The 56948-nt window shown below is 70.0% G+C and carries 53 protein-coding genes (1 of these 53 running past the window's edge); 33 read left to right on the plus strand and 20 right to left on the minus strand.

Features of this window, described 5'->3' with window-relative positions:
* Positions 1-86 precede the first annotated feature (86 nt).
* Positions 87-1049: a tyrosine-type recombinase/integrase gene (locus tag ACGF4C_RS13285; protein WP_393565899.1), complete on the minus strand. Its 963-nt coding sequence runs from the start codon at positions 1047-1049 to the stop codon at positions 87-89.
* 868 nt (positions 1050-1917) lie between these two features.
* Here ACGF4C_RS13285 and ACGF4C_RS13290 point away from each other — a divergent pair.
* The 4 genes from ACGF4C_RS13290 to ACGF4C_RS13305 all read left to right on the plus strand — a co-directional run bounded on the left by ACGF4C_RS13290 (position 1918) and on the right by ACGF4C_RS13305 (position 10737).
* A complete protein-coding gene (locus ACGF4C_RS13290; protein ID WP_234441936.1) occupies positions 1918-2106 on the plus strand; it encodes a DUF5988 family protein in 189 nt (62 codons plus the stop codon).
* Between the two features lie 76 nt (positions 2107-2182).
* Positions 2183-3514 (plus strand): beta-ketoacyl synthase N-terminal-like domain-containing protein, encoded by a 1332-nt coding sequence (locus ACGF4C_RS13295; protein WP_393565902.1) that lies wholly within the window; start codon positions 2183-2185, stop codon positions 3512-3514.
* A gap of 30 nt (positions 3515-3544) precedes the next feature.
* On the plus strand, positions 3545-9886 hold the full coding sequence (locus ACGF4C_RS13300) for an SDR family NAD(P)-dependent oxidoreductase (RefSeq protein WP_393565904.1): 6342 nt from the start codon (positions 3545-3547) through the stop codon (positions 9884-9886).
* Between the two features lie 323 nt (positions 9887-10209).
* Positions 10210-10737: an ATP-binding protein gene (locus tag ACGF4C_RS13305; RefSeq protein WP_393565906.1), complete on the plus strand. Its 528-nt coding sequence runs from the start codon at positions 10210-10212 to the stop codon at positions 10735-10737.
* Positions 10738-10882: 145 nt separating this feature from the next.
* Here ACGF4C_RS13305 and ACGF4C_RS13310 read toward each other — a convergent pair whose 3' ends face one another.
* The 4 genes from ACGF4C_RS13310 to ACGF4C_RS13325 form a co-directional block, all read right to left on the minus strand.
* The gene (locus ACGF4C_RS13310) at positions 10883-12295 is read right to left on the minus strand and encodes a hypothetical protein (protein ID WP_030410383.1); all 1413 of its coding nucleotides are present in this window, start codon (positions 12293-12295) and stop codon (positions 10883-10885) included.
* Positions 12296-12946: 651 nt separating this feature from the next.
* Complete coding sequence (locus ACGF4C_RS13315) at positions 12947-13240, minus strand: GNAT family N-acetyltransferase (RefSeq protein WP_393565908.1); 294 nt, start codon at positions 13238-13240, stop codon at positions 12947-12949.
* The gene (locus ACGF4C_RS13320; protein WP_393565910.1) at positions 13206-14294 is read right to left on the minus strand and encodes an NAD(P)-dependent alcohol dehydrogenase; all 1089 of its coding nucleotides are present in this window, start codon (positions 14292-14294) and stop codon (positions 13206-13208) included. The genes ACGF4C_RS13315 and ACGF4C_RS13320 overlap by 35 nt, the downstream gene beginning before the upstream one ends.
* A gap of 117 nt (positions 14295-14411) precedes the next feature.
* Positions 14412-14888: a DUF4334 domain-containing protein gene (locus ACGF4C_RS13325; RefSeq protein ID WP_393565912.1), complete on the minus strand. Its 477-nt coding sequence runs from the start codon at positions 14886-14888 to the stop codon at positions 14412-14414.
* 261 nt (positions 14889-15149) lie between these two features.
* Here ACGF4C_RS13325 and ACGF4C_RS13330 point away from each other — a divergent pair, with 261 nt between their 5' ends.
* From ACGF4C_RS13330 to ACGF4C_RS13340, 3 genes are all read left to right on the plus strand, one after another.
* On the plus strand, positions 15150-15710 hold the full coding sequence (locus tag ACGF4C_RS13330; protein WP_393565913.1) for a hypothetical protein: 561 nt from the start codon (positions 15150-15152) through the stop codon (positions 15708-15710).
* Positions 15711-15852: 142 nt separating this feature from the next.
* Positions 15853-16998: a glutamate--cysteine ligase gene (locus tag ACGF4C_RS13335; protein ID WP_393565915.1), complete on the plus strand. Its 1146-nt coding sequence runs from the start codon at positions 15853-15855 to the stop codon at positions 16996-16998.
* Positions 16999-17052: 54 nt separating this feature from the next.
* Positions 17053-17199 carry a general stress protein gene (locus ACGF4C_RS13340; RefSeq protein WP_393565917.1) on the plus strand — a complete coding sequence of 49 codons (147 nt, stop codon included), beginning with the start codon at positions 17053-17055 and terminating at the stop codon, positions 17197-17199.
* A gap of 141 nt (positions 17200-17340) precedes the next feature.
* Here the strand turns inward: ACGF4C_RS13340 and ACGF4C_RS13345 are convergent, their stop codons facing one another.
* Entirely contained in the window at positions 17341-18774 is a 1434-nt protein-coding gene (locus ACGF4C_RS13345) for a carboxylesterase/lipase family protein (protein WP_393565918.1), read from the minus strand.
* A gap of 356 nt (positions 18775-19130) precedes the next feature.
* Between ACGF4C_RS13345 and ACGF4C_RS13350 the strand changes: the two genes are divergently transcribed.
* The 3 genes from ACGF4C_RS13350 to ACGF4C_RS13360 all read left to right on the plus strand — a co-directional run bounded on the left by ACGF4C_RS13350 (position 19131) and on the right by ACGF4C_RS13360 (position 22719).
* The gene (locus ACGF4C_RS13350; protein ID WP_393565920.1) at positions 19131-19925 is read left to right on the plus strand and encodes a restriction endonuclease; all 795 of its coding nucleotides are present in this window, start codon (positions 19131-19133) and stop codon (positions 19923-19925) included.
* Between the two features lie 227 nt (positions 19926-20152).
* Entirely contained in the window at positions 20153-21754 is a 1602-nt protein-coding gene (locus tag ACGF4C_RS13355; RefSeq protein ID WP_393566306.1) for an FMN-binding glutamate synthase family protein, read from the plus strand.
* 83 nt (positions 21755-21837) lie between these two features.
* A complete protein-coding gene (locus ACGF4C_RS13360; protein ID WP_393565922.1) occupies positions 21838-22719 on the plus strand; it encodes a SigB/SigF/SigG family RNA polymerase sigma factor in 882 nt (293 codons plus the stop codon).
* Between the two features lie 203 nt (positions 22720-22922).
* Here ACGF4C_RS13360 and ACGF4C_RS13365 read toward each other — a convergent pair whose 3' ends face one another.
* The 5 genes from ACGF4C_RS13365 to ACGF4C_RS13385 all read right to left on the minus strand — a co-directional run bounded on the left by ACGF4C_RS13365 (position 22923) and on the right by ACGF4C_RS13385 (position 26645).
* Positions 22923-23096 carry a CsbD family protein gene (locus tag ACGF4C_RS13365; protein WP_393565923.1) on the minus strand — a complete coding sequence of 58 codons (174 nt, stop codon included), beginning with the start codon at positions 23094-23096 and terminating at the stop codon, positions 22923-22925.
* Positions 23097-23253: 157 nt separating this feature from the next.
* Entirely contained in the window at positions 23254-23505 is a 252-nt protein-coding gene (locus ACGF4C_RS13370; protein WP_393565925.1) for a DUF5133 domain-containing protein, read from the minus strand.
* A 216-nt stretch (positions 23506-23721) separates the two neighbouring features.
* Complete coding sequence (locus tag ACGF4C_RS13375) at positions 23722-23892, minus strand: hypothetical protein (protein WP_030410393.1); 171 nt, start codon at positions 23890-23892, stop codon at positions 23722-23724.
* Positions 23893-24026: 134 nt separating this feature from the next.
* Positions 24027-24422, minus strand: a complete 396-nt coding sequence (locus tag ACGF4C_RS13380) for a VOC family protein (RefSeq protein WP_030410394.1) — start codon at positions 24420-24422, stop codon at positions 24027-24029.
* A gap of 144 nt (positions 24423-24566) precedes the next feature.
* Entirely contained in the window at positions 24567-26645 is a 2079-nt protein-coding gene (locus ACGF4C_RS13385; RefSeq protein ID WP_393565927.1) for a WD40 repeat domain-containing protein, read from the minus strand.
* Positions 26646-27244: 599 nt separating this feature from the next.
* Between ACGF4C_RS13385 and ACGF4C_RS13390 the strand changes: the two genes are divergently transcribed.
* The 5 genes from ACGF4C_RS13390 (at position 27245) to ACGF4C_RS13410 (ending at position 30562) form a co-directional block, all read left to right on the plus strand.
* Positions 27245-27484 carry a hypothetical protein gene (locus tag ACGF4C_RS13390; RefSeq protein WP_393565928.1) on the plus strand — a complete coding sequence of 80 codons (240 nt, stop codon included), beginning with the start codon at positions 27245-27247 and terminating at the stop codon, positions 27482-27484.
* Between the two features lie 293 nt (positions 27485-27777).
* Complete coding sequence (locus ACGF4C_RS13395) at positions 27778-28392, plus strand: DUF1326 domain-containing protein (protein ID WP_393565930.1); 615 nt, start codon at positions 27778-27780, stop codon at positions 28390-28392.
* Positions 28389-29147 (plus strand): DUF2182 domain-containing protein, encoded by a 759-nt coding sequence (locus ACGF4C_RS13400; protein WP_393565932.1) that lies wholly within the window; start codon positions 28389-28391, stop codon positions 29145-29147. Before ACGF4C_RS13395 ends, ACGF4C_RS13400 begins: the two co-directional genes overlap by 4 nt.
* A gap of 362 nt (positions 29148-29509) precedes the next feature.
* The gene (locus ACGF4C_RS13405; protein WP_393565933.1) at positions 29510-30073 is read left to right on the plus strand and encodes a bacterioferritin; all 564 of its coding nucleotides are present in this window, start codon (positions 29510-29512) and stop codon (positions 30071-30073) included.
* A 99-nt stretch (positions 30074-30172) separates the two neighbouring features.
* Positions 30173-30562, plus strand: a complete 390-nt coding sequence (locus ACGF4C_RS13410) for an STAS domain-containing protein (RefSeq protein WP_393565935.1) — start codon at positions 30173-30175, stop codon at positions 30560-30562.
* Positions 30563-30659: 97 nt separating this feature from the next.
* On the opposite strand, the gene ACGF4C_RS13415 is transcribed toward ACGF4C_RS13410, so the two are convergent.
* A complete protein-coding gene (locus ACGF4C_RS13415; protein ID WP_393565937.1) occupies positions 30660-30995 on the minus strand; it encodes a hypothetical protein in 336 nt (111 codons plus the stop codon).
* A gap of 336 nt (positions 30996-31331) precedes the next feature.
* On the opposite strand from ACGF4C_RS13415, the gene ACGF4C_RS13420 reads away from it, so the two are divergent.
* On the plus strand, positions 31332-31934 hold the full coding sequence (locus ACGF4C_RS13420) for a hypothetical protein (RefSeq protein ID WP_393565939.1): 603 nt from the start codon (positions 31332-31334) through the stop codon (positions 31932-31934).
* A 128-nt stretch (positions 31935-32062) separates the two neighbouring features.
* On the opposite strand, the gene ACGF4C_RS13425 is transcribed toward ACGF4C_RS13420, so the two are convergent.
* Positions 32063-33040, minus strand: a complete 978-nt coding sequence (locus ACGF4C_RS13425; RefSeq protein WP_393565940.1) for a zinc-binding alcohol dehydrogenase family protein — start codon at positions 33038-33040, stop codon at positions 32063-32065.
* 137 nt (positions 33041-33177) lie between these two features.
* Between ACGF4C_RS13425 and ACGF4C_RS13430 the strand changes: the two genes are divergently transcribed.
* Positions 33178-33522 (plus strand): ArsR/SmtB family transcription factor, encoded by a 345-nt coding sequence (locus ACGF4C_RS13430; protein ID WP_393565942.1) that lies wholly within the window; start codon positions 33178-33180, stop codon positions 33520-33522.
* Positions 33523-33572: 50 nt separating this feature from the next.
* Here ACGF4C_RS13430 and ACGF4C_RS13435 read toward each other — a convergent pair whose 3' ends face one another.
* Positions 33573-34085 carry a GNAT family N-acetyltransferase gene (locus ACGF4C_RS13435; protein ID WP_393565944.1) on the minus strand — a complete coding sequence of 171 codons (513 nt, stop codon included), beginning with the start codon at positions 34083-34085 and terminating at the stop codon, positions 33573-33575.
* A gap of 346 nt (positions 34086-34431) precedes the next feature.
* Between ACGF4C_RS13435 and ACGF4C_RS13440 the strand changes: the two genes are divergently transcribed.
* Positions 34432-36828, plus strand: a complete 2397-nt coding sequence (locus ACGF4C_RS13440; protein WP_393565946.1) for a HEAT repeat domain-containing protein — start codon at positions 34432-34434, stop codon at positions 36826-36828.
* A 219-nt stretch (positions 36829-37047) separates the two neighbouring features.
* Here ACGF4C_RS13440 and ACGF4C_RS13445 read toward each other — a convergent pair whose 3' ends face one another.
* Positions 37048-37761, minus strand: a complete 714-nt coding sequence (locus tag ACGF4C_RS13445) for an SDR family oxidoreductase (RefSeq protein WP_393565948.1) — start codon at positions 37759-37761, stop codon at positions 37048-37050.
* 111 nt (positions 37762-37872) lie between these two features.
* Between ACGF4C_RS13445 and ACGF4C_RS13450 the strand changes: the two genes are divergently transcribed.
* Entirely contained in the window at positions 37873-38703 is an 831-nt protein-coding gene (locus ACGF4C_RS13450; protein ID WP_393566308.1) for a helix-turn-helix domain-containing protein, read from the plus strand.
* A 25-nt stretch (positions 38704-38728) separates the two neighbouring features.
* Here the strand turns inward: ACGF4C_RS13450 and ACGF4C_RS13455 are convergent, their stop codons facing one another.
* Entirely contained in the window at positions 38729-39286 is a 558-nt protein-coding gene (locus ACGF4C_RS13455; RefSeq protein ID WP_393565950.1) for a DinB family protein, read from the minus strand.
* Between the two features lie 341 nt (positions 39287-39627).
* Between ACGF4C_RS13455 and ACGF4C_RS13460 the strand changes: the two genes are divergently transcribed.
* From ACGF4C_RS13460 to ACGF4C_RS13475, 4 genes are all read left to right on the plus strand, one after another.
* Positions 39628-40530: a GNAT family N-acetyltransferase gene (locus ACGF4C_RS13460; protein ID WP_393565952.1), complete on the plus strand. Its 903-nt coding sequence runs from the start codon at positions 39628-39630 to the stop codon at positions 40528-40530.
* A 121-nt stretch (positions 40531-40651) separates the two neighbouring features.
* A complete protein-coding gene (locus ACGF4C_RS13465) occupies positions 40652-41641 on the plus strand; it encodes a BtrH N-terminal domain-containing protein (RefSeq protein WP_393565954.1) in 990 nt (329 codons plus the stop codon).
* A gap of 214 nt (positions 41642-41855) precedes the next feature.
* Positions 41856-43595, plus strand: a complete 1740-nt coding sequence (gene ctaD / locus ACGF4C_RS13470) for a cytochrome c oxidase subunit I (protein WP_393565956.1) — start codon at positions 41856-41858, stop codon at positions 43593-43595.
* The gene (locus ACGF4C_RS13475; RefSeq protein ID WP_393565957.1) at positions 43592-43969 is read left to right on the plus strand and encodes a hypothetical protein; all 378 of its coding nucleotides are present in this window, start codon (positions 43592-43594) and stop codon (positions 43967-43969) included. The genes ctaD and ACGF4C_RS13475 overlap by 4 nt, the downstream gene beginning before the upstream one ends.
* A 78-nt stretch (positions 43970-44047) precedes the next feature.
* On the opposite strand, the gene ACGF4C_RS13480 is transcribed toward ACGF4C_RS13475, so the two are convergent.
* Positions 44048-44719, minus strand: a complete 672-nt coding sequence (locus tag ACGF4C_RS13480) for a TetR/AcrR family transcriptional regulator (RefSeq protein WP_393565959.1) — start codon at positions 44717-44719, stop codon at positions 44048-44050.
* Positions 44720-44830: 111 nt separating this feature from the next.
* Here ACGF4C_RS13480 and ACGF4C_RS13485 point away from each other — a divergent pair, with 111 nt between their 5' ends.
* The 3 genes from ACGF4C_RS13485 to ACGF4C_RS13495 all read left to right on the plus strand — a co-directional run bounded on the left by ACGF4C_RS13485 (position 44831) and on the right by ACGF4C_RS13495 (position 47314).
* Complete coding sequence (locus tag ACGF4C_RS13485) at positions 44831-45754, plus strand: alpha/beta fold hydrolase (protein ID WP_393565961.1); 924 nt, start codon at positions 44831-44833, stop codon at positions 45752-45754.
* Between the two features lie 119 nt (positions 45755-45873).
* Positions 45874-46050 carry a 50S ribosomal protein L32 gene (gene rpmF / locus ACGF4C_RS13490; RefSeq protein WP_393565963.1) on the plus strand — a complete coding sequence of 59 codons (177 nt, stop codon included), beginning with the start codon at positions 45874-45876 and terminating at the stop codon, positions 46048-46050.
* A 61-nt stretch (positions 46051-46111) separates the two neighbouring features.
* Positions 46112-47314 (plus strand): GTP-binding protein, encoded by a 1203-nt coding sequence (locus ACGF4C_RS13495; protein ID WP_393565965.1) that lies wholly within the window; start codon positions 46112-46114, stop codon positions 47312-47314.
* A gap of 263 nt (positions 47315-47577) precedes the next feature.
* Here ACGF4C_RS13495 and ACGF4C_RS13500 read toward each other — a convergent pair whose 3' ends face one another.
* Both ACGF4C_RS13500 and ACGF4C_RS13505 read right to left on the minus strand, forming a co-directional pair.
* Positions 47578-47907: a hypothetical protein gene (locus ACGF4C_RS13500; RefSeq protein WP_051822940.1), complete on the minus strand. Its 330-nt coding sequence runs from the start codon at positions 47905-47907 to the stop codon at positions 47578-47580.
* A gap of 240 nt (positions 47908-48147) precedes the next feature.
* Positions 48148-48630 carry a MarR family winged helix-turn-helix transcriptional regulator gene (locus ACGF4C_RS13505; protein WP_393565968.1) on the minus strand — a complete coding sequence of 161 codons (483 nt, stop codon included), beginning with the start codon at positions 48628-48630 and terminating at the stop codon, positions 48148-48150.
* A 112-nt stretch (positions 48631-48742) separates the two neighbouring features.
* Here ACGF4C_RS13505 and ACGF4C_RS13510 point away from each other — a divergent pair, with 112 nt between their 5' ends.
* The 6 genes from ACGF4C_RS13510 (at position 48743) to ACGF4C_RS13535 (ending at position 55049) form a co-directional block, all read left to right on the plus strand.
* Positions 48743-49477, plus strand: coding sequence for a dienelactone hydrolase family protein (locus ACGF4C_RS13510; RefSeq protein WP_393566310.1), 735 nt, complete (start codon positions 48743-48745; stop codon positions 49475-49477).
* 155 nt (positions 49478-49632) lie between these two features.
* Positions 49633-51294: an alpha/beta hydrolase gene (locus tag ACGF4C_RS13515; RefSeq protein WP_393565970.1), complete on the plus strand. Its 1662-nt coding sequence runs from the start codon at positions 49633-49635 to the stop codon at positions 51292-51294.
* A 297-nt stretch (positions 51295-51591) separates the two neighbouring features.
* Positions 51592-52098, plus strand: coding sequence for a helix-turn-helix domain-containing protein (locus ACGF4C_RS13520; protein WP_393565972.1), 507 nt, complete (start codon positions 51592-51594; stop codon positions 52096-52098).
* Between the two features lie 5 nt (positions 52099-52103).
* Positions 52104-52670, plus strand: coding sequence for an ImmA/IrrE family metallo-endopeptidase (locus tag ACGF4C_RS13525; RefSeq protein ID WP_051822941.1), 567 nt, complete (start codon positions 52104-52106; stop codon positions 52668-52670).
* On the plus strand, positions 52663-53853 hold the full coding sequence (locus ACGF4C_RS13530) for an MAB_1171c family putative transporter (protein WP_393565974.1): 1191 nt from the start codon (positions 52663-52665) through the stop codon (positions 53851-53853). The genes ACGF4C_RS13525 and ACGF4C_RS13530 overlap by 8 nt, the downstream gene beginning before the upstream one ends.
* Complete coding sequence (locus ACGF4C_RS13535) at positions 53850-55049, plus strand: cytochrome P450 (protein WP_393565976.1); 1200 nt, start codon at positions 53850-53852, stop codon at positions 55047-55049. Before ACGF4C_RS13530 ends, ACGF4C_RS13535 begins: the two co-directional genes overlap by 4 nt.
* 39 nt (positions 55050-55088) lie before the next feature.
* Here the strand turns inward: ACGF4C_RS13535 and ACGF4C_RS13540 are convergent, their stop codons facing one another.
* Positions 55089-55934 (minus strand): hypothetical protein, encoded by an 846-nt coding sequence (locus tag ACGF4C_RS13540; protein ID WP_393565978.1) that lies wholly within the window; start codon positions 55932-55934, stop codon positions 55089-55091.
* A 442-nt stretch (positions 55935-56376) separates the two neighbouring features.
* Between ACGF4C_RS13540 and ACGF4C_RS13545 the strand changes: the two genes are divergently transcribed.
* Positions 56377-56948 carry the 5' portion of a CBS domain-containing protein gene (locus ACGF4C_RS13545; RefSeq protein ID WP_393565979.1) on the plus strand. 115 nt of this gene lie beyond the right edge of the window, so 572 of the gene's 687 nt are visible here — the first part of the coding sequence; its start codon is at positions 56377-56379; its stop codon lies beyond the right edge, outside the window.

The following is a 56948-nucleotide window of genomic DNA, read 5'->3' on the forward strand; positions in this document are numbered from 1 at the left end:
TCGCTACGACAAGACCACCGAGTCCTACCAGGCCGCCGTCACCCTCGCCTCGCTCCTGATGTGGGCGTGACATTTGAAGACATCTCCTAGCGCACGGAGCCGGCGTTCGGAGGGAGGTAGCGCCGGACCTCGTCCGGCGAAGGGCGCCCGGCGACGTCGTGCAACTCGGACATGGACATCCCGGCGTCCGCCATCCACGTCAGTCCGGTGGGCCGTAGGTCGTTGCGCAGCAGGAACTCGTGCCCCAGCTCCACGACGACGTCGTCCCAATGCGTTGCCTCCCTCAGCAGCGGGGTGGAAAAGCGGCCACCGGACGGTTCGGTGAACAGCCGGGTTTGCGGTGCTTGGCGTGCCGCCTGCAACCGCCGGGCCAGCAGCATCCGTGCCGCGGGACGCAGCGGCACCGCTCGTCGGCTCCGGTTGCGGCACGCGCATTCGGTCAGGCCGTCCGGTACGAAGACGGTGTGCCGGCTCACGTTCCAGGTCCAGGTCGCCGGGTCGATGTCCTCGGCGCGCAGGGCGGACACCTCGCTGAAGCGGGTGCCCGTCCAGGCCGTGAAGCGCACGATGTCGCCCCAGCCCTGGTAGCCGTCCGAGGACTGCTGGACGAGCCTGGCCGCCAGGAGGTCGAGCGCCGCCGGGTCGGGCAGCGCCAGCGACCGAGGTGTGGTGCGCTCGCGCTGGGCACGCTGGTATTCCCGCTGCCAGCCGGCGATGCGCGCCGGGTTGGCGTCGAGGATCCCGTCGTAAACGGCCTGTTCGAGGACCCGCACCAGCACCGCCAGGCTGTTCTTCACCGTCGACAGCCCGTATTCGTCGGCGATCCAGCAGTGCAGGGCCCGGTTGACGTCCCGTCGGGTCATCTTCCGTACCGGGACGTGTCCCAGGCTCGGGAGGACACGCAGCCGCCATCCGGCCTCGTACGGACACATGGTGAGGGGCTCCAGCCCGTGCATCGCGGCCGCCCACCGATATCCCCCGTACTCGGCGAGTGACATGGTGCGGCTGTCGGCCGCGCGGGAAGACCGCGGCGGGAAAACAATCGTCATTCTCCAATTACCCTTGTCTGATGGGGTGTTGTCGGGCCGTGCTGGGATGGCGGGAATTATTCGTACGTGGTGAAGGCGACGCCCGGCCGTGGGTACTTCAGAAAGATGTGCTATGCCGCGTCACAGGCCGGCGGTACCGCCTGGTTAACGTCCTGAGGCAACCGATTTCGTCGTGCCCGAGCTCCCTGCGCGCGAATCCGCAGCGGCGAGTTGGCGGTGGCGCACGTCATCTTTTCGCCGCAGTGCTGGAGGAGGCATGGCGGCGCTACATCGGTCATGAGTGAATTAAAAGCACCCATCAATGCCGGTGCGCAAGTTGGTCGGTGCGAGTTTGCAGTTTTACGCGCTGCTCCGAATGGGTGGCCTTATCGGTTGACTGTTGTAGCCCACCCTGAGCGCATGGATAACTATTCGCATCCAACCGGTGGGCCGCCCACCCTCTCCGGGGAGCGGCATCCGGCCTACTCGTTGACCCGGCCCAGTGCCTGGTTACGAGTCAGACCGTTGCCGTATGGGCGTCCCCGGCGGAGGGTCTTGGATCCGTCAGCCGGCGTCGGTTTTCCGGCGCCGGCTGATCGGCCCCCCACCGCCGAGCGAGGGGCGCCATGCGATCGAGCGTGGTGACCGTCCCCAAGTCCACCACGAGCGCAGCGGCCACCGCCTTCGCCGCTGTCGAACCCCCCTCACCGGCGCAGCCCCGCCGGTACGACAGGCCCGGCCTTCGTCGCCCCTCCGGGAGCCGCCGCCCGCGCGGTGACCTCCACGCAGGTTCCCCCACCGCATCTGCATCGCCATCGGCCGTAAATCCGGCTGCGAACCAGAAAAGCTGCGAAAAACCCCGGAGTGGACCATGCCACGGAAAAGCATCGTGATTCTCGTCGACGAGGCCGGGGGAACGGCCCTTCCCCAGAACTCGCGTGAAGAAGCCCGGGATCCGGTCCGGCTCGTGCGCGGCAGCGGCTACGAGCGTTTCGAATTCTACGGCGAATACGCGGAGCTGGACGGCGAACAAGTGCCCGTGTACCGCTGGCATTACCGCACGTCCATTGCCGAGTAGGCATCGCGCGCCCCGACGAAGAAACCAAGTCGCAGAGGACGGCACATGACGATCCTCGTGAGGACGGAGTCCTGCCATGAAACCAGCCGTGTACCCCGAAGACCACGACACCGGCCGCCGGGCCGTGGTGACCGGGGTCGGGTTCTGTCTGCCCGGCCCGACGAAGCCGGTCTTCACCGCCGAAGAGGCCTGGGACGTGGCCTCAAACGGCCGGTCGTGCCTGCAGTACGACGAGGTCTACTACGGTTCCGTCGGCCTGACCCAGGAAATGTTTGACGAACATTTCCCGGACCTTCCGCCGTTCTTCTCCCGGCACTACACCACGGCACACCAATACGGCCTTCTCTCGCTGGCGCACGCCTGCGAAGATGCCGGACTCAATTTCCGGGACGGAGAACTCAGCGATGCCGCGATTCTGGTCGGGCGCGGGGGAGTGGACGCCAACATCGACAGTTATCTGTCGGTGCTCCGCGCCGACCCCGCGACGACCAGCGCGCCGGAAGCCATGGAACTGTTCGTCGCGGCCCAGCAGGCGGTGACCCCTTCGGACGTGGCCCTGGTCCAGTCCGCGCTCGTCCGCTCCAACGGACCCACCTACACCGTCTCGTGCGGCTGCGCATCGTCCGCCGTACAGATCGGCAACGCCCGGCAGATGATCACCCGGGGTGAGGCCGACATCGCCGTCGTCACCGGCGTCGACGTCTTCAACATGCACCTCATCCAGAACATCCAGCGGCTGCTGCACGGCGCCCAGCAGACCTACGAGACGGTGCGGACACCCGGGATGCCGGACCTGGTCCCGTCCTTCCTCTCCCTCATGCGCCCCTACGACCGCCGGGCGAGCTGCATCAACCACGGCGAGGGCTCGGCCACCGTGATCATCGAGAGCTGGGACCACGCAGCACGACGCGGTGCGCACATCTACGGCCAGGTGCTCTCCACCGCCATGGCCCGCGACGGCCTGGCCAACCCGCTCGCCTGCGACGAGACCGGCGGTGAACTGGTCGCCGCCGTCCGCCGCTGCCTCGGCGACCGGTGGGACCTGGGCAACGTGCCGTACGTCCACGGCGGCAGTGACGGCAACATCGTCGTCACCGCCTTCGAGGCCGCCGCCATCAAGGAGTTGTACGGCGCCGACAACCCTCCCCTCATGACGTCGCAGGAGGGCTGCTTCGGCCACAACGGCGCCCCGGCGGGCTGCACGGGGGTCGCCCTGACGCTGATGATGATCGAGCGGGGGCAGGTCTGCCCCACCGCCAACTGCGAGGAACCCGCCGACGGCCTCACCTTCGACCCCGTCCCCGGCGTCCGGCCCCGCCCGCTCGACTTCGACTACGCGCTGAACTTCAACTACCAGGTCGGCGGGGTCAAGAACGCCATCCTCCTCGGCAGCACCCAGGTCGTGTGACCGCGGACCACGCCTACGTAGGGAGACCCGATGAGCAACCACACGCTTCCTCCGGCCGCCGCGCCGCAGACCCCGACCGACACCGAGCGCATCGCCGTGATCGGCATGGGATGCCGGCTCCCCGGCGACACCCCCTCGCCCGCAGCCCTGTGGCGGCTGCTGTCCGAAGGCCGGGACGCCGTCGGCGACTTTCCCCCCGAACGCCGACGCCTCGTCCAGGGTGACTCGCTCGGCCGCGGAGATCCCACGCCACCGGCCTTCCTGCCGGGCGGCTACCTGCGCGAGGTGGCGGGCTTTGACGCCGCCTTCTTCGGCGTCGCAGGCGGGGAGGCCGATGTCCTGGACCCCCAGCACCGCCTGCTGCTGGAAGTCACCTGGGAGGCGCTGGAACACGCCGGCGTCCCGCCGGAGCGGGTGCACGGCACCCCGACCGCCGTCTTCACCGGCATCAGCTACGGCGACTACATGGACCACCTGACCGGGACGCCCCGGGAACTCGAAGGGTCGATCCTGACCAACGGCCACTGCGTGGCGGCCGGCCGGGTCTCCTACCTCCTGGGCGTGCACGGAGCGAGCGTGGCCCTGGACACCGCCTGCTCCTCCTCGCTGGTGGCCGTGCACATGGCGCGCCAGGCACTGTGCGCCGGCGAGTGCGACCTGGCACTGGCCGGCGGCGTCACGCTGACCTTCCAGCCCCGCATCACCCGCTCCTTCGCACGGATGGGCATGCTCTCCGCCAGCGGGCGCTGCCGCACCTTCGACGCCGGGGCCGACGGCTTCGTCCGCGGCGAGGGCTGCGGTGTGGTGGTGCTCAAACGCCTCAGCGATGCCGTTCGGGACGGCGACCGCGTACTGGCCGTACTCCGCGGGTCCGCGACGAACCAGGACGGTTCGTCCGACGGACTGGCCGCACCGTCGGCCGCCGCCCAGCGGGCCCTCTACCGGGAAGCCCTCACGCGCGCCGGGATCGACCCCCAGGACGTCGGGATGGTCGAGACGCACGGCACGGGAACCCCTGTGGGCGACCCCATCGAGTTCGCCGGACTGGCCGACGTCTACGGGCACGGCCCCGGCCGCTGCGCCCTGACCTCGGTGAAGACCAACGTCGGACATCTGGAGCCGGCCGCCGGGGTCACCGGGCTGATCAAGGCGGTGCTGTGCCTGCAGCGCGGCGCCATCCCGGCGAACCTGCACTTCCGGCAGTGGAACCCGGCCATCTCGGCGGCCGACACCCGCTTCTTCGTGCCGACCGAGCTGACCGCCTGGCCGCTCCCGACGCCGGCCCGGCTGGCGGCGGTGTCCTCCTTCGGTTTCTCCGGGACCAACGCCCACGTACTGCTGGAACAGGCCCCGAACACCACGGCGGCCCGGCGCCAAGCAGAGCCGGCGTCCACCGCGCCCGACGTCTTCCTCGTACCGGCCGGCTCCCCGGACGTGTTGCCGGCCGCGGCTGGCAGACTCGCGGAGTGGGTGTCCGGTGAGGGCGCGAACGTACCCCTGCGGGACCTCGCGCACACCCTGGCCCTGCGGCGCTGCACCGGCCGCGGCCGGCTGGGGGTCGTGGCGTCGGGGCGGCGCGAACTCCTCGGGGCGCTCCGGGCGTTCGCCGACGGGCAGCGCCACCCCGCGGTGGTGACCGGGGCGGTGGGCGCGGCGGTGGAGCGGCAACCGGTCTGGGTGTTCTCCGGCCACGGCTCCCAGTGGCCCGGAATGGGACGCGGCCTGCTGAAGACCGAACCTGCCTTCCGCGAGGCGTTGAGCGAGGTCGGCGAACTCATCCGGGCACAGAGCAAGGTCTCCGTGGTCGACGCGATCCGGAAGGGCAAGCCCGTCAAGGGCTGTGGCGAGGTGCAGCCGGTGCTGTTCGCGCTCCAGATCGCGCTCGCCGCGACCTGGCGCTCGTACGGGGTCGAACCCGCCGCGGTCATCGGCCACTCCATGGGCGAGGTCGCGGCGGCGGTGGTGGCCGGGGCACTGACGCTCGCCGAAGGAGTCCGGGTGATCTGCCGCCGCTCCGGCCTGCTCAGTGACATCGCGGGCACCGGCAGCATGATGAGCGTGGGGCTGAGCGCCGATGCGGTCCGGGAGGAACTCGCGGACGGCGCCGCCGAGACCGTGTCCGTCGCCGTGCTGTCCTCGCCGGACACGACCGTGGTGGCCGGACGCACCACGGAGGTGAGCCGCCTGGCCGCCGCCTGGGAGGCCCGGGGGATCCCGGTCTTCCCGATCGCCGTGGACGTCGCCTCGCACTGCCCGCTGGTCGACCCGGTCCTTCCCGCACTGCGCTCGGCGCTGGCCGGGCTGACGCCGCGGCCGCCCGCGGTGCGGTTCTACTCGACCGTGGTGGAGGCCGGCGCCTCCCCGTCCTTCGACGCCGACTACTGGTGCGACAACCTGCGCCGCCCCGTGCGGTTCGCCGAGGCGGTGGCCGCCGCGGCGGCCGACCGGCACCAGGTCTACGTCGAGCTCTCGCCCCACCCCGTCGTCACCCACTCCGTCGAGCGGAGCCTTTCCGGGCTGGTCACCGCCCCGGCCGTGCTGCCCACGCTCCGCCGCGAGGAAGACGAACCGACCACGCTGCGCACCCAGCTCGCCGCACTGCACTGCTCCGGAGTCCCGGTGAACTGGCGGCGCCTGTACGACGGCGGCAACCTCGTCGACGCCCCCACCCTCACCTTCGACCGGCGCCACCACTGGGCCGAGGCGGCCCGCCGCACCGCGCCCACCGGCCCGGACGACTCCCTCCTGCCCGGCCGGCACTCCGAAGTGCCCGGCGAGCCCGTACGGCACTGCTGGCGCGCCGACGCCGGTACCGACGCACTGCCCTGGCTCGCCGATCACCGGGTCCACGGCGACCCGGTCATGCCCGGCGCCGCCCACTGCAGCATCGCGCTCGCGGCGGCCGCCGAGGCCTTCGGGACCGCCCCGCACGAAGTCGACATCACCGACGTGCACTTCGAGCAACTGCTGCGGCTCGCCCCGCACACCGACCTCAGCACCGTCGTGACCATGGCGTCGTCCGACCGGGCACACTGCGAGATCCTCGCGCGCGGCGACGACGGCGACTGGGAGCGGCAGGCCGACGCGGTGCTGCACCGGCTGACCGTACGACCGGACACCCGGCCCCGGCCCATCGAGGCCCTCACCGTGCGCCATCCGGTCCGGCTGGACCCGGGCGATCTGTACCGGAACCTGCGCCGGCGCGGCCTGGAGCACGGTCCGGCCTTCACCGGTATCACCGAACTGCGCACCGAACGCCATCACAGCAGCTATCTCGCCAAGGTCACCCTCCCGGCCCGGGCGAAGGACCCCGCACCAGGACTCGCGGTCCACCCCGTGCTGCTCGACGTCTGCGCCCAGCTCGCGGTGGCACCGCTGATGCACGAGGACGACAGCGCACCCGTGCTGCCCGTCGCCGTGCAGGCGGTACGCGTCCTGGGCGACGCCGCACGGGCCGAGTACTGCCATGCGCACATCAGCGAGAACGCGCCGGACAGCGTGGTCGCCGACGTCCGGCTGCTGGACGGCGACGGTGCGGTCGTGCTCGCCGTCAACGGCCTGCGCTTCGCACGGCGGGCCGCACGCAACGCACCGGCGGCCGAGGACTGGCTGCTGGAGATCGACTGGCACTCCTCCCCGCGGTCCACCACCGACACCGGCCAGGCACCGGGCAGTTGGTTCGTCATCGGGGAGGCGGACGGCTCGGCCCGGGTACTTGCCGCCGCACTGCGGACCCGCTGCGCCCGCACCAGCGTCTGGGACCGGCCGCTGGACGACACGCCCCTCGACACCCTCCGCAACTCCCTCAGCGAACGCCTGGCCGCCGGACTCCAGCCGCCGCGCGGCGTGGTGCTGGTGTGCGGCCGGCAGAGCGGTGCCGAACCGACCGAGGAATCGTTGCGGCGCACCCGAAGACTGCTCGCCGTCCTGCAGGCCGTCACCGCGAGCGCGTCGTCACCACGGGTGTACGTCATCACCCAGGGCGCCCGGGACGTGCTGCCGGACGACACCGTCGACATCGGGCAGAGCAGCCTCCGGGGGCTGGTCCGGGTCGGCGCCCTGGAGCACCCGGAACTGCGCCCGACGCTGGTGGACGCCGACTCCCGCAACGCCGACCCCGCTGACGTGGCCGAGGAGTTGCTGGCCGACGCCGCCGACGACGAGGTCGCGCTGCGCTCCGGCGACCGGTGGGTGGCCCGGCTGCGGCGTGCCCCGGCCGAGCAGGAACGGCCGCTGACCCCGTGCGCCGTGCAGTACGGCGTGGACGGGTTCCGGCTGCGTGCGTCCCGGCTCGGCGATCTGTCGAGCCTGGAGTACGCCGTGGTCCGGCGGCGCCCGCCGCAGCGCGGAGAGGTCGAGGTGCGGGTCACCGCGGCTGGCCTGAACTTCCGCGACGTGCTGACGGCGTTGGGCCTGCTACCCGGCGACGAGGACGTCCGCTACCGCATCGGGTTCGAGTGCTCCGGCGTCGTCAGTGCGGTGGGCGCCGGCGTGGACCATGTGCAGGTCGGCGACGAGGTGGTCGCCATCGACCTGCGGGGCGGGGCGTTCGGCTCGTTCCTGACCGTCCCGGCCGAGGGGGTGGCGCCGATCCCCGCCGGTCTCGGGCCGGTCACCGCGGCGGGCCTGCCGGTCGCCTTCGTGACGGCCTGGTACGCCCTGCGGCATGTCGCGCGCCTCGCGGCCGGGGAGCGGGTGCTGATCCACTCGGCCACCGGCGGCACCGGGCTGGCGGCGATCGCGGTGGCCCGCTCGCTGGGGGCCGATGTGCTGGCCACGGCCGGCAGTGAGGACAAACGCCGCTACCTGCGCGGCATGGGCATCCGGCACGTCATGGACTCCCGCTCCCTGGAGTTCGGGGAGAAGGTCCGCGAGGCGACCGGTGACGGTGTCGACGTCGTACTCAACTCGCTCTCCGGCGCGGCGATCCGCACCGGACTGGAGACGCTCCGTCCGTTCGGCCGGTTCGTGGAGCTCGGGGTGCGCGACATCCTGTCCGACGCCCCGCTGGGAATGCTGCCCCTGCGCCACAACGTCACCCTGCGCACCGTCGACCTGATCGAGTTGCGCCGCCACCGTCCCAACGCGTTCGCCCGGGTCTGGCAGGAGGTCCTCGACGAGTTCGAAGCCGGCCGGCTCACCCCGCTGCACTGCACCGAGTACCCGTTGTCCGAAGCCACCACGGCCTTCCGGACCATGGCCGCCGCCGACCACACCGGCAAGATCGTGCTGGCCGTCCCGCACGCCGGCCGGGCCCGCGCCGCACTGCCCGAGATGGGCCTGCCGGTCCGGAAGGGCGGCGCCTACATCGTCACCGGCGGACTGCGCGGACTGGGGCTGGCCACCGCACGGTGGCTCGCCACGAACGGCGCCGGCCATGTGGTCCTCAACGGGCGTTCCGCGCCCTCCCCGGACGCCGCACGGCAGATCGCCGACCTGGGCAAGGACACCACCAAGGTGTCGGTGGTCCTCGGTGACATCGCCGAACCGGGCACCGCGGAGCGGTTGGTGACGACCGCGGCGACCGGGGGCTTCCCGCTCCACGGCGTGGTGCACTGCGCCATGGTCCTGGACGACGCGGCCCTCCCCAACGTCACCGACGAACAGCTGGAACGTATCTGGCTGCCGAAGGCCGCGGGTGCCTGGCGGCTGCACCACGCCACGGAGGGGTGCCCGCTGGACTGGTTCGCGGCGTTCTCCTCGATGGCCTCCCTGCTCGGCAACGCCGGTCAGGGTGCCTACGCCGCGGCGAACTCCTGGCTCGACGGCTTCGCGGCCTGGCGCTCCGCCCGGGGCCTGCCCACGCTGGCGGTGAACTGGGGTCCCTGGGGCGAGACGGGCGTCGCCACCGACTTCGGCCGGCGCGGCTACCACACCATCCCCACCGATCAGGGCATGGCCGCGCTGCAGGCCCTGCTGTCCCGGCGGCGCGTGCAGACCGGTGTGCTCCCCGGGCCGTCGGACACCTGGCTCCCTCCCACGGGCCGGCACCTCCCCTTCTTCAGCGCGGTCTCGACCGAGCGGCCCGCCAAGGGGACCGAGGCCAACGGGACCGAAGCCCCCGACGACACCGGGGAGTTGCGCGCCTGGCTCGGCGCGCTGCCCACCGGCCTGGCGCGCAGAGCAGCACTGGAGGAGCGTCTGGCGGACCACGTCCGGGCGGTGCTGCGCCTGGGCGACGGCACCGTCGACCCGCAGATCCCGCTGAAATCCCTGGGATTCGACTCCCTCCTGGCCATGGAGATGCGGGTGCGCATCGAGCGGACCTTCGCCGTCTCGGTGTCACGGAACTTCGTGTGGCAGCACCCCACATTGGCCGATCTCGCGGTGGGCGTTGCAGAACTTCTGGGGCTGGAACTGACCGCCACATAACGCGGCACGGAACGCTCTCTCCCGTTCGGCGGACACCTCGACGGTATCCGCCGAACGCGGTGCTGTGCGGCGGCGATTATTCAGTTACGGCACCAATTACTCTCTATTCCCGCCACTCCCGCACAACGTTTTCTTGCGGTGATAGTATTTCGCTTCCCCATGTCTCCGCACCCCTTTTTGCGCTGCATGATGCGCCTTCCGTAACGCCCTCCGTACTGTTTCAATGAATGTGGAAAAGCAGCTGAGGAATCCCGGGCGTTATTCCGCCTGAGGGTTCCCCAATGAGTACGGGGGTCCGAGAGGAACCTGAGAAAGGGGTAGTCATGTTACCCATCGTGCAAGAGGCCGGCATTGAACTGACGGCCCAGCAGATCGAGAACTGGCCCGAAGCGAAGGCCACGGTCATGTCACCCGACCACTGGCGTTCCGGCAAGCAGACCGCATTCAGCCTGCCACCACTGGAGCGCTCGGTGCCGGTCTGCCGCGCCTTGGCCCGTGCCTGGCTCGACGGGCAGCAGATCCAGGCCGACGACACCCGCTACCTCATCCTGCTCACCCTGTCCGAACTCGTCACCAACGCCATCCAGCACTCCGGCGCCCTCCGCATCACCTGCCGACTACGCAGATCCGCGCAGCAGGTACACATCGAGGTCCACGACGGCGGCGGGACCCCGTGGGTGACGCGCAGGCGCTACCCGGACCACGGCCAGGAAAACGGCCGCGGCCTGGAACTCATCGCCAAGTCCTGCCTGCAGTGGGGCCGCCGGACGGAGACCGACGACGGCTGCACGGTCTGGGCCACGGTGCCGCTCTCCACCTGCGCACCCGTCGGCTGCCTCCCGCAGCCGTGACCGCACATGACCGGCGTCTCCCACTGCCCGCGCCCCGTGCTCCGCGCACCGGCCGCGACGGTCGACGGCCAGACAGGTTCGACTCCCTCTCTCCCCTCCGGAGCGGGACGATCTGCCTGGCTGCCGGCGCCACTTCCCGGGCCCGTCAATCACTGGAGGCACGCTGTGTGGGCAGATGTGCCTCGCACTCCTGCACCAGGACGGCGAAGTCACTGGCAGGTTTGGTATCTCGGTAGGGACGGAGTCCCGCCAGAAACTGCTCCAGATACTTCCTGCCCAGCGCCGACCGCAGCTGCCGCAGCAGACCCACGGCCTCTTCGGCCACCCGGCACGCCTCCTCCACCTCACCGGCCTGCACCTGCGCCGACGCCAGCAGCAGCAGATCGATCGCCCGGCGACGCACCCGCGTCCGCGGATGCCGCGCGAGCGCCTCGGCGGCCCGGCGAGCAGCCTGCCGGGGCTGCTGCAGATCACGGTGGCAGTGCGCCAACTCATCGGCCAGATAGGCCCGGTCGAAGTGCGCCAGCCATTCAGGCGCGTCGACCGGATCCGCATGTGCCATCGCCTCCAGGGCCTTGTCCCTGAGCATCCCGCAGGTCCGCGAATCGCCGAGCAGCGCGTATCCGCGGGCCTCGGCCACGTAGAACAGCGCCTGCGCGGCCGGTGGCGCCTGCCCCCGCGTCCCTTCCTGGGCGGCCCGCGCGAGCTGCACCGCTTCCCGGGCACAGCCCGCGTCCACGGCGAGCCGGCTCAGCCCGGCCGCCAGCACATAACCGCCGTAGCACCGCTCGTCCGCCGCCTGCGCGAGCCGCAGCGCCTGGATGTAGTACCGCTGCGCCAGACCGGGCCGGCCGGTGTCCATCGCGGTGTACCCGGCGAGCTCGGTCAACCGGGCGGCAGCGGCGAACAACTGGCGCCCGGTGGTCTCGCTGTAGCTTCCGGCGAACAGCCCCGACAGCACGCTGTTCAGACACGACACCACCACCGGCCGCACATAGCCGCCCCCCACCCTGTGGTCGAGCTCCTCCAGCGCCCGGGTCGTCACCCGCACCATCTCGACCTCCTCCAGCCCCGCTCGCGGCCCCAGCCGGCGGCTCTGCGCCACTTCCGGGTCGACGGCACTGATCAGCCAGTCCCGGGTGGGTTCGACCAACGCAGCGGTGCCCATGGTCGTACCGGACAATGCCTCACTCGACTCCGCGTCCATCTGCCACAGCTCGCGGACCTGTCCCAGCGCATCCTTCACATCGGCGGCGAAGTGCAACCCGACCCCGCAGGTCACGCTGTTGCCGTTGGCCATTCCGATCTGGTCGGTCGAGACCGTCCGCCCGAGCCTGCTGCTCAGCGCCTCGGCGATGATGGCAGGGACCCGGCCGCGCGGCTGCTGGCCCCGCAGCCACCGGCTCACAGACGTCTTGTCGTACCGGAGATCGAGCCCCTGCTCGCGCCCCAGCACGTTCACCTGCCGGGCGAGAGCGGAGTTGGACACCGCCGCCTCCTGGATGAGCGACCGCAGCCGCTGATTGTTCTGACGCGCGAACACAGGTCGGGCGGCCATGACGTGCCTCCAAGCACATGCTGACAACTTTTTACGTTGGCATATCCAGTGTTATGGGACTGCAAAGGTCATTACCCAACAACCGGGAATGATCCGTCATGACTCCAGTCAAGTCACCACCACAGCATCGCGCACAGTAGTGCGGGCGCATGACAGAGCGCCGGGAGCCGCCGGGTAACGTTCCTCCGCTCCCTCGCACCCGACGGACGCCCCGCGCCGGCCCCGCACCACCACGCAACCACCAGCGCCCACCTCCACGACCCCTCGCCCCAACTACCGCCCCGCGCCCCGCGCTGCGCCATCCGCGATGCGCACCGAGCCGACCCCGGCGCGCGGCCCAACAGCGGCGAGCCCCCCGCCCAACCGGCCAAAACGCGCGCCACATCCCCCACGCCCCACACAGCCGTACGGTTCCTCGCCCCAGCAGCGCCCAAGAAACCCACCTCGTCCAGGCCTACGCCCCCCGAACAGACACACCAGCGCGCGCCGCACGCTGTCTGCTTCCCGCTGTCCATGGCCGCTTTCGGATGCGGTGCCCTAAAGGCCCTCACGCCCTGATCGGTAAGAACCGAGCGCCGCCACAAGGAATGGCAGGGCGCAGAGCAAGCACTCGGCGCTCGGCTTCCTGGAGTCCAGCTGCCCCAATGACAACTACGACCTCATGTCGGCGTGCTCGTCCATGTAGCGGCGGAAGCCATGCGCGCGGGCATTGAATCCGCACGCTTCGTAGAAGCGGTGGACGTACGCCTCGTCCGCTGCCAGAAGCTGCACCTTGTAGCAGCCTGCCGCTTCACCCAGCTGTATGGCCGCTTCCATCAGCTGGCGGCCGATACCGAGACGTTGGAACGAGCTGGCTACCACGACGTTCTCCACGAAACGGCCCCACGGCACAGCGGTCGGACCTATCTGGTCAACCGAACGTGAGGACCGGCTTGATGACCTCACCGGAAGCCGCGGCGCGTGCGGCCGCCTCAATCTCGCTGAAGGGGTACCGGGTGATCAGCTTCTCTACGGGGAGCCGTCCTTGCGCGTGGAGGGCGATGAGGTGGGGGATGAACTTCTGGGGAACCGCGTCCCCTTCGATGACGCCCCGCAGCTGGATACCCTTGGTCATCACGGTCATGATGTCGAACTCGGCCGTCTTGCCGATACCCACCATCGCCAGCGTCCCCCGCGGGCGCAAGGACCCGATGGCCTGGGAGATCACGGCGGATCGGCCGGTGGTGTCGAGTGCGTGGTGCGTCCCACCCCGCGTGATCTCACGAACGGCTGTCGCCACGTCGCCCACGTCAGCCGGGTCGAGTGCGGCGATGGCGCCGAGGTCTTGTGCCACCGCGCGCCGGGAAGCGACCGGATCAACGGCGACCACGGAGGCGCCTTGCGCAACCGCCGCCATGACCGCGCTCAGACCAACACTTCCGGCACCGAAGACCACCAGCGACGAACCTGCGGTCGACTGCAGGACGTTGAGGACCGTACCGGCACCGGTCTGCACTCCACACCCGAGCGGGGCGGCGAGAACCGGATCGAGCTCGGCGGGAACCTTGACGCAGTTGCTCTCGTAGGCAAGTGCGTGAGTGGCAAAGCTGCTCTGGCCGAAGAAGCTGCCGAAGACCGGGGAACCATTCCGGGACAGGGGTGTGCTGTTGTCGGTCCTGGTTCCGCTGGCGTTGAGGGCGTGGATGCCTGTCTGGCAGTACGCGGACCGACCGGAGGAGCAATTGCCGCAAGTGCCACAGCTGCGGTAGCTCAGACACACGCTGTCTCCGGGAGCGAGGGTCGTCACGGCCGAGCCGACGGCTTCGACGAGGCCGGCGCCTTCGTGCCCGAACACCATGGGAAGGAGTGGCCAGACCTGCCGGGTGCTGAGATCGGTGTGGCAGATCCCCGCCGCCGTGATCCGGACCAGGATCTCGTCGCGCCGCGGCTCGTCGATGTCGACATCGCGCAGGGCGAAGGGACCGCCGACGGACTCGACCAGGGCTGCCTGGATGCGCATGGGTTGGTTCCCCCTGAACTATCGGTCGTCGCCCGCACGGGGCGACGGAAGTGAGTGACTGGTCGGCGCGCCGGGCGCGGAAGTCAGTCGCAGGTTCGTGGTGGTACGGGTGGGGAGTCAGCTGGGCTCCCGCTCCAGGACGAAGTAGAAGTGGTGGCCCTGGGAGTCCATGACACCGCGTCCGTTCATCACGCCCATCAGGGTGTCGTCATCGACCCGCTTGAAATGGTCGAGGATCGGTCGGCCGTCGTAGACCATGGTGGCCGTCGACTCACCACGAAACTCGACCATCCACAGGCTGGCCTCGCCGTTGCCCAGCTCGGTGTGGGAGAACAACTCCCCGTTGTCGTCCCGGCAGATCAGCGGTTGGACCTCGGAAGCGGAGTGGAAGCGCTTGCCGTGCCACTTGGCCTGCTCCAGCATGTCCTCCACGTGATGCCCGGTGAGAAAAGCGGACCCCTGCCACGAGCCGAGGATCTCCTCCGGCCGCACGGTCTCCAGTACCGCCCACAGCTGGTCCAACTCGTCCGCGGTCACGCGTTCGCCGGCCGCTCGGATGTCGGCAATGCGTGCGCGGGCCTGCTCGATGTCCATTCGGACTCCTCTCTGAGACACGGCGTTGGGTATGTCGCTGGATGTGCCGTTGGATATGCCGTCGGATGCGCCCTGAGATACGCCATGACAGTAACGCCATCCGTTGCGCGACGGGCGCGGCGGCTTCGTCAAGTGGGTATGACGGCACGTATCACGCCAACTTGCTTTGTGGTACGGGAAGTTGTGTCCATCCGTTGACGGTTGGATCGGTGCCGCTCAACGATGTGGGATCGCCTTCCCCACCCTGCCCCAGGAGGCAGCATGCAACGCTCCCGAGCGGTAGCCGTCGGCGCTCTCATCCTGCTCACCTGCGCCGCCGCGGGCGCCCACGCCGCGGAGCCACGGTCCAAGGCACCCAGTGCCGTGTCATGGTGCGAGAAGCAGGGTGGCACCGCGCAGAAGGAGGTCCCCTACTACACCAAGACCGGCACGCAGATGGTCCAGCTGGGCGGTGAGCGGGTGATGTGTACGTTCACCGCCAAGGACGGCTCCCGGATCATGATCGCGGCCGACTCACTGGCCGCCGACAAGCCCACCCTGGCCGCCCTCGCCTACGTGCATGTGCCGAAGGACCCCGGGGGCAAGCCGGGCAATCCGTCCATCGCCTACTGCCAGACCCTCAACGGCACGGCCATGTATGGTCCGAGGCCGACCGACGGCGGAGGCTGGGCGGTACCCGGCGAAACGCATCCGGACAAGGCCGTCGCCGCATGCATGTTCGGCGACGGATCGCTGATCGACGCCTGGGGACTCAAGTACAAGGAAGGTGGCGTCATACGGGGTGCCGACCTCACCAAGAAATTCCGCGCCGCCATCCCGTGAGCCCGTGAGCCCGTGAGCCCGTGACCGGACGGACCGGTCAAGAGGAGACGGACAGGTCCGGAGGAGCGAGCATGCCCCGCTCGGCTGACAGGCATCGCGCGTGCCGGACGACAGGACGGACAGTCCGCGGGATGCTGGAGAAGTGACCGATGAGTCCCGTTCCATGCCCCCTGCCGCACACACCGGTGACCTGCCCACGATCGGCGTAGAGGAGGAGTATTTCCTCGTTGATCCTCACACGCGTGCTGCCGTTCCCGCCGGCCCCGGGGTCGCTGCTCGTGCCTCTCGCGTGGTCGGCGATCTGGTCGCCAATGAGTTTGCGGAATGCCAGGTGGAGGGGCGTACCCCGCCGTGCCGGACCGCGGGCGAGCTGCGCGGGGAACTTGAGCGGGTGCGCAGGGCGCTGGTCACCGCGGCGCGTGCCAAAGGTTCGTGCCTGTGCGCCTCGGGCACCCCGGTGCTCAGACAGGGTGGCCCGCCGCGACTGGGTGACCACCCGCGTTACCGGGCCGGGCGGGAGCAGTACGGCAGCATGCTGGACGACTTCCTCATCGGCGCGCTCCATGTCCACGTCCACCTTCCTGACCGGGAATTGGCCGTGGTGACCGATAATCATGTGCGGCCCTGGTTGCCTGCCTTCATCGCGCTGAGCGCCAACTCCCCGTTTTTTGAGGGGCGTGATACCGGTTACGCCAGCTGGCGCTCGGTCATCAGAGGCCGCTTCCCGTGCCTGGGACCGCCGCCGTATGCGGCCTCGTTGGAGGAGCATGAGCGGCTCGCCGTGTTGATCGCCGATACGGAGGCCATGCTGGAACCCGGCATGCCGTTCTGGGACCTGCGCCCCAATCCCCGGCTGCCTACGTTGGAGATCCGGTCCATGGACGTGCTGCAGGACATCGACGACACCATCGCGGTCGCCGTGCTGTTCCGTGCGCTGGTCGTCACCGCAGCGGAAAAGGTACGGCGCGGTGACCCCGGCCCTCGTTGGGACGGTGAGGTGCTGCGAGCCGCTTGTTGGCGTGCTGCTCGGGATGGTTGGAACGGCGGTGGTTTCGACGCCCTGACCGGGCAGGTTCGTCCGGTGCCGGAAGTTGCTGAACGGCTGGTGCGGCACGTGCGCCCGGTGCTGGAGCAGTACGGGGATCTGGCGGAGGTCACAGCGCTTTTCCAACGGCTGGCGGCCCGTGGCGACGGTGCGAGTCGGCAGCGGGCCTGGGGCAGGAGTGGGGCCGGGCCTGCAGGAGTGGTGGACCGGCTCGTGCTGGCCACGGCAGGCGCCCCGGCGTGAGCGACGGTCCCAGCGGGGCGCGGGTGGCCGCACGTATGCCGTGAGCTGACCGCGGTGGGACCACTGACCCCGCTCCACAAAGATCTGCATCGTGCCGCATGGGCCTCATCGGCCAACAACTCGGGCAACTTCGCCAACGACCGCGAGCGTGCTGCCGAAGCCGGTCAGAAGGGCGGCCACGAAAGCGGTGGGCAGCGATAGCTGCGCCGAACTGGGAGGGGCCGGGCAAGGTTCAGCTTGCCCGGCCCTGGCCCCTTCGGTGCGGAGAATGCCACAGCGTTATGGATGACACGCTGTGCCGCTGAGCGCTGCGTCGGCGTCGTACGCCCCGCCCAGCAGCGCTTATGCGGTGGTGCCGGGTTCCCAGACTTGTCGGGACGCTTCCAGGGGGAAGGCGGTGTCGGTGGGCGGGAGGTTCCAGAGTCTGGTGGTCTGCCGGTCCAGGGTGAAGCGTGGCCATCCCGGGTCGCCGGTGCAGGCGAAGGAGGTCCAGGCAGCGCGCAGCTGACGGGAGAGGTCGGTGAAGCCGGGCGGCGGTGGCGAGCCCAGGAACCGGGTGGCGTACCGGCTGTTGGGGTTGCCGAAGGTGAAGGGGAGGTCGACGCCGTGGGCGGCCCCGAGGGCGGGGCTTTGCCAGGTGAAGTCGTACAGCCAGGTGCGGCCACCGGCACGTGCCTGGGCCCGGGCGGCCCGGGTGGTCGGCATCCGGACGAGCGCGTCGGACAACATGACCGTGAACAGGTCGGTGTCGGTGAGCCCGGGGTGGCTGCGGCGGTAGGCGTCCGCCGCCTGTGGGCCGAGACCGATCGCCTCGGCGACCAGTCCCAGGTCGAGTCCCCCTGTGGGGGCCGGGACCGGGCCCTGGCCTCGGTATTCGTCGTGGGTGAAGCCGCAGATCAGGTCGACCTCGTGGCCCGCGCCCGCTTCCAGGGCGGTCCAGGGCTGCCCGGTCACCAGATCCCCGTCGATGACCGGACCGAAGGCGGTGAAGCCGTCTTCGCGGCCGCGTAGCGGCGCGTCCTGGACGGCCAGGAGTGCTTCGGGCGGCAGGCCCGCCAACGCGTCCCATGTCCCCGGGACGCCCACGGCCTGCGCGAGGGTGGCGGTGACCTTCTCGGCCTCCGCTCGGGTGCGGGCCCCTGCCGGGATGCTCTGCGCAATCGCACGTCGGAACAGGCCCCGCGCTGCCGGTGCGGCCATGAGGAGCACGGCGGAGGCGGCTCCGGCGGACTGGCCGAAGACCGTCACATTGCCGGCGTCGCCACCGAAGGCAGCGATGTTGTCCCGGACCCATTCCAGGGCGGCGACCTGGTCACGCAGTCCACGGTTGTCCGGGACACCGGGCAGGTGGGCGAAGCCCTCGAAACCAACTCGGTAGTTGAAGGTCACCACGACCACTCCCGAGTCGGCGAGCGCGGTGGCGTCGTAGTGAGGCATGCTCGCCGATCCGTGTTTCCACAGACCTCCGTAGATCCACACCATGACGGGCAGGCCGGCCGCGCCCGGGTCAGGGGTCCACACGTTCACCGTCAGGCAGTCCAGCCCGTCGCCGGGCTGCCACATCGCCGGAGCCCCCGGCGCCGGGGCCAGCTGCGGGGGCGCGGCACCGAATGCGAGGGCGTCCCGGGTGGCGCTCCACCCCGGGGGCGGGGCGGGGGGCCGGAACCTCAGTGGGCCTTCGGGCGGTGCGGCGAAGGGGATGCCCCGGAAACGCGCGACCCGGTCCTGGATGGTCCCGCGGACCTTGCCCGCGGAAGTCACCACCACTGGATTCATGTGACCCTCCCAAGCCAAGCGGTCTCCTGGCCCGGACAGGCCGGCGAGCGGCAGCGGTGTCGGGCATGGCCGCCCCGACGAACCCCGATGATCCCCGCCGAGCAGCGCAGGCGCGATTCTACGGCGGGGCGGTGGCCGGTCCGCGGTTGGAGCGTTCCAAGTGCTTGTGCCCCGATTTGCCTGACACTGCGCCTCGCCCGGGGCCCGGGGCGCTCGGGGTGACCGAGGTGACCGGGCGCTCGCGGTGCTCCGCGGAGAGCAACCTCCCCCGGCCTCCCCGTTGTTGTGAGGAGCCCCGAGTTGGGGGCACAAGATCCAAAGGATCTTCGTCGACCATTGGGAGAGGCAAACAGACCATGGTGACCCCCATACGCCGGCCGAGGCCCCCGCGCCGCCGGCCCGCCTTCAGTCTGCGGCAGCTGTCCCTCTCGTTCGGGCTCCTCGCGATCGCCGTCACCGGAGTGGGCCTGACCTTGCAGAAGGCCATGGCCTCCGCGAGTGCGCACCCCGGCCCCGCGATGGGCGTCGGGCTGGTCGTTGTCGTGGCGCTGGCGCTGCTGCTGCGTCGTGGACGGCGCCGGCGGGCCACCGCGCGGAGGGTGCCTGTCGGGCGGACGTGCGCGACCTGTGGGGGAGTGGCCGGGGAACGTGTGCTCGTACCCCTGGGGGAGCCCGTCGGTCCGAGCGCGGTGGAGGAGCTCGACGCGCCCACGACGGAGGATGCCGGCCCCCGCCCGGTGGTGGACGTCGACCCCCGCCCGCCGGAGATCGACGACTACGCCGAAATGGACGCCGACGCGTTCGAGGAGGCGGTGGCAGGCCTGTGCGAGCGCGACGGCTGCGAGGACGTCCGGGTGGTCGGCGGCGCCAACGACCTCGGCGCGGACGTGGTGGCCGTGGCACCCGACGGCCGCAGCGTCGTCATCCAGTGCAAGCGCTACGGCGCGGACAACAAGGTGGGCTCCCAGGAACTGCAGCGCTTCGGCGGCACCTGCTTCACCGTCCACGGAGCCGATGTCGCCGCCGTCGTCACCACCAGCGCCTTCACCGATCCGGCGCGGGAATACGCCGAACAGTGCGCCATCCTCTGCTTCGACCATGACGACCTCGTCGGCTGGGCGTCCGGTACCGGCCCGGCGCCGTGGGAGTGAGCGCGCTGGTTCCCAGAGCAACCCCACGACCTGCACGACTCCGACTGAAGCGGGAGCGGGCGGGTAAACGGCCAGCATTGATCGAACGGCCCGTCCAGCCCGCCCGTTCCTGGGTATCCGTCGCGATGCGAGGCCGTCGCCCTACTTCTCGGGAGCTGATGGTGACCACCAATGCTGGCGTCAGCGGTTCGCGGGCCGGCTCCGGCGGACGGCCGGGCGGCGCGCGCATGCGTCCCCTTGCCCACCTGTTCCGGTGGCTTTCGGTGGCGGCGCTGCTCGTGGCCGCCGCCGGCCTCGTCGCGGCGGCGGTGCTGGCGTCGCCCTGGTGGTGGCCGCCCGCACTGGTCTTCCTCGCCCTCGGCGCGGTCGGTGCCGCTGACCTGGCGCAGCGTCGGCACTCGGTGCTGCGCAACTACCCGGTCATCGGACATCTGCGGTTCGCGCTGGAAGCGATCAGGCCGGAGCTGCAGCAGTACTTCGTCGAGCGCAACTTCGACGGCCGGCCCTTCGACCGTGATGTGCGCAGCCTCATCTACGAGCGGGCCAAGGGCACCGAGGCGGAGGAGCCGTTCGGCACCGAACGCGACGTCTATGCCGCCGGCTACGAGTTCATGGTGCCGTCCATGGCCCCCAAGCCGGTTCCCGACCGGCACCCCACGGTCCGGCTCGGCGGCCCGGACTGCACCCGGCCGTACGACATGGCGCTGCTGAACGTCTCGGCGATGAGCTTCGGTTCGCTGTCCGCCAACGCGATCCTCGCCCTGAACCGCGGTGCCGCCCTCGGCGGGTTCGCCCACGACACCGGGGAGGGCGGTCTGTCCGAGTACCACCTGCGGCACGGTGGTGATCTCGTCTGGGAAATCGGGACCGGGTACTTCGGCTGCCGGACCGCGCAGGGCGCCTTCTCACCGTCCGAGTTCGCCGACAAGGCGGCGCACGACAGCATCAAGTGCGTCTCGCTGAAGCTGTCCCAGGGCGCGAAGCCGGGCATCGGCGGCGTCCTGCCCGGCGACAAGGTGAGCGCGGAGATCGCCCGGGTCCGGGAGGTGCCGGAAGGGCGGACGGTGATCTCCCCGCCCTACCACCGGGCCTTTTCCACCCCGCGCGAACTGGTCCGCTTCCTCGCCCGGATGCGCGCACTGGCCGGCGGCAAACCCACCGGCTTCAAGCTCTGCGTCGGCTCCCGACGGCAGTTCCTCGCGGTCTGCAAGGCCATGATCCAGGAAGGCGTCACCCCGGACTTCATCATCGTCGACGGTGCCGAGGGCGGCACCGGGGCCGCTCCCCTGGAGTTCGCCGACCACCTGGGCGCTCCGCTGACCGAGGGCCTGATCACCGTGCACAACGCCCTGGTCGGCTGCGGACTGCGGGACCGGATCAAGATCGGCGCGAGCGGCAAGGTGGCCACCGGCGCGGACATGGTCAAGCGCATGATCCAGGGCGCCGACTTCACCAACGCGGCGCGCGCCATGATGATGGCCGTCGGCTGCATACAGGCCCAGCGATGCCACACCAACACCTGTCCGGTCGGGGTGGCCACCCAGGACCCGCACCGGGCCCGCGCGCTGGACGTGACCGACAAGTCCGCGCGCGTACACCGGTTCCAGAAGGCGACGGTGGACAGCGCCCTGCAGATCATGGGCTCGATGGGGGTCCAGCACCCCGACGAACTCCGCCCCCACATGCTGCGTCGCCGCCTCGACCCGCTCACCGTCCGCTCGTACGAAGAGCTGTACGAATGGCTCTCCCCGGGCGAGCTGCTGGCCGTTCCCCCACAGGACTGGGCCGCGGACTGGGCGGCGGCCGACCCCGACTGCTTCGCCGTCTGACCTCACAAAAGATGGACATGCTCGGTGTCCGACGGGGCAGGAGCTCACTCGACCGGGGCCTTACGAACGGGAAGGAGTCACTCATGAGCGTCAGCAGCGCGAGGGCGGAGACCACACAGGACATCGGTGTCGTCGACGGACCGACCGCGGTACCCGCTCCGCCCGCCGAGTTGCCCCTGATCGAGTCGCCCGAGAACCTCGCCCCGGGCGACGCCAGGGAACTGACCCACCTGTTCTTCGAGCGGTTGGAGAAGCTGGAGGAGGGTACGCCCGAGTACCAGTACGCGCGCAACACGCTCATCGAGATGAACCTCTCGCTGGTGCGTTTCGCCGCCCGGCGGTTCCGCAATCGGGGCGATGATCTCGAGGACATCATGCAGGTCGGCACGATCGGCCTGATCAAGGCCATCGACCGCTACGACCTGTCGCGCAACGTGGAGTTCACCACGCTCGCCATCCCGTACATCACGGGCGAGATGAAGCGCTTCTTCCGTGACACCACCTGGGACGTACGGGTGCCCCGGCGGCTGCAGGAGTTGCGGGTCGACCTCGCCCGCGCCAATGAGCACCTGGCCAACGAGCTGGGCCGGGACCCCAAGGTCTCCGAGCTGGCGGCTCATCTGGACATCCCGGAGGAAGAGGTCATCGAGGGGCAGGTCGCCGCCAACGGCTACAGCGCCTCGTCCATCGACGTCACCATGGGGGACGACGGCAACGACGTGCCGCTCGCGGACCTCCTCGGTGACTACGACGAGGAGATGTACCTCTTCGAGGACCTGCACACGCTCAAGCCGCTGCTGGACCGGCTGGAGGACCGCGACCGCCGGCTTCTGGAACTCCGCTTCGGCCAGGAAATGACCCAGGCCGAGATAGGCGAAATCCTCGGCATCTCCCAGATGCATGTCTCTCGCCTGCTCAACCGTTGCCTGGCCCAGCTGCGCACCGCCATGCTCCGCACGGACTGACTGCGCCGGCGGCCCCGGCGCACGCGGTGCCGCGGCGGAGGCGGAGGCGGCGGAGGCTATGGGCTCTCGGTCTGCGGACGGCGTCTGCGCACGGGTACACCAACGCCTGTCGGGTGCGGGTCAGTTCACTGGGGACGGACCCGCACCCGACAGGCGCGACGGTTTTGCGGCACTCAGTTTCTCAGCGCTCGTTTTCTCAGCGCTCAGTCCTCAAGGGCATCCTTGGCCTTTTCCTTCGCGCCCCGCAGATCGCCCTTGGTTTCCCTGGCCGAGCCCTCGGCTTCCGCGCGCTTGTTCCCCACGGCGCGGCCCACCGCCTTCTCCGCCTTTCCGGTGACCTGCTCGGCCTTCGCCTTGGCCTTTTCCTCGGCGCTCATCAGGATCTCCTTTCGTCGATCTCATCGACCTCATCGAGATTCATCGAACATTTCGTGCCCGCGCTCCCGGGCCCGCCGGCCATATCTCTCTGGTGTCCATTGTCGGGACGATAATTCCTGCCGGTCCGGCCGGAGACCAAAAACAGCTGGAAAGTCCTCAGATGGCGAGCGGCAGAACCGACGGGGCGCCCGGTGCGTAAGCCGACTCCGCCAGATCTGCTTCGAGTTGTTCGGCGGCAAAATCCAGAGCCGCTTCGACGGTCCGGGTTCCGGTGGAGACGCAGAGCGTGTAGGCGAGGTCCTCCGTGCGGCGCCTGGTCTCCGACGAACTCCGGTCCGAGCTCTGGGCGCGGAGTTCCTCGTACTGCTTCACAAGATCCCGCAGTATTGCCGGATGGGGCTTCAGCACAGCAGTTCCTCTCTCGCGGAGATCGACATCGAGTGCCGTTTACCCGTGAAGACGTGCTTCACAGCCGTACTTCACCACCGTTTTCGGTCTATGTTGGCCGGAACGGAACGGGAATGTCCTCGCAGAGGCACCTACCCGGCGGCCAAAGGGTCGGGCCCCGGCACCAAGAGTGCCGGGGCCCAACCCTTTCACTGGACTTTCACTGATTGCCACTCGTCACCAGCGATACCAGCGACCCCGCTTTCCGGTGGGTCCGGCCGAGCGCACAACAAAGCCGAGCAACCAGACCGCGAGCACGATCACGGCCACGATCCACAGGGCCTTGAGCGCGAATCCGGCGCCGAAAAGAAGCAGGGCAAGGAGCAGAACCAGAAGAAGGGGGACCATAGTTATCAACCTCCAAAAATCGTGTGCCCGCTCCCTTCGCCGCCACACCTTTCCTTTCACGTATTTCTTATGTGGCGGGTGCGAGGCAGCCATTGAACGGCGCGGACGGAGCTGGGCCCGTGCCCACCGGGCAGTTACGCGGTCCCGTGCCCCTCAAGGGCGGCCAGGACGAAGGGATGTCCTGCGGGGTCCGCGTATCGCCGGATGTCGAACGACCCGCCGTTGTCCCGGGTCTCCAGAGGACGCGCACCGAGGTCGATCGCCTCACGCTCCGCCTGGTCCATGTCGTCCTGGGGGACCACGAAGTGCAGGTGTGCCTGCTGCGAGGTGTCCGGCCGGGGCCAGCTCGGCGGCGCGGCGCCGTGGTCGCGTCGGACGACGATACGGACGCCCGCGGACTCGACGATCTCTATGTAGTCCGGGTGGCTGCCGACGCGTGACGTGCCGCCGAGGAACCGGGCGTAGAATTCGGCCAGTTCTTCAGGTTCGGCAGCATCCAGCACCAGAACGCTGCTTTTGGCGACGGCCATTCTGGATCCCTCCCTCCGGGGCAGGCCCTCGCCCGCCGTACCCGTCGGATACCCGGGGACCGCCCCGTCACGCAGCTACGGACGGGGGGCGGTGCTCACCTCGCGGCTTCGGCGATCGCGGTGGGCTTCTCGCCCGTCAGGCACTCAAGACGTCTGCGTCGTGTCCAGTTCGGGCTTCCGGTGGTGAGGGACGGTCCACAGCCGTACCCGTCGATCGTCGCAAGCGGTGGCGACCAATGAGCTGTCCGGTGAGAACGCGAGGGCGCGCACGGTGTCGCAGTGGCCCGTGAGCTCCGCGCCGACCCCGTCGCCCCCGTCGGTACGCAGCAACCACACGGAGCGCTCCTCGCCTCCGACGGCCAGCCATTTCCGGTCCGGTGAGAAAGCAAGTGCCTTCGGTGCGAGGACCTTCGGTACATGGCTGCCGTGGATCATCGTCCAGGTGCGGTGGCGGGTCTGAAGGTTGCAGAGCCGCACTCCCTCCATCAAGCCACCCAGTGCGAGGACCCTGCCGTCCGGGGAGAGGGCCATGGCCGTGACTGAGGGCCCGGCGCTGAGCAACGGCTGCAGGCTGTTGTCGGCCGGGGTCAGTTCCCATGCGGCCATGTCCCACATCCACGCCCTGTTGCCGCGCTCGACGGCAACGAGGAGCCCGCCTGGAGAGATCGCCAACGACTCGATGGGATTGCCGTGGCCGATGAGCGGTTCCCGGACGGCCTCCTGGGTGGCGGGATCCCACAGGCGTACCGCGCTGTCGGTGCCGCCCGTCGCCAGCACCTTGCCGTCATGGGAGAACGCCGCTGATCTGATCGAGCCGGTGGGGGCAGGAAGCTCACCGACGAGTTCATGGGTCGCGGTATCCCACAGCTGGACGGGTCTGCCGGCCTGCACGGCGGCCAACAACCGGCTGTCCGGTGAGAAGACCAACGACCGGGCCATTCCGCCGCGTTGGGTGAGCCGGGCACCGACGGGCTCGCGGGTGAGGGGGTCCCACAGTTGCACCGATCCGTCCTCTGTTCCGGTGGCCAGGAGACGGCCGTCCGGCGAGAACACCACGGCTCGGACGCTGTGCGGGCAGTGAAGCGGAGGGAGTGCGACGTGGTGGCCGTGCCGCAGGGCGTAGTGCACCGCGCTCGTGGCAAGCGGTTCCTCCGGCTGTGGGTGGTCGTCCCCGGCAGGAGCGGGGGTGCGGGGGATCGTGGGGCGGACGGCTGACGGGAGTGCGGAGGCCCGCCGGCCGTGCGGGGCCTTACCGAGGAGTTCCACGGTGAAGTTCCTCAGCTGGACGTCTCCGTCGGCGCCGGCAGTAGCGACGAACGTGCCGTCAGGGGAAAAGGCGACCGCGAAGATCGGGCCCTCGTGCAGCTCTGCGACCAACGGCCCCGTGTCGTCCTCCTGGGCCCAGACCCGTAGCGTGCCGTCATGGCTCCCCGCTGCCACCAGACGCGAGCTCCCGGGAAGCATCGCCACTGCGTACACGGCGCTGCCGGGAGGACTCAAGGTCATCACCTCGGCGGCGTCGTCCTGGCTGGTGTCTCTCACGTACACCGCCCCGCTTGCGTGCCCGACAGCGAGGGCGAATGCCTGGTCGGCCATCGCGAACACCGGGCCGTGTCCCGCCAGGAACCGGGTGGGCTTGTCAGCGTCCTGGGCCCACCACCTCACCAGGCCGTTGGCGTCACCGGCCGCGAGACCGGAGCCGGGCGTGGCCAGGGCGATGATCGGGGTGCCCAGCCCGTCGAGTGGTGTGCCGTACGGCTTGAGCGAGTACGTGAGCCACTGCCGGACGGTGCCGTCGGCGCCGGCCGCGACCACCTGGCTTCCGTTGCCACGGAACCGGACGGCGTGCACAGCACCGTCGTGGCCCGTCAGGGGGTCGCCGACCGGCTCCCGCGAGTAGGTGTCCCACAGGCGCACCGAGCCGTCAGCACCACCTGTCGCCAGGTACCGCCCGTCCTGCGAGAAGTGCACCCCGTAGACCGGCCCCAGGTGGCCGTTGAGCGGGGCGCCGAGCGGCTTCGCGTCGCCGCCGCCGCGCGTGGTGGCGGTGTCCCAGAGCTGAATCGTCCCGTCTGCGCCGCCGGCCGCCAGGCAGCGCCCGTCCGGGGAGAAAGCCAGGCAGTAGACAGCGCGGCTGCCGTCGACGATCGGCAGGCCGTACTTGTCGCGCAGCCGCAGGGGTGGCACAGGCGTCGAGTCCCCTTCAGGGCATGCCCGATCCATGACGGCCTCCTGGTCCGGCCGTTCGGAAGAGCCCGACGTGAGGAGGGCGGTACTTCGGCGCCTCGATTGCAACGCGGTCGCAGCTGTCCATCGTGTGCGCCATTCGTCCAGCGCCGATGCTCTGCGGTCGGGCGGAGCACATTCCTCCCCGTACTCGTCCCAGGACAGCAGGGTTCGCACGAGGAGTATGAGGGTGTCGATGCTGACGTGCTTGCCGTTGAAAGCGGCGCTCTGGGTCCCGAGCGGTAACGAGGTCGCTTCGCCGAACAACTTCTTCGCGCGTGCTTCGATCTTGCGTAGCGAGGGTCGGCCCCGCTGTGCTTTCAGCCGTGTCAGACGCGTCCCCAAGTCCGCGAGCGCCTCTTCGTAGCTGCCCTCTGCCACCTGCTGGTCGACCACGTTCTTCTCCCCGTTGCGTCCCGGAACAGCAGGTTAGGGCTCGCCCGACGAACGGGCGTGAACTTTCCTGAACAAGCCTGAACGCGAAAGTGTTCGACTGAACACGGCCGCTGCTGAACGGTTGTACCGAGCTGATCAGCGCTTTGCGGGTTCGTTCGATCGATGCAGGTCATGGCGGTGCTCGGGGCCAGAGTTGAGGCATGTCGAACTCGAATCACTCTCCAGCCGTCCCTGCGCCTTCCGCCGACCGGGCCGAGCCCGAGCCGGAGGCGCCGTTCTTGTCCGTGCACACCACCGTGGTGCTGCTGACGTCCGTCGTCATCGGGATCGTCGTCGGTTGTCTGACGGCTCTCGCCGGGACGCCGGTCGCGGCGGCGGTCGTCGCCGGGATGGCGGCGGCCGGTGCCAGCATCCCGGTGCTGCGCTCCCTCATCCGGTGACCATGCGTCCAGTGCGAGGGAGAGCGACGCGGGTCTGCTCCTCGTCCGTCGAGGAGCAGACCCACGGACTTCGTGAGTGCGGTGATCACGCGAATCGGTACTTACCTGAGCCAGCGATCATCTGAGTCGGTGCTTACCTGAGTCAGTGCTTACGTGAGCCGGTGATCGCCTGGCAGCGGATCTGCGCGACGCAGGACCGTCGGGAATAGCATGGAAAGAGCGACACCGGGACGGGGCGCACAGCCCGATGCATTCCCTTCGCGGCGGGGACGCGAAAAAAGGGAGGAAGAGCCATGTCCTGGAAACTGACCGGCACGTACCTCGAGAGCTGCAATTGTGACGTGGTGTGCCCCTGCACCACCTCGGGCCTCACCGCTCCGGCCGACCACGAGCGCTGCCAGGTGACCTTCGCGTTCCATGTGGACAGCGGGAACGTGGACGGCGTGGACGTGTCCGACCGCAGCGTCGCCGTCTTCGTCGACGGGCCCCGGGTGATGGCCGAGGGTGACTGGCAGGTGGCGTTGTACATCGATGCTTCGGCCGACGACGGTCAGGCGGAGGCGCTGGGCAAGGTCTTCTCCGGCAAGGCAGGCGGGCCGATGTCGGTGCTCACTCCGCTCATCGGCGGGGTCCTCGGCGTGCAGCGCGTTCCGATCGACTACCGCGACGACGGCCGCCTGCACGCCGCGCGGGTGGGCGACGCCATCGACATCGAGATCGAGGACCAGGTCGCCCCGCAGTACGGCAAGGACGGCCCGGTGATGGGCCTGACCGGCATGTTCCATCCGGCGAGCAGCACGCTGACGATCGCCCGGTCCACCCGGGCGACGGGCGCGGGTGTGTACGGCCGGTCCTGGGACTTCACCGGCGGCAACGGACACTACGCGCCCTTCACGTGGGCGGCGTGACCGGCGGACCGGTCACCGCCCGCCGCACGGCGGGCTCCTCCGGGCTGCTGCTGGTCGCGGCGGCCGCCGCTTGGGTCTGGGTGGTGACGCGCTGGGGCGGCATGCCGGCGATGCCCGGCACCATGGGACTGGGGCTGCCCGCTTTCCTGGCCGTGTGGACGCTGATGATGGCCGCGATGATGTTGCCCGCCACGGCGCCCGTCGCCGCGCTGTACGCACGTACCCTCACCGTGCACCGGGCGTCGCGCATGGTCGTTTTCACGGTCGCCTACCTGCTCGTCTGGGCCGCGGCCGGACTGCCGGCCTACGCGCTGGCCGTCGGCCTGGGCCGGGCGGCGAGCCTCCCCGCCGGGGTGGGGACCGCAGCAGCCGCGGCCGTGTTCGCGGTCAGCGGCGTCTACCAGCTGACGCCGCTCAAGGACCGCTGCCTGGCGAGGTGCCGCTCACCGCTCGGACTGATGCTGCGCTACGCCTCGTACCCGGGGCGCTCGCGCGATCTGCGTGCCGGGGCCCACCACGGAGCCTTCTGTCTGGGCTGCTGCTGGTCGCTGATGGTGCTACTGGCGGCGTTCGGGCTGATGAACCTGTGGGCCATGGTGGTCCTGGCCGCCGTGATCACCGCCGAGAAGCTTCTTCCGGCCGGCCGCCTGGTGGCCCGTGCCGTGGGGATCGCCTCGCTCGCACTGGCCGTCGCCGTGGTCTGGGTTCCGGCGCTGGCCCCGGGCCTGACCGGCGGCGGAATGACCGGCATGTGAGGACGGGACGCTCCGGCCGGGGGCTCACACCCTCCTGAACCCCGCAGGCGCGGCCGCGGTGGCCCGCCCCACCAGGCACTCACCGCATCCCCAACTCCCTTTCCGCGACTGCCCGGAAGTCGTCCGGCGGCCGACCGGTGATGCGGGTCCCGTCCCGACCGGTGACGCCTGTCCCGTTCGAAGAACCAGGAATAGCCCCTGATCACCGGGGCAGGCGATGCATCGGCACAGATCAAGCACGACATCCGACATCCGTTCTCCCGGTTCGCGGAATCGCAGTGACCGGATCCCCCGGCGGGGTGAGGGGAATTCCCCCGGGAGACGGGTGACGGTTCGGACGGAGAGGTGGAGCGGAGAAGGTCATGGCTGAATTCCTCACGGATATCGAAACCATCCGCGAGCGAGCGCGCTTGGAGATCGAGAAGGGCCCGATCACGGATGCCTACGGCGCGGACCTGGAGCGGGTTCTCCAGGTGCTCAACGAGGCCCTGGCCACGGAGATCGTCTGCACGCTCAGGTACAAGCGGCATTACTACACGGCGTCCGGACTGTGTTCGGAGCCCGTCGCGGCCGAGTTCCTGGAACACGCCGCGGAGGAACAGCAGCACGCCGACAAACTGGCCCAGCGCATCGTCCAGCTCGGTGGGGAACCGGATTTTGACCCCGACACCCTGACGAAGCGTTCGCACGCCGGGTACGACGCCAGTACCGACCTGGTCGAGATGATCAAGGAGGACTTGGTCGCCGAACGCGTGGCCGTGGCCTCCTACACCGAGATCGCACAGTGGCTGGGCGACGGCGATCCGACGACCCGCAGGGTCTTCGAGGAACTCCTCGCGCAGGAGGAGGAACACGCCGACGACCTGCGCGGCCTGCTGGAGCGGATCCCCCGGAACACCACGGACGAACCGTCCGACCGCCCCTGACCGGGTGTTGGTGTCCTCTGGCGAGCGAGGACACAGTCGAGGCCACAGCACATGCGCGAGGACACCGCGCATTGTCGACACAGTGAGGGAGCCCCACACATGCCTGATTCCGATCTGTTGAGCGTGGAAGTCACCGTCATCGACGAGCGGACCGCGATGGTCGCGGTGCGGGGTGAGCTCGACGCCGACACCGGTATCGCCCTGCACCACCAGCTCGCCAATCAGCTCGCGCACGGCCGGCGGTATCTCGTGCTCGACCTGCGGGAGGTTCCGTTCATGGATTCCTCGGGGCTGAACGTCATCATCAGGGCGCACAACGACACCCGGAAGGTCGGCGGGAGTGTGCACCTGGCCGCCGTGTCACCGACCGTCCGGCGACTGCTCGACCTGACGGGGATCAGCTTCACCACACCGGTCCGGGACACTCCGGAGGAAGCCCTGTTCGAACTCGCCGCCGCGTCCCTGCCGGAGCCGACTCCACCCTCCTGAGCACACCCGCCGGAATTCCGAGGCGCGGAAAGGGATCGTCCGGCCCCCGGCCGGGGCTGCTCGGTAATTGCTGGTCAGGATTGCTGCTAATTGCTGCTCAGGAGTTGGCGAGCGCCACCACGACGATGATCACCGCGGGGATCGCCAGGCCGGCCAGCACACAGCCGCAGCCCTTCGACGTGGAGCTGATGGCCTCCCGCGCCTCGGTCCGGCGGGCCGCGTGCTCGGCCGTCCGCACCGGGCGGAGGGCCCGCCAGACGGTCCGGGTGATCCAGTACGGGCTGGTGACCACGTAGAAGACGCACACCGCCGCGTAATACAGCGCCTCAAGCATCTGCGCGACGAAGGCCACCACGGCCAGCACCGGAAGCATCAGCAGGATCATCCCTGCCGACTTCCCGGCGGCCCAGGCATCCCAACTGGGCTTCTTCACCGGCGATGAGGGGAGTTTCCGCTGCCGGCCGGCGGTTGCTTCAGCTGTGGAACCGGGCGCGTTCGAGGGGGCCGTGGGAGGGCCCGTCGGCCGGTCGTCGTACGGGCCCGCAGGGGATTCGCTTGTCTTGCTCACGCCGGAAAGGTACCTGGGGCGCAGCAGCGGCGACGAGTCGGCTCCGGCTGCTTCCGAGCGTGACCTGCGCCCTCCCACGCACGCTAGCTTGAGCAACATGGCTTTCCGACCCAGCTTTTCCCCCCACTCGTCCCCCCACTTTTCCCTCCAAGGCTTCCCATCTGCCTGTCCATCCGTCTTTGTTCCCGGGGAGCGCAACTGATGACGTTCCGGGAGCACATGGTGCAGATGGCGGTGCGTGCCTTGGAGGAGTTCCGCGAGGAACCGGCCTCCGGGATCTATGCCGTCACGTTCCGGATCGACAGCGTCGACCAGGACCCGCGCTTCCCGTACCTGGCGATCGGCTACAACACCGACGCGGAGGTGAGCCGACTGCTGGCGACGCCGAGCCCGCCGGAGCCCTGGGACGCCCGTTGGAACTACGCCTACTTCCCCTCGTCAGGACTGGAGGGCATACGTGTCTGTGGCCACCATCGCCAACTCGACCCACTCGGCGCCGAGTTGCACCGGCGGGAGGCGTGGGCGCAGGGCCTGTGGTACGAGGACGGCGACGCACTCACCGGCCCGGAGCGGGATGCGCGGGACGAGCGCCTCGACGAAGGGTTCCACGCACTCTGCGTCGACCTGGCCCGGCAGCTGCACACCGGCGGTGGGATCACCGCACGACTGGGACGGCCGGTGCCGGTGATCCTCTACGACATGTTCCAGCCCGACGAGATGTTCACCCTGACCAGAGCCGCCAACCCGGCGGAACTGGTCGCGGAGTTCCTGTCGCAGGACCCGGAGGGACAGGTGCCGCTGTAGGGATGGTGCGTGCGGAGGGGACCGCGTCCAGAACGGCCGCGGGCGCCTGCTGCGCCATCGTGCAGCGATGCCGCCCGGACGACGGCATCGGGCTGGACCGCGAGCCCAGCGCCGGCTTTCCGCCGGGCTCAGTCGGTCGCGCGCAGCAGCAGCTTGCCCGTCGAGGTGCGCCCGCCCATCAGCCGGTGGGCCTCGGCCGCGTCCGACAGGGCGAACTCCGCGGTGATCGGGAGTGCCACGGTGCCGTCGACGACGGTGCGGAAGGCCCGCTCGGCCAGTGAGTGCAGCACCTCGGGCGCCGACTGCGCGAGCGCCAGGATGGAGAAGCCCGCGACGGAACGGCCTTGCGGGTAGAGCTCGGGCTGTCCGACCTGCCACGGCTCGGCCCCGCCGGCGTTGCCGAACGAGACCAGGCGGCCGAAGACGGCCAGCGCGTCGAGACCGCGGCGGAGGGTGTCGCCGCCCACCGGGTCGAGTACCAGGTCGACGCCCCTGCCGTGGGTGACGCGGCGGATGTCGTCGGCGAAGGTGTCGGCGGTGAACACCTCGTCGTAGCCGTGCTTGAGGGCGTGCCCGGCCTTGGCTGTGGAGGAGACCACCCCGTACACAGCGCCCGCGCCGCCCGCCCGGGCCAACTGCCCGGCCACGGTGCCGATACCTCCTGCCGCGCCGTGCACCAGCACGCTCTCTCCGGCGCGCAGGCGCCCCACCTCGTGGAGCAGGGCATGCGCTGTCGGCAATACGGTGGGCAGCGCCGCTGCGGTCCGGAGGTCCAGGCCCTCGGGAAGCGGGAAGACAGTGGCGGTTTCGGCGACCACCACCTCCGCGTAGGCGCCGCTGTTGACGAGTGCCACGACCTCCTGCCCCGGACGCAGCCCTTCGACGCCGTGGCCGACGGCCCGGATCCGTCCGGAGACCTCCAGACCTGGCCGGAAGGGCAGTGCGGCCACCCGGTACCCCTCGGCGCGTGCCTTGAGGTCCGCGAAGTTCACGCCCACATAGGCGGTATCGATGGTGACTTGGCCCGGCTCCGGCGAGGGCGGTTCGGCCTGCACGACCTTGAGTACCTCGGGGCCGCCGTACTTGTGGAACTCGATTGCACGCATGGGTGGGACGCATCCTTCGACAGAGTGTTCAATGGAAAGCGAACACTGGCACTGTACGATGCTCATCGAACACTCGGCAAGCGGTCGGGCACACAGGTGTCCGGCGACGATGCGACGCGCACGGTGAGGAGAGGGATATGGCGAACCAGACTGAGGGCAGCAGTCACCGCGCGGCTCCGGTGCACACCGATCCCGACGACGTTTCCCTCCTGACCGCGTTGTCCGCGGTCGCCGATTCCGTGCGTCTGACGCTGATCCGCGAGCTGGCGAGTTCGGCCGACTGGACCCGCAGCTGCGGCAGCTTCGACGTACCGGTCGGCAAAGCCACACTCAGTCATCACTTCTCGGTCCTGCGCGGCGCCGGACTGGTCGAACAGCGCGACGAGGGGCCCAAGCGGGTCAACCGACTGCGCCGGGAGGAGTTCGACGCGCGCTTCCCCGGGCTGCTCGATCTGATCCTCCGCGCCGACGAACCCGACTGAGCAACAGGCGACCGGGTGGGTCGGCGGCAGGCCGCCGACCCACGGGGTCATCACTCGTGAGAATTCAACTTCGTGACCCTGAAGCGGGCCACGTTCTCCTCGGTCGAACAGTGCTGGAAGCCGGCCTTTTCCAGTACGCGGACGGAGGCCGGGTTCGACAACTCCACGGTGGCGACCACGGTGTGGACGCCGGGCGCGGTGAGCGCGAACGCGGCGAGGGCACGCGTGGCCTCGGGGGCGTAGCCCCGGCCGCGGCGGGAGGCCACGATGCCGTAGCCGATTTCGAGGACCCCCTCGTTGGGCGGCCAGAACAGGCCGATGGAGCCCACCACCAGGCCGCTGGCACGCTCGATGATCAGGCGGTGGCCGTGTTCGCCGAGCCAGCCGGGGTGCTGGTCGAGGAGGCCCGCGATGACTCGGTCGCCTTCGGCGGGGAAGTCGTCGGCCCAATGGGGCGACCTGGTGTCGTCGAGGGCTGCGGTGGCCTCGGCCGCGGTCCAGGGCCGGAGAACGAGGCGGTCGGTGGTCAGCTCAGCGTCGGGGGATGCGAGGGAGGAATTCACGTGTCACTCCTGGTCGTTGGAACGACCCGGACCGCGCTCTGCTCACGCGGCGGGCCGGAGAAGGGCATGCTGAAGAGAGCCGTCGGCGGCCATATTCATCAACCTCCCTCGTCCCGTGATCACGCGCTTCCTGCGCCGCGTGACAGTAACAACGTCACTCAGGCAGGGGCAAAGGATTTTTCCGGCGATCAGCGGGCGCAGGGCGCCGGAGTGGGAACCACACCGGGATGCGCGCTCGCCGGCATCCACCCGGTCAACGGGGGCCGCGTCAGGGGCGGGTGGTGCGGATCCCGTTACCCGGGCCCGGGAGGCCCACGGCCTCGTCGCGCTGTTAGTTTCCTGCGACATGAACGACGTGGACTGGGCCGAGCTGACGCACGCGTACGGAACCGCCGAGGACGTCCCCGGCCTGCTGCACGACCTGCGGTCCGACGACGCCGTGACCCGGGAGCGCGCGCTGGACGCACTGTACGGGGGCGTGCACCACCAGGGCGACGTGTACGACTCGACGCTCGCCTGCATACCTCACCTCCTGGCCCTCGTGCAGGACCCGGACGCGCCCGACCGGGGCCCCGTCATCGGCCTGCTGACCAGCATCGGCGCCACCGCGCACGCTGCCGCCGAAGAGGCCGGGGACACCATGCCCGACCCGGAGGCGGCACTCGCCGAGGCGGCCGCCGCCGGGTGGGAGCCGGACGAGTGGTGGGAGGAGTACGCGTGCGCCCACGGACTGCTCGCCGGGCGGGCACTGGCCGCCGCGGTGCCGTCGATGGTGCGGCTGCTCAAGGACGCCGACCCGGACGTGCGGGCGGCCGCAGCCACGTTCCTCGTGCGGTCCGCCGACGAGCCCGAGGCGTTGCTGCCCGCGCTGACCGGCTGTCTGCGCGCCGAACCCACCCCGGCCACCCGGCAGTCGCTCGTCGAGGACCTGGCCGACCTGCTCGGCCGGCTCACCGACCGCGAGGCCGGCCGCGGCACCGCGGCCGGCGCGCGGACCGGGCACGTCCAGGCGGCGGTCGACCTGCTGCGCCGCCTCGCCACCGGGGCGCTGTCGGACGCCCGCACGGAGGACCCGGCCACCGTTCTCACCGCGCTCACCGCCCTCGCGGCGCACGCCCCCGACGCGCTGCCGCCGAACGTCGCCGACCGGGCCATCGCGGCCCTCGACCGGGCCAGCGGTCGGCCGGCGCCGCCCCCGGAGAGCGGCCCGGACTCCGGCACGATGCTCTCCTACGTGCGCGACCTGCGCGCGCAGGCCTACTCCGAGGCCATCGAGGCGCGGCTGGTGGACGCCGTACACGACCTCCACGGAGCGCTCGGCGGCCGACTGGGCGAGCGCCACCGGCTGGTGTTGCACGATCTGCGGCGTACCGCGCCCGGCGTGCGCAGCGACGTTTTCGACCGGGTGAGGGAGCTCTACGGCGGCTGGCGAGTGCCCCAGCCGGAAACGGCGGAGGCGGCGGCACTCCTCGGTGGGGTGCTTACGGCGTACGCCGAGACCATGGAGGCGCAAACCGAGGACGGCACGCCCGAGGACGCCGGGACCGCGACCACCTCGGACTCGGACGCACGGGTCAGTCCAGTCACCCCCGGCCCGGACGCACGCGTCAGCGCGGCCACCGCTGCCGCCGCGGCCGAGGAACTGCGTTGCTGCTGCCTGCCGTTGACCGCCGACACCCTGGACGCCGCCCACCGCATCGCGGACGCTTCCGGCTACCGCACCGGCCACGGATGGGAGCGGGACGCGGGCGGCGAGTGCCTCCAGCTCCTGGTGGCCGCCGGGGACGAGCGGGGCGCCCGGCTGCTAGGGGAGTTGCTGTACGGCAGGGCGCTCCCTGAGGGGCTGCCCGGCTGGTGCCGGGACCTCGGCCCGCATGCAGCCGGGATGGTGCCGGAGTTGGGGGCCCGCCTGCAGCAGATCGCCGAGCGAGCGGCGGAGGAACCGGGGGACGACCACGCTCTGGACGAGGCCGCCCGCCTGCTGTCCGCGCTGCGGTCGACAGGCTTTGCCGAATCCGCCGGCGTGATCGCGCCTTTCCTCGACGCACTGGCCGAGCAGGCGGAGAAGCAGGGGACCGGACTGCACCGAGCCGGAATCCACCTTCTCGCGTCACCGGACGGCATCGGTCCCGACGCCGCCGACCACACGGCACTGTTGCGCCGCCTCCTGGCCGACCCCTCCCCGTACGCCCGGGTCGGTGCCGCCCGGGCGCTGTGGCACGCCGGGCAGGACGCGGCGGAGATACTTCCGGTGCTCACCGCCGCCGTCGAGAACACCGTCGAGAACACCCATGACTGGCACGCCGGCCACGAGGCGCTGGAGCTGGCTGCGGTGATGGGGCCCGCGGCGATCCCCCTCGCGCCCGCCGTCCGGGCCTGCCTCGACGCGCCGCAGGCCGGCACGCTCACCGCCGCCCGCGCGGCGCTGGCCCTCCGAGCGATCACCGCGGGCACGGGCAACGCGGCGGACGGGACTGTTGCGGACCGGACTGCCGCGGACACTGCGCTGCGCACGGCGTGGCAGGCCGATCGCTCGGTCCGCTCCGTCATCGCCGCCGGACTCCAGCGCGAGGACCCGGCCACGCCACTGCCACGCGGACTGGCCGCCCTCCTGCGCGACGAGCTGGCCGACCTGCGTCGCCTGGACAACTCGGGCCGGCCCACCCGCACGCGCTTCCGCCACAACACCGCGGCGGACGAGAGGTTTTGCGCCCAGGCCACCGCCCTCCTCACCCGCACATGAGGCTCGGCCCATCGCTCACCGCACGCCTCCGTGCTCACCCGACGGCGTTCCAGAACGCGCAGTGGTGGCGGCGGGGCGCTGGGCGGGTGGGGACGATGTGGTCGGGGGCTACGCGGTAACCAAATCCGCCGTAACAGAGATGTACCCCTTCACAGATTCACAGATTCACAGACATGACGCGGCGCCGGGCGCGAGACGGGCGGCGGCGCCGGTGCGCGTTCACATGAGGCGGTGGCCGCCATCGACATGCAGAACTGTCCCGGTGATGAATCCATTGCGCATCACCGAGACGAATGCCTGGGCGATGTCGTCGGGGGTGCCGATGCGCCGGACCGGGAGTCGTCCGGCCAGTTCGGCGAACGCCGCCTGCTTGTCCATGCCCAGTTGGTCCCAGATGGGGGTGTCCACCCAGCCCGGTGAAATGACGTTGACCCGCACCGGGGCCAGTTCGATCGCCAGCCCGTAAGTCAGTGAGGCGAGCGCGCCGTTGGCAGCAGCCACGATCGTGTTGGAACCGTTCGGCCGGTAGGCGTTGATGCCCGAGGTGTAGGTGATCGAGCCGGTCACCCGCCCTGCTGCGCATTTACCCACGAGCCACGCCCCGAGCAGCTTGGTGTCCACAACGGCCCGCGCGGTGGCCGAGGCGACCTCGGCGGTCCGGCCGTAGGCCCCACTCGCGTCCATCGCGGTGACCGCCACATGCTCCACCCGCCCCACCCCGGCGAACAGTTCTGCCACCTCCTCTTCGCGCCCGATGTCGGCCCGTACCGTGCCGACCTTCCCCCGCGCGGCTCGCTCCAACTCCGCCCGAGCCGCGCCGAGCCGGTCCGCGGACCGGCCGACGATCGTTACGTCCATGCCCTCGGCCAGCAGGGTCCGGGCCAGGGCCAGGCCCATGCCGGAGCTGCCTCCGATGATGAGTGCGTCAGTCATGAGCCGAGGTTCCGCCGTCCGCTGCCGGGCCGGGAAGGCCGTGCGGTTCCTGGGTGCGATACGGCCACCCAGGAACGGACCACCGATGGCACACTCGACCACGTGAACGCGATGGCTGAGTTCCTTCGGATCCGGCGCGGGCGGATCGGCCCGGCCGACGTCGGTCTGCCCATCGGGCCGGGCGCCCGTCGGGCCCCCGGACTGCGCCGCGAGGAGCTGGCGGCGCTCGCCGGGGTCAGCATGGACTACTACACCCGCATCGAACAGGGCCGGGAGACCGCGCCCAGCGACGCGGTGCTCAACGCACTGGCCCGCGCCCTGCGGCTCACCGACGACGAGCACGCTCACCTGCTCGCCCTGGCCGACCGCGCCGCCGGGCGCACGCCGCGGCGCCGGCCCGTCGACCCGCAGCCCGTACGCCCCGCTGTGCGACTGCTGCTGGAATCGCTCCGCCCCGGCCCGGCGTACGTACTCAGCGATGTCAACGACGTGCTGGCCGCCAACCCGGAGGGGCTGGCCCTGATGCCGGGGCTCGACGACTGGCCACCCGCCCAGCGCAACACGATCCGGTACACCTTCCTGCACCCTGCCGCCCGGACGGTCTTCGCCGACTGGGACCGGGTGGCCGGCAACTGCGTGGCGCACCTCCACACCGCCGAGGTGACCGCACCCGCGGCAACTGCCGCCCTGATCACCGAAATGTGCGCGGCCAGCGGTGAGTTCGCCGCGCTGTGGCGCCGGCATGACGTCCGGGTCAAGCGCGGCGGCCAGACCGCGTTCCAACACCCGGTCATCGGCCCGCTCACCCTGGCCAACGAGATACTCGGCATCGCCGATGACGGCCAGCGCATGCTCGTCTACCAGGCCGCGCCCGGCACCGCCGAACACGACGCGCTGCTCCTGCTGGCCATGACCACCGAGCAGGTGGGAGCCCATGACTAGGGCGCTTCTCACGGATCTCCGCGGCCTAGCCCATGCTCTTGGCGCCATCCATGGACTCGCGGATGATGTCGGCGTGGCCGGCGTGCTGAGCGGTCTCGGCGATGATGTGCATCAGTACCCGGCGGGCCGACCACTGGGCGTCGGCCTCGAACCAGGGGGCCTTCGGCAGTGGCCAGGCGGCCCCCAGGTCGGGCAGTGTGGCCACCACGTCATCGGTCCGGCGGGCCACTGCCGCGTAGTCGTCCAGCACACCAGCCAGCGTCTCACCGGGCAGCAGCCGGAAGCCGTCTGCACGACTGGCCCAGTCGGCCTCGGTCATCGCCGTGAAGTCCGGCATCGCAGAGGGACCGGTCAGGATGAAGGCGACCCAGTTCTCCTCGACCGCGGTGACGTGCTTGATCAGGCCGCCCAGGCACAGTTCGCTGGCGGTGGTCCGCAGTCTGGCCTGCTCGTCGGTGAGGTCACGCGTGGTGAGGCGGAGGAAGCCCCGGTGCTTGTCCAGTGCCTCAAGCCATTCGGCGCGCTCGCCGCTGACGGCCGGACGCTCTGCCTGGTCACGGATGGCCTGTTCGTTGCTGCTCATGGTCGCTGCCCTTCAGGTGTTCTTGTTCCGTCGGTGAGGACCACGCTAAAGCCCATATAGGTCAGTCTCTGTCCTCAATCGCTCACGAGGACAACCGATCGAGCGTGGCGATGCGCGCGCCGCAGATCCCGAGGCCTGCGGTAACTACCAGGCTGCGAACGGCAGATGGAAATCGATGGACGTCCGGGAGCGGCCTCGCCTAGGCTGAGCGCACGCCCATGATCACAAGGAAGGAGGCGAGAGCGATGCTGATCGCGACAACCGTGCGCTCCCGCCCCGTCCACCGGGCGTTGCTGGTCTGATTCGGGAGCGCGTCACTCTCCCGAAGGACCGTTTCCTCCATGACTGAACTGGTCATTCGTCCGCTCGTCGCGGGCGAGACGCCCCTGTTCGCCTCGCTGCCCGACCCGGGCCTCGTCGGCCGCGCCCTCCTCGGTGACGTCTACGGCATGATCGCCGACGGCGGCCAGTACCGGCCCGAATGGACCTGGATCGCCCTGCGCGACGGCGTCGTGGTCGCCCGCGCAGCCTGGTGGGCCAAGCCGGAGGACGAAAAGCCCATCGCCCTCGATTGGTTCGACTTCACCGATGCCGAGGCCGCTGTCCAACTGCTGCGCACCGCCCCCCTGCACGCCGAATACAGCCTGCTGCTGCCGCCCGGCTGGCGCGAGAAGCCGGAGGTGCGGGCGGCAGCGGAGGCCCGAACGGCCGCGGCGGAGGCGGCCGGCCTGCGGAAGCTGGTCGAGCGCTACCGCTACAGCTGGACCTCCGACTGCGCACTGCCCGAGCGCACCGGGCGCCTGGTGTACCGGCCGGAGCCGGACGACGACGTCCTGCGGGGCGTGGTGCGCCGGATCCAGGAGGGCTCGTTGGACGCTCATGACGGGAACGACATTGCGACGTACGGCAGGGACGGCGCCGTCGAGGAGTTTTTGAGGATCCTCAGCTGGATGCCCTCCCCGCGCGACTGGTGGCGCTTGGCCTACACCCCGGCCGGCGAACTGGCGGGCCTCCATGTCCCCGCCCACAACCCCTCGGGCCCCTGCATCGGCTTCATCGGGGTCGTGCCTGAGCAGCGCGGCAACGGTTATGCGCGAGACCTCCTGATCGAGTGCACACACGACCTGGTGGCGCGGGGCGCGACGCGCATCGCGGCCGCCACCGACCAGTCGAACCTTCCGATGGCGGCACATTTCGCGAGGGTCGGCTATCCCATCAGCGAGGAACGCATCGACTTCGTCTGACCGGACCGGACCGGACCGGATCGAGTCGGACCGGATGAAGCGAACCATCACGCACCACAGGGGCGGCGCCGCATTTCGAAAAGAGTGGGGGAGCCGCCGCTGTGGTGGAGGAAGCTATGGCATGACCACCGTAAGAGACATCGATGCCCGCGGTACGCAGCACTGTGAGACGACAGCTCTGGGGGTACTGCTACGGCACCAAGGACTCGATCTGTCCGAACCCATGCTCTTCGGCCTCGGTTCCGGCCTGTCCTTCATCTACTGGGAAAGCAAGAACATGGGCTTCCCCTTCCTCGGAGGACGGGTCAAGCCCTTCGACCTCACCCGAACCCTGGCCACCAGACTCGGGCTGCAACTCCTGGTACAGGAGACCACCTCGCCCCGCAGGGCTTGGGAGAACGTGGCGGCCCCCATCGACGCCGGTCACCCCGTCGGGCTGCAGCTCGACTGCTACCACCTGGACTACTTCGCCTCGAAGGTGCACTTCGGCGGCCATGTCGTCGCCATGTACGGCTACGACGAGCACGCCGCCTACCTGGTGGACACCGACCAGCAAGGCGGTGCGGTATCCACCAGCCTGACCAGTCTCGCCCAGGCCAGGGCCGCGCGGGGCCCGATGACCGCCAAGCACCGCTCCTTCACCCTCACCGCTCCGAGGGACCTGCCCTCCCCACAGGACCGGATCGTTCCCGCCATCGCGGCCTGCGCCGACGCCTTCCTCAACCCGCCCATCGGCAACCTCGGCCACCGGGGCATCGAGAAGGCCGGCAAGCTGGTCCGCACCTGGTTCCAGCGGACCGACGACCCGCAGCGGGACCTCCCGCAGGCCGCGCTCCTGATGGAGAAGGCCGGCACCGGCGGCGCCCTGTTCCGTAACCTCTACCGCGACTTCCTCGCCGAGTGCACCGCACTGCACGACAGCAGCCAGCTGCGCACCGGCCTGGGGCTGTACACGGAGGCAGCCGCCCTGTGGACGGAGGTGGCAGCCCTGATCACCAGGGCCGGCGAATCGGGTGAGGCGGCATTCCTCCTGCAGGCCGGCACGATCCTTGGCGATCTTTCACGCCTGGAACGCGAGGCCATGCAAGCGCTGCGCCGCCTGGAGGCGTGAGGCATCGGGCGCACCTACCTGGCCGCGGCCCGCGCCGCCTTCACCACCGGCACCGCCTCGTTCTGCGACGACCATGCCCTGACTACTCCAGTCGGGGCATGGCCGCACCCCATTGGCGGCGTTTCGACCGCTGAAGACGGCTGTCCGGCTCCTGCCGCGGCCAGGATGGCGACTGACTGGCGAGCCAAGCGCGAGCATCGGGAGAGACCCACCAGTGAGCATCCGCAACGAACCCCACGGTGCCGCGGCAGCCGAGGACTCGTACGAAAACGAAATTCCGCTCAAGGGCAAAGAGCCGGGCAACGTCGTGGTCAGGTGGCTGACGACCACCGACCACAAGACCATCGGCACCCTGTACCTGGCGACGTCCTTTGCGTTCTTCCTCATCGGCGGGCTGATGGCGCTGGTGATGCGCGCCGAGCTGGCCCGGCCGGGCCTGCAGATCGTGTCGAGCGAGCAGTTCAACCAGGCATTCACGATGCACGGCACGGTGATGCTGCTGATGTTCGCGACGCCGCTGTTCGCCGGCTTCACCAACTGGATCATGCCGCTGCAGATCGGCGCGCCCGACGTGGCGTTCCCACGGCTGAACATGTTCGCCTACTGGCTCTACCTGTTCGGCTCAACGATCGCGGTCGGCAGCTTCCTCACCCCCCAGGGCGCGGCCGACTTCGGCTGGTTCGCCTATTCCCCGCTGTCGGACGCGACCCACTCCCCGGGAGTCGGCGCCGACATGTGGATCATGGGCCTGGCCTTCTCCGGCTTCGGCACCATCCTGGGCGCGGTCAACTTCATCACCACCATCATCTGCATGCGCGCCCCGGGTCTCACGATGTTCCGGATGCCGATCTTCACCTGGAACGTGCTGCTGACCGGTGTGCTGGTCCTGCTGGCCTTCCCGGTCCTGGCCGCCGCGCTGTTCGCCCTGGAGGCGGACCGCAAATTCGGCGCCCACGTCTACGACCCGGCCAACGGCGGCTCGTTGTTGTGGCAGCACCTCTTCTGGTTCTTCGGACACCCGGAGGTGTACATCATCGCCCTGCCGTTCTTCGGCATCGTCACCGAGGTCATCCCGGTGTTCGCCCGCAAGCCGATCTTCGGCTACATCGGGCTGGTGGCCGCGACCATCTCGATCGCCGGCCTGTCGGCCACGGTATGGGCGCACCACATGTACGTCACCGGCGGCGTGCTGCTGCCGTTCTTCTCCTTCATGACGTTCCTGATCGCCGTTCCGACCGGTGTGAAGTTCTTCAACTGGATCGGCACGATGTGGAAGGGCTCACTGTCCTTCGAGACGCCGATGCTCTGGGCGATCGGCTTTCTCGTCACCTTCCTCTTCGGTGGTCTGACCGGCGTCATCCTGGCCTCGCCGCCGATGGACTTCCATGTGTCCGACTCGTACTTCGTGGTGGCCCACTTCCACTACGTGGTCTTCGGGACGGTGGTGTTCGCGATGTTCTCCGGCTTCCACTTCTGGTGGCCGAAGTTCACCGGCAAGATGCTCGACGAGCGCCTGGGCAAGATCACGTTCTGGACGCTTTTCGTGGGCTTCCACGGCACCTTCCTCGTCCAGCACTGGCTCGGCGCCGAGGGCATGCCGCGGCGTTACGCGGACTATCTGGCGGCCGACGGCTTCACCGGCCTGAACACGGTCTCGTCGATCAGTTCGTTCGTGCTCGGCCTGTCGATGCTGCCGTTCCTGTACAACGTCTGGAAGACCGCCAAGTACGGCACGCCGGTGGGCGTCGACGACCCGTGGGGCTACGGCCGTTCGCTGGAATGGGCGACCTCCTGCCCGCCGCCCCGGCACAACTTCCTCACCCTGCCGCGGATCCGCAGCGAATCCCCGGCGTTCGACCTGCACCACCCCGAGATCGCCGAACAGGACCACGCGGCGTACCTCGGCAAACGTGACGCGGTGGAAGCGCCGGGACATGAAGGCGAACGGCCGTGACCTCGCCGAGCCGTCAAGGGGCGCCGCTGGACCGGCAGAGCGCCGCACTCGCCAACGAGGTCGAGGGCTATCTCCTTGCGCAAGCCGAACGTGAGCAGGCACGGCGCGAGGCCGCAGCCCTCTGCGCGCGTCTGACCTGGCTCACGGCGGGGCAGGCCGAAGACCTCGCCCGCCACTACACCGAGCAGCGCCTCGGTCTGACACGCCAGGCGCTCCAGGCCACCGCCGACCGGGCCAAGCGCCTGCGCGGCGAATACGAGGCCCGCTACGCCGCATTGCGCCGCGCCTTGCTCAGACGGCATGCCGCCTGTGCTTGCCTGCTGTTCGTCTGTTCCACCGCGGCCGGTGCGGCGGCTCGTCTGCTGGACAGCTGACCTGACCTGACCTTGCGTGGCCAGGACCAGAAGCAGGGTCAGGAAGCTCGCCGAGGGGTGTGGCCGACTGCGACGGAGTCAGCCCAGCACGCCGGACAGGGCGCGGACGACCACGACGTCGAACCGGTCGCGGGGGTTGCCGTCGGGCGGAGAAGCGGCGAGCAAGGCGGTGATGCGGGGATGGCTTCCTGCGGCGGCAACGTGGCGTAGGTAGGTGGACCGGCGCGTGACGCTGGTGTCCGTGGCCGCCCCTTCGTTCTGGACGAACAGCGCGGTCAAGCCGCTGAGGAGGGCGAATGCCTCCAGTTTGGCGGCGGGGTCGGCCGGGTGGTCGGCGAGCACGTCCAGCACGTGCTCCAGTAGGTCGATCCCGTGGGGGCCGAGGGTGGGGCGGCCCATGACCACGGCGGGTAGCCAGGGGTGACGGCGCATGATCTGCCGGGCCTGACGGGCGAGGGCGAGCAGATCGGCCTGCCAGTCGCCGCTGGGAGCGGCCAGGTGGTATTCGCCCGCGGTGCTGTCGGTCATCAGGTCGAGCAGCTCGTCGCGGGTGGCCACGTAGCGGTAGAGCGAGGCGGCGCCGGTCCCCAGAACCGCTGCGACGCGGCGCATGGAGACGGCCTCCAGGCCCTCCCGGTCAGCCAGTTCCACCGCGGCGGCGGTGATCTCGGCCCGGCTGCGCTCGGCCCGGCGTCCGACCGACGCCTGCTCCGGCCGCATCCAGATCACCGGCTCCTGCTTTTCTGCCACTGCCACCTCCCGCGTTGCCGCCAGCCTACCTATCGCATACGGTGTTCGCATACAGCGTTCGCGAACACCGTATGCGAACGCGAAACATTCTTCGTGAAGGGGAGGGACGCGATGCCGCGCTTCGCGCACAACGGCGAGATCCAGATCGCCTTCGAAGACCTGGGCGGCGCGGGCGGTGACCCGCTGCTGCTGGTCATGGGCCTGGGGGCCTCACGGTTCTGGTGGCCGGACGGCTTGGTGGCCGAACTGGTCGGCCGCGGTTTCCATGTCGTGGCCTACGACCAGCGCGACGCGGGCGAATCCAGTCACCTGCCCAACCGGCGCGTCGGCCCGCCGGTCAAGGCCCTGCTGCACCGCAAGGCTCCGGCCTACGGCGCCGAGGACCTCACCGACGACGCGGTCGCCGTCCTCGACGCCCTCGGCTGGGAAGGCGCCCACCTCTTCGGCCACTCGATGGGCGGGCTCGTCGCGCAGCGCACCGCGATCCGCCACCCGAAGCGCGTACTCAGCCTGGCCACCTCCTCGGCGGTCCCCAGTGACGCGAAGGGCCTGAGCGTCCTGCGTTACCTGCGCCTGGCATGCCTGCCCCGCTTCGCCCGGCTCCATTACCCCCGGACACCTCAGGGCGACCTGGACCTGGCCGTGGCCCTCGCCCGCATCCTGGCCGCGACCGACCAGCACATCGACGAGCACGATGTGCGCGAGTTCGTGGACAAGGAAGCAGCGCACCAGGTCGCCGGCTTCCGCGACCAGGCGGCACAGAGCCGCCAGATCGGCGCGAAGTGGCAGGGCGGCCGGCTCGCCCGGATCGCCGCGCCGACTCTCGTCCTGCACGGCGAGAGCGACCCGCTCCTGCGTGTGGCGGCGGCGCGCGACATCGCCGCGGCCATCCCCGGAGCCCGCCTGCGCACCCTGCCTGGAGTCGGCCACTTCCTCGCCCGCGATGTCTGGGCCACCTACGCCGGCGAACTGCGCGCGCTCGCCGACCGCGCCGCCGACGGGCAACCGCGGACCAACGGGGGCCCAGGCAGGTGACCGGCGGCCGCCGCCCGAACCGCTCCTCCGGGTCCAACGGAACGGGCGGAGTTTTTGCACACGACATTCGTTTTCAGGTAGCTTCGGTGCTCCACTTCGCCTCCCGGAAGGTTTCCACCGTGGCCGTACCCAAGCGCAAGACGTCCCGCAGCAACACCCGCCACCGCCGCGCGCAGTGGAAGGCGAGCACTCCGGAGCTCGCCCCGATCCACGTCGACGGCGTCGAGTACCAGGTGCCCCGACGACTCGTGCGCGCCTACGAACGTGGGCTGTTGCCGCTCCCCGAGAAGAACTGACGGCCGTCCGCCCTCGTCGCCCAACCCCAACCTCGCTCCGTACGAACAAGGAAGCCGGACCGTGTCAGCACCCGTCGTCCCGTCCCACCGCCGTCTGCCCGTCACCGTGCTGTCCGGATTCCTCGGCGCGGGCAAGACCACGCTGCTCAATCACGTCCTCCACAACCGCGCGGGACTGCGCGTGGCGGTCATCGTGAACGACATGAGCGAGGTCAACATCGATGCGGCGCTGGTACGGGGCGGGGGAGCGGCACTGTCCCGCACCGAGGAGCGGCTGGTGGAGATGACCAACGGCTGCATCTGCTGCACGCTGCGGGACGACCTGCTGGCGGAGGTGGAGCGGCTTGCCCGCGCGGGCCGGTTCGACCACCTGCTCATCGAGTCCAGCGGGATTTCCGAGCCCATGCCGGTGGCCGCCACGTTCTCCTTCGTGCGCGACGACGGTGCGATGCTCGCGGACATCGCGGCCCTGGACACCATGGTCACCGTCGTGGACGCGGCCAACTTCCTTCCCGAGCTGGCGCACGGCGACGAACTGGCGGAGCGGGGCCTCGACCAGTACGAGGACGATGAGCGCACGGTCAGCGATCTGCTGATGGACCAGGTCGAGTTCGCCGATGTCATCGTTCTCAACAAGCTCGATCTGGTTGCTGGTCCGGAAGCCGAGCGGCTGCGAGCCACGCTGTCCCGGTTGAACCCCGCCGCCGAGATCGTGCCCGTCAGTCACGGGCGGATCGACCCGACCCGCGTTCTCGGGACCGGACGCTTCGACGTGGAGAAGGCTCAGCAGGCCCCGGGCTGGGTCGCCGAACTCAACGGTGACCACGTCCCGGAGACGGAGGAGTACGGCATCTCCAGCCTGGTGTTCCGCTCCGCTCGCCCGTTCCATCCCGACCGACTGTGGCGATTCGTCACCGAAGACCTGGACGGCGGTGCCTACGGCGACATCCTGCGTTCCAAGGGCTTCTTCCGGCTCGCCACCCGGCCCGCGGTCACCGGGCTGTGGTCCCACGCCGGCGTCGTCGCACGCTTCGAGCCGGCCGGTGTCCGCGGTGGGGATCAGCAGGCGCAGGAGCTGGTGTTCATCGGCACCGGCCTGCGCAAAGAGGCTCTGGCCGAACGGCTCACCGCCTGCCTGCTCAAGGACGGCGAATCCGCCGGTCGGCTCTGCGACCCGTTCCCGTCCTGGGAGACGTACGGCATCGACGACGCCTGTGGGCACGAGCACGGCGGTGACGCCCGGGACGGTGCCCGGACGGCGTAGCAGCGCGCAGGTCCGTATACGTGGGCGGTGCGCCGGACGGGCGGTGATCGTCCGTCCGGCGCACCGTTTCGCGCGCCATGACGAGGCAGGTGTCGATGTCCTCGCCGGTGTGGCTGAGGGCCCCGGCCAGGCTCCGGCCCCGGGTGGCGTCCGCTTCAGGAAGGGAAGACCGTCGATCACGCCGTGGTGATTCTTTCGACGCTCACCCCTGCACCACCGGAACGGAGCCGCACACGGCCCGGCCGTGGACCGTCGGACAGGACCTAGCGGCCGCCGCGGCCTCTTCCGCGGCCGCCCAGGTCATTGATCAAGTCGCCGGAGATGGTGCTGCCGTCGAGGCGCTGGTGGAAGTCGAAGCGGGAGTAGCGCCTGTGGGCGTCGGTGAACCTTTCGTTGTCGATGAACAGGAACGTGCGGCAGTCGTTGCGGCTCGGGAAGAGCAGACTGAACGACGGGGCGCCGCACTGGCGATGACCCAGCCCGAACGGGTCGTACGCTGACCGCCCGCCTTCAGCACTCGCCGCGCCGACTGCCGACAACACCAGCGCGCCCGCGCCAAGAGCCACCGAAACGATCCGACCGATTTTTCTCACGGTGCTGTTTCCTCCTGTGCTCGTCCCGATCTTGTGTCGGGTTCGTCGCGGTAACGACCACGTCTCCTGAAGATCACGCAGTGCTACTCCATCCAGCCCGCGGCTGAGCGGGCGAGATCGTTACCAGGCCCTGACGGCCTCCCTCGCGCGCGGGTTCTCCGTGGCGTGGCCGGGTGGGCGCTGACCTGCGCGGATCATGGCCCGCTGTGGGCCGGCCGGGTGGAGACCGGTCCGCCGGGTCTACGAGGTCCGGGAGTGGTGGTCCAGCAGGCGGGTGAGCAGCTGCACGAACTGGTCGCGTTCGGCCGGGGTCAGCGGCGCGAGCAGTTCGTCGTGGAGGTCGTCCAGGACCTTGTCGAGGCGGCGCAGATGACGGCGGCCCCGGGCGGAGATCGTGATGATGTTGCGGCGCTGGTCGTCGGGGTCCGGCGCCCGCTCGACGAGGTGACGCTCGGTCAGTTCGTTGAGCACGCTGACCAGGTCGCTGCGGTAGATGCCGCTGCGCCGGCTCAGCGTCGCTTGGCTGCCGGGTCCGCACTCCTGCAGCGAGGCGAGCACGGCGTAGTGCCACTTGCGGGCGTCGGCCCGGGCCAGCCCTTCGTTGATCAGTCGGTCCGACCGAGTGGTCAGCTGCGACAGCAGTCGGCTCGCCCGTCGACGCAGTCTGTCGGGCGTCCGGGGCGCGCCGTCGTCGGGCCTGTCCACGGCTTCGGCTCTGGTCATGGCGCCCATCGTATCCATTGCGTTAGTCCCACTAACGAGGTACGTTCGCTCGTGCCAACTTCGTTAGTGGTACTAACGTTTGTTGAGCGAACTCCCGGAAGGAAGATTCGTCATTCCCACCAAGACAGTGCAGATTTCCACCCCTGACGGTCAGGCCGACGCTTTCGCCGCCTTCCCTGACGGTGCTGAGCGGCACCCAGGGGTGCTGATGTACGCGGACGGCTTCGGCATCCGGCCCGTGGTACGGGAGCTGGCCCGCGAACTGGCCGGGCACGGGTACTACGTGCTCGTCCCCCACTTCTTCTACCGGCACGGCCCGGCGCCCGTGGTCGAGCTTCCCGCGTACATCGGAGAAGCGGCCCGGTCCGCGCTCGTCACCCAGCTGATGCCCCTGCTCCAGGCGCACACCACCGAACGTGTCCTGAGTGACGCCGAGGCCTACCTCAGCTTCCTCACCGCCCAGCCCGAGGTCGGTGCCGGGCCGGTCGCGGTGACCGGCTACTGCATAGGCGCCCTGTTGGCGATGCGCACCGCCGCGGCCCACCCCGGCCAGGTGGCCGCCCTCGCGGGATTCCACGGCCCTGTGGGCGCCGACGGGCCCGACAGCTTCTCCAAGCTCACCGCGCAGGTCCACTTCGGCCACGCCGAAACCGACCTGACGGCCGAGGACCTCGGCGAGCTCAACCAAGCCCTGGACGCCGCAGGCGTCGACCACACCTCCGAGATCTACCCCGGCACGGTCCACGGCTTCACCATGTCCGACACCGACGCTTTCAGCGCCTCCGGGCTGAAGCGCCACTGGGACTGCCTGCTTCCCCTCCTGGAGCGCACCCTGGCCGACGGCTGAGGCTCGCTCTTGTCATGCCCCCGGACTGGGCCGTCCGGGGGCGCTGACGCGCACCCGCTGCTGAATCGTAGTGTCGTGGACACGGGCGCGTGTCGGGATTCGGGGCCCGGTGGTCTCGGGCGCTCCGCCATGGAGAAGGACGGACGGAGATGGCCATGCCCCTCATACCCCGGTTCGTAGCACGCCGCCGACACGGTGTTGTTGCCCTGGCCGCGTTGGTGACCTGCTCGAACGTACTGATCGGACCGGGCCTCACCGCAGCCGACGGAATGCCCACGCCTTCGGTGCCCGCCCCGCAGCTGGACTGGAGTCCCTGTGTGCGCGGCAGCGAGTTCGACTGTGCGACCGCGCAGGTGCCCCTGGCCTACGGCCACCCAGATGGCCGAGCCGTCGAGCTGGCGGTCATCAAACGGAAGGCAACCGGCCCCGGACGGCGCATCGGCACTCTGTTCTTCAACCCCGGCGGCCCCGGCGGGCCCGGGACGGTGCAGATGCCACAGAACTACCTGGCCTTCCCGCGCGAGGTGCGGGAGCGGTTCGACATCGTCAGCTGGGACCCCCGCGGGGTCGGCAACAGCACTGCCGTGAACTGCTTCGCCAGTCCCCGCGAAGCCGCCGACTGGAGGGCGAGCAAGGCCGCGGGCTTCCCGGTGGGCGAGAAGGAGCGGACGGCCTTCATCGCCGCGTACAAGGACCTGGCCCGGCGCTGTCAGCGGCGTGACCCCGAGCTCCTGCGCCATGTGTCGACCGCCGACACCGCTCGCGACCTCGACCAGCTCCGCCGAGCCGTGGGGGAGTCCCAACTCACCTACCTGGGCACCTCCTACGGCACGATCCTGGGCGCCACCTACGCCAACCTCTTCCCCGGCAAGGTCCGCGCCATGGTCCTCGACAGCAACATCGACCCACCGGCCTGGACCCATGACGCCTCCGCCCAGGCACCCCGACTCACCACCTTCCTGCGCATGGGCTCGGACCGCAGCGCGGCGGCAACCCTGGACCAGTTCCTCACCCTGTGCGGATCCGCCACCACCAGTCACTGCCCCTTCTCCGCCGGTGGCCCGAAGGCGACCCGGGACAAGTTCGACCAGCTGATGCGGCGGCTGCGGAAGCGTCCCGTGGGCAGGTGGACCTACGCGGGCACGGTCGGCGACGTGGTGAACAGCCTCTACGTCGTTCATCCCGGATGGACAGAGCTCGCCGGGAGACTGCAGGACCTGTGGCAAGGCCGCGTCCCAAGGCGGTCCCCCCTCCCACCCGCACCACCGGTCCCGCACCCGAATCCCTACCTGGGCGAGGAACAGGCCGCGGCGGTGGTGTGCGCCGAGAGCCCCAACCCGCGCGACCCCGACGCCTATCCCGCCCTGGAGGAGGCAAGCGCCGCCCGTGCCGGCTACGCCGGACGCTTCTGGACGTGGGCCACCGCGGGGTGTGCCCCCTGGCCCGCCGTAGCGGCGAACCGCTATCGCGGCCCGTGGAACAGGCCGACGGCGCACCCGGTCCTGCTGGTCGGCACCACCTACGACCCCGCCACCCCGTACCAGGACGCACAGGCCATGGCCAAGGAACTGGCCCACGCCCGCCTGCTCACCCACCACGGATACGGGCACACCGCACTGGTCAACCCCAGCAGTTGCGTCAAGGCCCATGAAAGTCGCTACTTGATCGACAGCCTCCTCCCGCCGGCCGGAACGACCTGCCGACCGGACACCCCGCCCTTCTTCCGCTCCGCGCGCAAGCCCGTCGGCGGCGTCGCCACCGGTGGCGGCGGAATGCTGCGCTTCGTACGGATGGGCCGAGGAGCCGACCCGACGTAGGAGCCGCCCGGCCGGATCGGCCAGTGGGGAGGCGGGCCACGGAGTTTTTCAGCCAGGCCTCCCTATCTTCGAGCGACTTTCAGCCACGCCCCAGCTGGCTTTCCGCCAAACCGTAGGTGTGCTGCCCGGGAAGCACCCTGGGAGGCGCTCCACCGGCGCGCGCTCGCGCGCAGCAGGCAGCGCCGGTTCGTGCACGCTCGTCCTCCGCGACCGCCTTCGGAGCTCGGCGCCCCCTGCGGAGGGCACTTTCGGTACGTGTCACCCTGTAGCGCAGGTGTTGTCGGAGGGGGATGAGGGTTGGATCACCAAGAGTTCGCCAATTCAGCAGATGTGTCGGCCGGTCTCGACGAGACCATGCAGGCCACGAAGACCGCCATTGCCCGAAGGCTGCGGTACATCCGCCAGCAGCATCCCGAGGGTCCCTTCACCATGGCCGGGTTGGCGGAACGTGCCGGGATCTCCAAGCGGACGCTGGCGTCGGCGGAGTCCGTGGACGGGACGAATCTGACCGTCGAGACCCTCGTCAAAGTCGCGCACAGTCTCGGGATTTCCCGCGTGGGCTACTTCCTGGACGACCAGGTCTTCGACCAGGTCAACTCGGAACTGGAGTGGCTGAAGAAGATGCGCAGCCAGCGGGTGGAGAGCGTCGCCCTGCGGCAGTCGGCGCCTGTGGGGCCGCCGGCCGGTTCCTCCCTGAACGAGCTGAGCCACCTCATCACGCATCTGGTCAGCACCGCCGAGGCGGCCCGCGCGACCCTTGAGGACCTGCCCAGACAAGACCTCCCTGACGACACCCAGTCGTGATAGTGATGCGCTGGCGACGCAAGGGCGGGGACCTGCAGGCGATATGGCTGCGTGAGCAGTGCGAACGACGGGTCGACGCGCTGGGGCTGCCCACCGGCAAGAAGCTGTCGGTCGATGCGTTGTGCGAGCACCTCAGCCAGCTCTCCGGGCGTCCCATCCAGCTCATGCCCTTCCCCCTGCCACTGGGAAGCCCGGACGGCCTGTGGGTCTCCGCGGCAGGGGCGGAGTACGTCATCTACGAGCAGCGGCTCGCCCCGGTCCACCAGCAGCAGGTCGTCCTCCACGAACTGGGACACCTCATCTGCGACCACGAAGCCACCCCCGTGCTCACCCCCGAGGCATCCCGGCTCCTCCTTCCCTCGCTCGATCCCGACCTGATCCGGCGGACGCTCGGACGGGAGCACTCGCAGTCCTCGGCCGAGGTGGAGGCCGAGTACATCGGCACGCTGATCGGCCGCCGCATCGGCACCTGGACGACGGAGCAGGTCCGGCCGGTCCCCCCTGAAATGCAAGAACTCGCCGCCCGGCTCAGTGCGCTGGACAACCCCGCCTTCCGAGGGAGCAATGAATAGCGTTCTCTATCCCCTGTGCGCCGCAATAGCCTTGCTGGCACTCCTCTACAAGCTCCGCGTGCTGCGCACCGACCGTTCCGTCACCCAGGTCGCCCTCGTCGGCAACTTCTTCTTCCTGTCCCTCACGTACACCGTCTCCACACCCGTCGTATGGGTGGCGACGAGCCAGGCCGTGGGCGTCGTCAACTTCTCCGGCCTCCTGACGCAGAGCTGCGTCATTCTGCTGACCGCCTGCCAGCAGGTCGTCCTGCTGCACCTGAGTCATGAAGCCCCCACCGCCTGGCGCAAGGCGAGGCCGCGCCTGATCGCGCTCGCACTGGTCCTGGCCGGCATGGTGGCCCTGTTCGTCGCGGCCACCAGCCGGGGCGAGAAGCCCGACGACTTCGCCATCGACAGTGCCCAGTACTACCCCGCCTACCTCACCATCTATCTGCTGGCGTACGCGGCGAACCAAGTGGACGTCGGCGTGCTGGGCTGGCGCTACGCGAAGATCGCCCCGCATCCCTGGATGCGCCGCGGGCTGTATCTCATCGCGGCGACCCTGCCCTTCGCGCTCATCTACACCGGCTGCCGTGCGGCGGACGTCGTTGCCGCACAGTTCGGCGTGAGCGGGCAGGCATGGGAACCGCTCGCCCAGGTCGCCGTCACGATCGCCACCCTCACCAAAACACTGGGCTGGGTCCTCCCCGACTGGGGCCGCAGCCTCAGCGACCTCTGGCAGCGGATCGACGACCGCCGGGCCTACCGCGACCTGGCACCCCTGCACGGGGAGGTCACCGGACACGTGCCCGAGCCCGTTCTGCACCTGGAGCCCGACACGGATCTGCGCACCCGTCTCTACCGCCGGCTCGTCGAGATCCGCGACGCCCAGTGGGCCCTTCGCACCTGGACCCCCGCCGCCGTCGCCGAAACCGCGGAGCAGCGCGGCCGATCAGCCGGCCTGGCCGACACCGACCTGGCGGCCACGATCGAAGCCGCACAGCTCAAGGCCGCCCTGCAGGCCCGGGCCGCACAACGGCAGCCGGTCCCGCACACCCTCTCGCCGCGGGTGGCGGAACCGGAAGACCTGGCCGCGGAACTGGCCTTCCAACGCAAGATGGCCCGGGCGTTCGCGACGTCCCCCGTCGTCGCCGCCGTGGCCGCAGACTTCGTGCCCGGCCCGTCCGTCCAGGAGAAATCATGACCCGGCAGATCCCGTCGCCGGCCCTCAGCCAGCCGTTCGACCAGGACTTCTTCAACGATCCGTATCCCGTCTACGCACGGCTGCGGGCCCAGGGCCCGGTGCACCGGGTCGCGCTTCCCGACGGCTCCGCCGCCTGGCTGGTCACCCGCGAACGCGATGTGCGGGCGGCCCTGACCGATCTGCGGCTGTCGGTGAACAAGGCCCACTCCACCACCGGCTACCAGGGCTTCGCCCTGCCGGCCGCCCTGGACCGCAATCTGCTCAACATCGACCCGGACGACCATCTGCGCCTGCGCCGCCTGGTCTCCAAGGGCTTCACGCCGCGTCAGGTCGAACGGCTGCGGGAGCGGGTTGCCGCCGCCGCGGAAGACCTCGCCGACCACCTCGCGGCGTTGGGGCAGTCCGACCTGGTCAGCGAGTTCGCCAACCCGCTTCCCCTCGTCGTCATCGGTGACCTGCTGGATGTGCCGCCCGCCGACCGCCGCCCGTTCTCCGAGTGGGTCAGCGCGATGTTCGCCCCCCAGTACCCCGGCCACACCGCCGAATCCATCGACCGTATCCACCACTTCCTGCTCGACCTCATCGCCACCCGACGCGCGCACCCGGGCGACGATCTGCTCTCCGCGCTGATCGACGCCCGCGACGACGGCGACCGGCTCAGCGAGGACGAGCTGGTCTCACTGGCCTTCCTCATCCTCATGGCCGGCAGCGAGAACGCCCAACACCTCATCAGCAGCGGCCTGTTGGCACTGCTGCGGCACCCCGAACAGCTGGCGCTGCTGCGTTCCCGGCCGGACCTGATGCCCGGGGCGGTCGAGGAGATCCTCCGCTTCGCCCACCCCAACCAGATGGCCATCCGCCGTTTTCCCACCGAGCCGATCGAGATCGGCGGCGTGCCCATCCCTCGCGGCGAGACGGTGCTGCTCTGCCTCGCCTCCGCCAACCGCGACCCGGACCGCTATGGCGAGCCGGACCGCTTCGACATCCGCCGCGCGGACGTGGCACACCTCGCCCTCGGCCACGGACTCCACTACTGCCTGGGAGCCGCCCTGGCCCGGCTGGAGATCGGCACCGCCCTGGCCACTCTCCTCCGGCGGTTCCCGGACGTGCAACTCGCCGTGCCCGCCGACTCGTTGGAGTGGCGGGCCTCGTTCAGGTCACATGCGCTCAGGCAACTGCCCGTACGCGTCGGGTGAAGTGGTGGCCGCCCTCCCCGGCCGTCGCGGATCGAGTCGTCAGTAGCCCGGCGTCTCGTCGTACGCGGAGCGGAACCCGGCGCAGGCCACCACGGTCGAGGACAGGTCGAGGCTCTCGTACGACAGGTACTGCATGGATCGGCGAATGATCCGTTCGGCTTCCTTGCGGGCGGACCCGAGTCTGCTGCGCCAGACCAACTCCTCGGCGATCCCGTACGCCCAGGCGCCGAACCATGCCGCCTGCGGTGCGCACTGCAGCACCAGTGCGCTGCTGTAGGTGTCGTACGCCCGCAGGAGCTGGGAGGAGAGGGCGGCGTCCGGGTGTGGGGCGTGCGGGCGCTCGTGTAACGGCGGGACATGCTGCCCGTCGAGGAAGCGGGCGACCCGGGAGTACAGCAACTCGACCCCCTCCGCCACCTGTTGGACGCTGCCCCCGCTCGGAGCCGACTCCTCCCAGAGGTCTTCGAGCGGATCCCGGGCCCCGAGCGAAGCCTGCAGGACGGGAGGGTGGTCCGCGCAGCCGTCGGCCGGCGGCAGGCAGAGCTGTCCCTCCGTCAGGTACTCACAGGTCTCCGCATCATCGCCGGCGAGCTCTTCCCGTGCCGCGGCATCGTGGACGACGTGCTCGTGGCGCAGCTGGGACCAGGTGGCTCGCGGGGCGCTCGGGCCGGTGAGTCGGCGCCAGACGGGGTTGATGTCCCAGGAGTAGCCCGTCACCCGCTCCACGTGTCCTGAGGCGCGGGTGGCGAACACGGCGAACCGGCCGGTGAAGTCGTCCTGTACCTGGGTGTAGAGGCTCTCTCCGACCTGCCAGGCCCCTCCCAGGCGGAACGGAACGGGCTGTGCGCCGGCTGCTGTTCTTCCGGAGGCGGGGGGAAGGAGCACGTGGAGCGTCCGGCTGACCGGTTGGTGTGCCGGGGACACGAGGAAAGGGAGCCGCTGGCGTGAGCTCCTGGAGAGCGAACTGTTCCGGTCAGTGCCCATGCCGGCTCCTTGGCGCGGGACGGCACGGTGTCTCACCGGTGGACGGAGTAGCGGCACGAGCGATGACGAACAATGGTCAACCCCCTCTGGCCCACTTACAGGGCCTCTGCGGCGAGACGATAGGCACACACGCACCGCGGTGCAACTTGCTGCCGACCGGGTGCAATGAATTGCAACACCGTGACGTGTCTGCGCGGCGCGGGAGTTGGGCCCCGCGGCCCCCGCAGCCGGCCGAACGGCAGCGGAAAGGGCCGGACGGCCCCTGTCCCGGGAGGGCCGTGCTTCGAAGGCTGGAGGTGTCATGGCGGTCCTGGGCCGTCGGTCCGGTTACCGAGGAGGCATCATGCTGAACGCTCCGCACATCGTCAGTGACGTGATGACCGAGACCGTGGCCGCGGTCGACCGCCAGGCGCGGTTCAAGGAGATCGTGGAGACCATGGAACGGTGGAAGGTCAGCGCCCTTCCCGTCCTCGCGGGGGAGGGGCGGGTGGTCGGGGTGGTCTCCGAGGCCGATCTGCTGCCGAAGGAGGAGTTCCGTGAGTCGGACCCGGAACGGCTGGCGCAGCTACGGCGGGTCGACGACGTCCGGCGGGCGGAAGCGGTGACCGCGGAAGAGCTGATGACCACCCCCGCGCTGACCGTTTCGGCCAATGCCACGTTGTCCCAGGCCGCGCGGATCATGGCGCGCGGGGCCGTCAAACGGCTTCCGGTGGTGGACGGGCACGGCGTGCTGCGCGGCATCGTCAGCCGCGCCGACCTGCTGAAGGTCTTTCTGCGTTCCGACGAGGAGCTGGCGGAGGAGGTCCGCCGGAACGTCCTGAGCGAGCTGTTCGCGCCACCGGCCCAAGGCCTGCAGGTCGAGGTCGCCGACGGCGTCGTCACCCTCAGGGGCCGGGTCCGCGACACCTCTCTCAT

This window comes from Streptomyces sp. NPDC048197, assembly GCF_043202395.1.
Classification (GTDB): domain Bacteria; phylum Actinomycetota; class Actinomycetes; order Streptomycetales; family Streptomycetaceae; genus Streptomyces; species Streptomyces siderophoricus.

Coding starts and splice junctions, on each gene's coding strand:
- ACGF4C_RS13285 (WP_393565899.1), bottom strand. CDS start 1,049: ATGACGATTGTTTTCCCGCCGCGGTCTTCCCGCGCGGCCGACAGCCGC.
- ACGF4C_RS13295 (WP_393565902.1), top strand. CDS start 2,183: ATGAAACCAGCCGTGTACCCCGAAGACCACGACACCGGCCGCCGGGCC.
- ACGF4C_RS13300 (WP_393565904.1), top strand. CDS start 3,545: ATGAGCAACCACACGCTTCCTCCGGCCGCCGCGCCGCAGACCCCGACC.
- ACGF4C_RS13305 (WP_393565906.1), top strand. CDS start 10,210: ATGTTACCCATCGTGCAAGAGGCCGGCATTGAACTGACGGCCCAGCAG.
- ACGF4C_RS13310 (WP_030410383.1), bottom strand. CDS start 12,295: ATGGCCGCCCGACCTGTGTTCGCGCGTCAGAACAATCAGCGGCTGCGG.
- ACGF4C_RS13320 (WP_393565910.1), bottom strand. CDS start 14,294: ATGCGCATCCAGGCAGCCCTGGTCGAGTCCGTCGGCGGTCCCTTCGCC.
- ACGF4C_RS13325 (WP_393565912.1), bottom strand. CDS start 14,888: ATGGACATCGAGCAGGCCCGCGCACGCATTGCCGACATCCGAGCGGCC.
- ACGF4C_RS13330 (WP_393565913.1), top strand. CDS start 15,150: ATGCAACGCTCCCGAGCGGTAGCCGTCGGCGCTCTCATCCTGCTCACC.
- ACGF4C_RS13345 (WP_393565918.1), bottom strand. CDS start 18,774: ATGAATCCAGTGGTGGTGACTTCCGCGGGCAAGGTCCGCGGGACCATC.
- ACGF4C_RS13350 (WP_393565920.1), top strand. CDS start 19,131: ATGGTGACCCCCATACGCCGGCCGAGGCCCCCGCGCCGCCGGCCCGCC.
- ACGF4C_RS13355 (WP_393566306.1), top strand. CDS start 20,153: ATGCGTCCCCTTGCCCACCTGTTCCGGTGGCTTTCGGTGGCGGCGCTG.
- ACGF4C_RS13360 (WP_393565922.1), top strand. CDS start 21,838: ATGAGCGTCAGCAGCGCGAGGGCGGAGACCACACAGGACATCGGTGTC.
- ACGF4C_RS13365 (WP_393565923.1), bottom strand. CDS start 23,096: ATGAGCGCCGAGGAAAAGGCCAAGGCGAAGGCCGAGCAGGTCACCGGA.
- ACGF4C_RS13375 (WP_030410393.1), bottom strand. CDS start 23,892: ATGGTCCCCCTTCTTCTGGTTCTGCTCCTTGCCCTGCTTCTTTTCGGC.
- ACGF4C_RS13380 (WP_030410394.1), bottom strand. CDS start 24,422: ATGGCCGTCGCCAAAAGCAGCGTTCTGGTGCTGGATGCTGCCGAACCT.
- ACGF4C_RS13385 (WP_393565927.1), bottom strand. CDS start 26,645: ATGGATCGGGCATGCCCTGAAGGGGACTCGACGCCTGTGCCACCCCTG.
- ACGF4C_RS13390 (WP_393565928.1), top strand. CDS start 27,245: ATGTCGAACTCGAATCACTCTCCAGCCGTCCCTGCGCCTTCCGCCGAC.
- ACGF4C_RS13395 (WP_393565930.1), top strand. CDS start 27,778: ATGTCCTGGAAACTGACCGGCACGTACCTCGAGAGCTGCAATTGTGAC.
- ACGF4C_RS13405 (WP_393565933.1), top strand. CDS start 29,510: ATGGCTGAATTCCTCACGGATATCGAAACCATCCGCGAGCGAGCGCGC.
- ACGF4C_RS13410 (WP_393565935.1), top strand. CDS start 30,173: ATGCCTGATTCCGATCTGTTGAGCGTGGAAGTCACCGTCATCGACGAG.
- ACGF4C_RS13420 (WP_393565939.1), top strand. CDS start 31,332: ATGACGTTCCGGGAGCACATGGTGCAGATGGCGGTGCGTGCCTTGGAG.
- ACGF4C_RS13425 (WP_393565940.1), bottom strand. CDS start 33,040: ATGCGTGCAATCGAGTTCCACAAGTACGGCGGCCCCGAGGTACTCAAG.
- ACGF4C_RS13430 (WP_393565942.1), top strand. CDS start 33,178: ATGGCGAACCAGACTGAGGGCAGCAGTCACCGCGCGGCTCCGGTGCAC.
- ACGF4C_RS13440 (WP_393565946.1), top strand. CDS start 34,432: ATGAACGACGTGGACTGGGCCGAGCTGACGCACGCGTACGGAACCGCC.
- ACGF4C_RS13445 (WP_393565948.1), bottom strand. CDS start 37,761: ATGACTGACGCACTCATCATCGGAGGCAGCTCCGGCATGGGCCTGGCC.
- ACGF4C_RS13450 (WP_393566308.1), top strand. CDS start 37,873: ATGGCTGAGTTCCTTCGGATCCGGCGCGGGCGGATCGGCCCGGCCGAC.
- ACGF4C_RS13455 (WP_393565950.1), bottom strand. CDS start 39,286: ATGAGCAGCAACGAACAGGCCATCCGTGACCAGGCAGAGCGTCCGGCC.
- ACGF4C_RS13460 (WP_393565952.1), top strand. CDS start 39,628: ATGACTGAACTGGTCATTCGTCCGCTCGTCGCGGGCGAGACGCCCCTG.
- ACGF4C_RS13465 (WP_393565954.1), top strand. CDS start 40,652: ATGACCACCGTAAGAGACATCGATGCCCGCGGTACGCAGCACTGTGAG.
- ACGF4C_RS13485 (WP_393565961.1), top strand. CDS start 44,831: ATGCCGCGCTTCGCGCACAACGGCGAGATCCAGATCGCCTTCGAAGAC.
- ACGF4C_RS13505 (WP_393565968.1), bottom strand. CDS start 48,630: ATGACCAGAGCCGAAGCCGTGGACAGGCCCGACGACGGCGCGCCCCGG.
- ACGF4C_RS13515 (WP_393565970.1), top strand. CDS start 49,633: ATGCCCCTCATACCCCGGTTCGTAGCACGCCGCCGACACGGTGTTGTT.
- ACGF4C_RS13525 (WP_051822941.1), top strand. CDS start 52,104: ATGCGCTGGCGACGCAAGGGCGGGGACCTGCAGGCGATATGGCTGCGT.
- ACGF4C_RS13530 (WP_393565974.1), top strand. CDS start 52,663: ATGAATAGCGTTCTCTATCCCCTGTGCGCCGCAATAGCCTTGCTGGCA.
- ACGF4C_RS13535 (WP_393565976.1), top strand. CDS start 53,850: ATGACCCGGCAGATCCCGTCGCCGGCCCTCAGCCAGCCGTTCGACCAG.